43 protein-coding genes, 1 tRNA gene and 1 riboswitch (2 of these 45 only partly in view) are annotated in these 57,671 nt (G+C 69.0%); of the genes, 17 read left to right on the forward strand and 27 right to left on the reverse strand.

All coding sequences use genetic code 11. The features are described 5' to 3' along the window. From purB to PSS76_RS13420, 9 genes are all read right to left on the reverse strand, one after another. A protein-coding gene (purB, locus tag PSS76_RS13380; RefSeq protein WP_013414916.1) for an adenylosuccinate lyase crosses the window boundary here: on the reverse strand, positions 1-1,002 show its 5' portion. It extends 420 nt beyond the left edge of the window; the window shows 1,002 of its 1,422 coding nt (coding positions 1-1,002); its start codon is at positions 1,000-1,002; its stop codon lies beyond the left edge, outside the window. Positions 1,003-1,038: 36 nt separating this feature from the next. Beyond that, complete coding sequence (locus tag PSS76_RS13385) at positions 1,039-1,650, reverse strand: TetR/AcrR family transcriptional regulator (protein WP_005515466.1); 612 nt, start codon at positions 1,648-1,650, stop codon at positions 1,039-1,041. Between the two features lie 59 nt (positions 1,651-1,709). Then, entirely contained in the window at positions 1,710-2,888 is a 1,179-nt protein-coding gene (locus PSS76_RS13390) for a pyridoxal phosphate-dependent aminotransferase (protein WP_084870339.1), read from the reverse strand. A 123-nt stretch (positions 2,889-3,011) separates the two neighbouring features. Then, positions 3,012-4,265 carry a phosphoribosylamine--glycine ligase gene (gene purD, locus PSS76_RS13395; protein ID WP_084870338.1) on the reverse strand — a complete coding sequence of 418 codons (1,254 nt, stop codon included), beginning with the start codon at positions 4,263-4,265 and terminating at the stop codon, positions 3,012-3,014. A 50-nt stretch (positions 4,266-4,315) separates the two neighbouring features. After that, positions 4,316-5,182 carry an ectoine hydroxylase gene (gene thpD, locus PSS76_RS13400; RefSeq protein ID WP_005515469.1) on the reverse strand — a complete coding sequence of 289 codons (867 nt, stop codon included), beginning with the start codon at positions 5,180-5,182 and terminating at the stop codon, positions 4,316-4,318. A 115-nt stretch (positions 5,183-5,297) separates the two neighbouring features. Further along, the gene (locus PSS76_RS13405; protein ID WP_005515470.1) at positions 5,298-5,540 is read right to left on the reverse strand and encodes a DUF2630 family protein; all 243 of its coding nucleotides are present in this window, start codon (positions 5,538-5,540) and stop codon (positions 5,298-5,300) included. 47 nt (positions 5,541-5,587) lie between these two features. After that, positions 5,588-7,588, reverse strand: a complete 2,001-nt coding sequence (locus tag PSS76_RS13410) for a glycosyltransferase family 39 protein (RefSeq protein WP_084870337.1) — start codon at positions 7,586-7,588, stop codon at positions 5,588-5,590. Continuing rightward, complete coding sequence (locus PSS76_RS13415; protein WP_337456257.1) at positions 7,585-8,823, reverse strand: bifunctional glycosyltransferase family 2/GtrA family protein; 1,239 nt, start codon at positions 8,821-8,823, stop codon at positions 7,585-7,587. The genes PSS76_RS13410 and PSS76_RS13415 overlap by 4 nt, the downstream gene beginning before the upstream one ends. Positions 8,824-8,954: 131 nt before the next feature. Beyond that, complete coding sequence (locus PSS76_RS13420) at positions 8,955-9,617, reverse strand: YdcF family protein (protein WP_337456258.1); 663 nt, start codon at positions 9,615-9,617, stop codon at positions 8,955-8,957. Positions 9,618-9,797: 180 nt separating this feature from the next. Between PSS76_RS13420 and PSS76_RS13425 the strand changes: the two genes are divergently transcribed. Beyond that, positions 9,798-10,223 carry an HIT family protein gene (locus tag PSS76_RS13425; RefSeq protein WP_005515474.1) on the forward strand — a complete coding sequence of 142 codons (426 nt, stop codon included), beginning with the start codon at positions 9,798-9,800 and terminating at the stop codon, positions 10,221-10,223. A gap of 4 nt (positions 10,224-10,227) precedes the next feature. Here PSS76_RS13425 and PSS76_RS13430 read toward each other — a convergent pair whose 3' ends face one another. Next, entirely contained in the window at positions 10,228-11,622 is a 1,395-nt protein-coding gene (locus PSS76_RS13430; protein WP_337456259.1) for a sensor histidine kinase, read from the reverse strand. Positions 11,623-11,630: 8 nt separating this feature from the next. Further along, positions 11,631-12,329: a response regulator transcription factor gene (locus PSS76_RS13435; RefSeq protein ID WP_022594159.1), complete on the reverse strand. Its 699-nt coding sequence runs from the start codon at positions 12,327-12,329 to the stop codon at positions 11,631-11,633. 127 nt (positions 12,330-12,456) lie between these two features. Next, positions 12,457-12,518, forward strand: a riboswitch (guanidine-III (ykkC-III) riboswitch). Between the two features lie 15 nt (positions 12,519-12,533). Here PSS76_RS13435 and PSS76_RS13440 point away from each other — a divergent pair. Together PSS76_RS13440 and PSS76_RS13445 are read left to right on the forward strand one after the other, a co-directional pair. Then, entirely contained in the window at positions 12,534-12,848 is a 315-nt protein-coding gene (locus PSS76_RS13440; protein WP_005515478.1) for a DMT family transporter, read from the forward strand. A 103-nt stretch (positions 12,849-12,951) separates the two neighbouring features. Beyond that, the gene (locus tag PSS76_RS13445; RefSeq protein ID WP_005515479.1) at positions 12,952-13,797 is read left to right on the forward strand and encodes a hypothetical protein; all 846 of its coding nucleotides are present in this window, start codon (positions 12,952-12,954) and stop codon (positions 13,795-13,797) included. On the opposite strand, the gene PSS76_RS13450 is transcribed toward PSS76_RS13445, so the two are convergent. Next, a complete protein-coding gene (locus tag PSS76_RS13450; RefSeq protein ID WP_238780545.1) occupies positions 13,768-14,484 on the reverse strand; it encodes a dienelactone hydrolase family protein in 717 nt (238 codons plus the stop codon). The two genes, PSS76_RS13445 and PSS76_RS13450, sit on opposite strands and share 30 nt — an antisense overlap. Before the next feature lie 235 nt (positions 14,485-14,719). Between PSS76_RS13450 and PSS76_RS13455 the strand changes: the two genes are divergently transcribed. After that, positions 14,720-14,851, forward strand: a complete 132-nt coding sequence (locus tag PSS76_RS13455) for a hypothetical protein (protein ID WP_005515482.1) — start codon at positions 14,720-14,722, stop codon at positions 14,849-14,851. A 14-nt stretch (positions 14,852-14,865) separates the two neighbouring features. Here PSS76_RS13455 and PSS76_RS13460 read toward each other — a convergent pair whose 3' ends face one another. Further along, positions 14,866-15,459, reverse strand: a complete 594-nt coding sequence (locus PSS76_RS13460) for a helix-turn-helix domain-containing protein (RefSeq protein WP_013414905.1) — start codon at positions 15,457-15,459, stop codon at positions 14,866-14,868. A 52-nt stretch (positions 15,460-15,511) separates the two neighbouring features. Here PSS76_RS13460 and PSS76_RS13465 point away from each other — a divergent pair, with 52 nt between their 5' ends. From PSS76_RS13465 to PSS76_RS13485, 5 genes are all read left to right on the forward strand, one after another. Then, positions 15,512-16,525: an NAD(P)/FAD-dependent oxidoreductase gene (locus tag PSS76_RS13465; protein WP_337456286.1), complete on the forward strand. Its 1,014-nt coding sequence runs from the start codon at positions 15,512-15,514 to the stop codon at positions 16,523-16,525. Next, on the forward strand, positions 16,522-17,160 hold the full coding sequence (locus PSS76_RS13470; RefSeq protein WP_013414903.1) for a class I SAM-dependent methyltransferase: 639 nt from the start codon (positions 16,522-16,524) through the stop codon (positions 17,158-17,160). Before PSS76_RS13465 ends, PSS76_RS13470 begins: the two co-directional genes overlap by 4 nt. Before the next feature lie 125 nt (positions 17,161-17,285). Next, positions 17,286-17,471 (forward strand): hypothetical protein, encoded by a 186-nt coding sequence (locus PSS76_RS13475; RefSeq protein ID WP_005515486.1) that lies wholly within the window; start codon positions 17,286-17,288, stop codon positions 17,469-17,471. Positions 17,472-17,703: 232 nt separating this feature from the next. Then, entirely contained in the window at positions 17,704-17,889 is a 186-nt protein-coding gene (locus PSS76_RS13480; protein ID WP_013414902.1) for a hypothetical protein, read from the forward strand. A gap of 396 nt (positions 17,890-18,285) precedes the next feature. Next, positions 18,286-18,879: an Ltp family lipoprotein gene (locus PSS76_RS13485; protein WP_337456260.1), complete on the forward strand. Its 594-nt coding sequence runs from the start codon at positions 18,286-18,288 to the stop codon at positions 18,877-18,879. A 761-nt stretch (positions 18,880-19,640) separates the two neighbouring features. Here PSS76_RS13485 and PSS76_RS13490 read toward each other — a convergent pair. After that, positions 19,641-19,712 (reverse strand) — tRNA-Thr (locus tag PSS76_RS13490). 83 nt (positions 19,713-19,795) lie between these two features. Here PSS76_RS13490 and PSS76_RS13495 point away from each other — a divergent pair. After that, on the forward strand, positions 19,796-20,176 hold the full coding sequence (locus PSS76_RS13495; RefSeq protein ID WP_005515489.1) for a hypothetical protein: 381 nt from the start codon (positions 19,796-19,798) through the stop codon (positions 20,174-20,176). 1 nt (position 20,177) lies between these two features. After that, entirely contained in the window at positions 20,178-21,632 is a 1,455-nt protein-coding gene (locus PSS76_RS13500) for a threonine/serine exporter family protein (protein ID WP_064059659.1), read from the forward strand. A 14-nt stretch (positions 21,633-21,646) separates the two neighbouring features. Here PSS76_RS13500 and PSS76_RS13505 read toward each other — a convergent pair whose 3' ends face one another. The 4 genes from PSS76_RS13505 to PSS76_RS13520 all read right to left on the reverse strand — a co-directional run bounded on the left by PSS76_RS13505 (position 21,647) and on the right by PSS76_RS13520 (position 40,986). Beyond that, the gene (locus PSS76_RS13505; protein ID WP_005515491.1) at positions 21,647-21,880 is read right to left on the reverse strand and encodes an MbtH family protein; all 234 of its coding nucleotides are present in this window, start codon (positions 21,878-21,880) and stop codon (positions 21,647-21,649) included. Beyond that, positions 21,877-23,232, reverse strand: a complete 1,356-nt coding sequence (locus tag PSS76_RS13510) for a lysine N(6)-hydroxylase/L-ornithine N(5)-oxygenase family protein (protein WP_064059658.1) — start codon at positions 23,230-23,232, stop codon at positions 21,877-21,879. The genes PSS76_RS13505 and PSS76_RS13510 overlap by 4 nt, the downstream gene beginning before the upstream one ends. A 120-nt stretch (positions 23,233-23,352) precedes the next feature. Further along, positions 23,353-40,086, reverse strand: coding sequence for a non-ribosomal peptide synthetase (locus PSS76_RS13515; RefSeq protein WP_337456261.1), 16,734 nt, complete (start codon positions 40,084-40,086; stop codon positions 23,353-23,355). 99 nt (positions 40,087-40,185) lie between these two features. Then, entirely contained in the window at positions 40,186-40,986 is an 801-nt protein-coding gene (locus PSS76_RS13520; protein ID WP_005515495.1) for an alpha/beta fold hydrolase, read from the reverse strand. Between the two features lie 112 nt (positions 40,987-41,098). Here PSS76_RS13520 and PSS76_RS13525 point away from each other — a divergent pair, with 112 nt between their 5' ends. Both PSS76_RS13525 and PSS76_RS13530 read left to right on the forward strand, forming a co-directional pair. Continuing rightward, on the forward strand, positions 41,099-42,037 hold the full coding sequence (locus PSS76_RS13525; RefSeq protein WP_337456262.1) for a methionyl-tRNA formyltransferase: 939 nt from the start codon (positions 41,099-41,101) through the stop codon (positions 42,035-42,037). Positions 42,038-42,093: 56 nt separating this feature from the next. Continuing rightward, positions 42,094-42,576 carry a DinB family protein gene (locus PSS76_RS13530; RefSeq protein ID WP_237172707.1) on the forward strand — a complete coding sequence of 161 codons (483 nt, stop codon included), beginning with the start codon at positions 42,094-42,096 and terminating at the stop codon, positions 42,574-42,576. Positions 42,577-42,684: 108 nt separating this feature from the next. Here the strand turns inward: PSS76_RS13530 and PSS76_RS13535 are convergent, their stop codons facing one another. After that, positions 42,685-44,352 carry a metallophosphoesterase gene (locus PSS76_RS13535; protein ID WP_337456263.1) on the reverse strand — a complete coding sequence of 556 codons (1,668 nt, stop codon included), beginning with the start codon at positions 44,350-44,352 and terminating at the stop codon, positions 42,685-42,687. Between the two features lie 337 nt (positions 44,353-44,689). On the opposite strand from PSS76_RS13535, the gene PSS76_RS13540 reads away from it, so the two are divergent. Both PSS76_RS13540 and PSS76_RS13545 read left to right on the forward strand, forming a co-directional pair. After that, on the forward strand, positions 44,690-45,517 hold the full coding sequence (locus PSS76_RS13540) for a tyrosine-protein phosphatase (RefSeq protein WP_084870330.1): 828 nt from the start codon (positions 44,690-44,692) through the stop codon (positions 45,515-45,517). Between the two features lie 28 nt (positions 45,518-45,545). After that, the gene (locus PSS76_RS13545; protein WP_064078301.1) at positions 45,546-46,064 is read left to right on the forward strand and encodes a hypothetical protein; all 519 of its coding nucleotides are present in this window, start codon (positions 45,546-45,548) and stop codon (positions 46,062-46,064) included. Here the strand turns inward: PSS76_RS13545 and PSS76_RS13550 are convergent. Together PSS76_RS13550 and PSS76_RS13555 are read right to left on the reverse strand one after the other, a co-directional pair. Beyond that, positions 46,061-47,839 carry an ABC transporter ATP-binding protein gene (locus PSS76_RS13550; protein WP_064077774.1) on the reverse strand — a complete coding sequence of 593 codons (1,779 nt, stop codon included), beginning with the start codon at positions 47,837-47,839 and terminating at the stop codon, positions 46,061-46,063. The two genes, PSS76_RS13545 and PSS76_RS13550, sit on opposite strands and share 4 nt — an antisense overlap. Then, complete coding sequence (locus tag PSS76_RS13555) at positions 47,836-49,533, reverse strand: ABC transporter ATP-binding protein (protein WP_064078302.1); 1,698 nt, start codon at positions 49,531-49,533, stop codon at positions 47,836-47,838. Before PSS76_RS13555 ends, PSS76_RS13550 begins: the two co-directional genes overlap by 4 nt. Positions 49,534-49,668: 135 nt before the next feature. On the opposite strand from PSS76_RS13555, the gene PSS76_RS13560 reads away from it, so the two are divergent. Both PSS76_RS13560 and PSS76_RS13565 read left to right on the forward strand, forming a co-directional pair. Beyond that, a complete protein-coding gene (locus tag PSS76_RS13560) occupies positions 49,669-49,842 on the forward strand; it encodes a hypothetical protein (protein ID WP_005515507.1) in 174 nt (57 codons plus the stop codon). A 33-nt stretch (positions 49,843-49,875) separates the two neighbouring features. Next, positions 49,876-51,405 (forward strand): alpha,alpha-trehalose-phosphate synthase (UDP-forming), encoded by a 1,530-nt coding sequence (locus tag PSS76_RS13565; protein WP_013414890.1) that lies wholly within the window; start codon positions 49,876-49,878, stop codon positions 51,403-51,405. A gap of 69 nt (positions 51,406-51,474) precedes the next feature. On the opposite strand, the gene PSS76_RS13570 is transcribed toward PSS76_RS13565, so the two are convergent. The 6 genes from PSS76_RS13570 to PSS76_RS13595 all read right to left on the reverse strand — a co-directional run. Continuing rightward, entirely contained in the window at positions 51,475-52,047 is a 573-nt protein-coding gene (locus PSS76_RS13570) for an Rv1363c family protein (RefSeq protein ID WP_022594130.1), read from the reverse strand. Then, complete coding sequence (locus PSS76_RS13575) at positions 52,044-52,487, reverse strand: Rv1363c family protein (RefSeq protein WP_237172706.1); 444 nt, start codon at positions 52,485-52,487, stop codon at positions 52,044-52,046. Before PSS76_RS13575 ends, PSS76_RS13570 begins: the two co-directional genes overlap by 4 nt. A 317-nt stretch (positions 52,488-52,804) precedes the next feature. Continuing rightward, on the reverse strand, positions 52,805-54,217 hold the full coding sequence (locus tag PSS76_RS13580) for an MCE family protein (RefSeq protein ID WP_064059651.1): 1,413 nt from the start codon (positions 54,215-54,217) through the stop codon (positions 52,805-52,807). Beyond that, entirely contained in the window at positions 54,214-55,437 is a 1,224-nt protein-coding gene (locus PSS76_RS13585) for an MCE family protein (protein ID WP_221283215.1), read from the reverse strand. Before PSS76_RS13585 ends, PSS76_RS13580 begins: the two co-directional genes overlap by 4 nt. Then, positions 55,434-56,738 carry an MCE family protein gene (locus PSS76_RS13590; RefSeq protein WP_022594122.1) on the reverse strand — a complete coding sequence of 435 codons (1,305 nt, stop codon included), beginning with the start codon at positions 56,736-56,738 and terminating at the stop codon, positions 55,434-55,436. The genes PSS76_RS13585 and PSS76_RS13590 overlap by 4 nt, the downstream gene beginning before the upstream one ends. Further along, positions 56,735-57,671, reverse strand: the 3' portion of a protein-coding gene (locus tag PSS76_RS13595; protein WP_022594121.1) for an MCE family protein. It continues 116 nt past the right edge of the window; only the last 937 of its 1,053 coding nucleotides appear in the window; the start codon falls outside the window, past its right edge; it ends in the stop codon at positions 56,735-56,737. Before PSS76_RS13595 ends, PSS76_RS13590 begins: the two co-directional genes overlap by 4 nt.

Below are 57,671 nucleotides of genomic sequence, written 5' to 3' on the forward strand. Positions count from 1 at the left end.
GAACGCGTCCGGCAGAGCAACGCGGCGGACGACGGAGCAGAACACGTCGCCCTCGTTCCACTGTGCGCCGGCCAGCTCCGACGCCATCGACGCGTAGCCGCGCAGCACCACCTGCAGGCCGTTGACGCGCTCGCACGAGCGGGTGTTCATCTTGTGCGGCATCGCCGACGAGCCCACCTGGCCGGGCTGGAAGCCCTCGGTGACCAGCTCGTGGCCGGCCATCAGGCGAATGGTGTGCGCCATCGACGACGACGCGGCACCCAGCTGGACCAGCGCCGACAGCACATCGTGGTCGAGCGAGCGCGGGTAGACCTGGCCGACGCTGGTGAACACGTGCGCGAAGCCGAGGTGCTCGGCGACCTTGGCCTCGAGCTGCTCGAGCTTGGCGGCGTCACCGCCCAGGAGGTCGAGCATGTCCTGCGCGGTGCCCATCGGGCCCTTGATGCCGCGCAGCGGGTAGCGATCGATGAGCTCGCGCACACGGGTGAGCCCCACGAGCATCTCGTCGGCGGCGGACGCGAAACGCTTGCCGAGCGTGGTGGCCTGCGCGGCGACGTTGTGGGAGCGGCCGGCCATCACGATGCCGGTGTACTCGGCGGCACGCTCGGCCAGGCGGGCAGCGATCGCGATGCCGTGGTCGTAGACGTGTTCGAGCGAACGGAGCACCTGCAGCTGCTCGACGTTCTCGGTGAGGTCGCGGCTCGTCATGCCCTTGTGGACGTGCTCGTGGCCGGCGAGCGCGTTGAACTCCTCGATGCGCGCCTTCACGTCGTGGCGGGTGACCCGCTCGCGCTCGGCGATCGAGTCGAGATCCACCTGGTGAAGCACGCGCTCGTAGTCGGCGACGGCCTCCTGAGGAACGTCGATCCCGAGCTCGGCCTGCGCCTGCAGCACCGCCAGCCACAGCTGGCGCTCGAGCACGATCTTGTGCTCCGGCGACCACAGCTCCTTCAGGGCGGGGCTGGCGTAACGGTTGGCAAGGACATTCGGGATGCGGCTCACGAGACCTCAGTCTAATGGCGCACCCGAACGCCCTCGTCAGCGCGTGCTCGGCGGCGCGAAGTCGTCGATCAGGTCCGACAGCATCGCCCGCGCCATCCCCCGCGGGTCCGGGTCGACCTCGCTGAGCGCACCCACCACGACGCCGTCGACGACGGCCACCAGCCGACGCAGCTGGGTCTCGCGGACCTCGCGCCCCGAGCGGCGCAACACCTCGGTGAGCAGGTCGTCGAGCTGGGCCCGCAGCCGCAACTGGACCTCGCGCAGTCCGGGATGCCGGGCGGAGGCGACGAACCGCTCGTACCGCGCGATCAGCCGCTCGCGGGCGCCGTCACCCTCGTCGTCCGGCCCCACCAGCAGGTCGACGATCAGGTCCACCGTGGCTTCGACGCCCCGTCGGCGCTGGGTGACGTCGTCGATACGCTCCCGCATCGCGTCTAGCTCGCGGTTGCCGTTGTGTTCGACGGCGAGGGCGATCAACTCGTCGAGCGACCCGAAGTAGTAGGTGGTCGAGGCGAGTGGAAGCCCGGCCCTCGTAGCGACGGCCCGATGCCGGACGGCGTCGAAACCACCCTCGAGGAGGAGGTCCGCGGCCGCGGTCACGAGCGCCTGCCGTCGCCGCTCACCTTTGGGTGTGGCGGCAGAGGTCATCCGCCCATGGTGCCAGCCGGCCACCGCCCACCTGGGCGGAATCGGGGGAAGAACGCCCCCTAACGCGGCGCGGGCAACCACCGTTCGAGTCGAACCAGGGCATCCCGGATCTCCGCGGTGGCGCCCGCGAACGACATCCGCACGGTGTGGTCGCCGTGCGCGGTGTCGAAGTCGATGCCCGGCGCGAGCGCGAGCCCGGTGTCGGCGAGCAGGCGCGCGCACCACGACGTCGAGTCGTCGGTGAGGTGGGCGATGTCGGCGTACACGTAGAACGCGCCGTCGGCGGGCGCGAGCTCGGTGAGACCGAGCTTCGGCAGCCCTGTGAGCAGCAGTTCCCGGTTGGCGGCGTACCGCTGGACGTGGCCGTCCAGTTCGGCGCGGGACTCGTCGGTAAACGCCGCGACGGCCGCGTACTGCGAGATCGCGGGCGGACAGACGGTCATGTTCGACGAGAGCCGCTGCAGTGCCCGGCGCAGGTGCTCGGGGACCAGCATCCAACCCAGCCGCCACCCGGTCATCGAGAAGTACTTCGACACCGATCCGATCACCACGGCCTCGCGCGAGGTCTCCCACGCGGACGCGGTCGGCTGGCCCCCGGCGAGTTCGCCCGAGAACTCGATGCCGTGGTAGATCTCGTCCGAGATCAGCAGTGTGTCGTGCTCCTCGCACCAGCGGGCCAGCGCGGCCAGTTCGGCCGGATCGATGACGGTGCCTGTGGGATTCGCGGGGCTCGCGACGATCAGGCCCGCGGGTGGGGTGTCCATCTGCTCGAGCATCGCGACGGTCGGCTGGAAGCGCGTCTCGGGGCCGCAGTCGATCTCGACGACGTTGCAGCCCAACGCCGTCAACGTGTTCCGGTAGGCAGGGTAACCCGGGCGCGCGACGACGACGGTGTCCCCGACGTCGAACGCGGCGAGGAACAGCAGTGTGAACGCGCCCGACGACCCGGTGGTGACGACGACCTCGTCGGGGTGGACGTCGTAGCCGGAACGGCCGCGGTGGTAGTCGGCGATCGCCCGCCGCAGCGGCTCGATGCCGAACGTCTCGGTGTAGCCGAGCAGATGGTTGTCCAGCGATTCCCGTGCCGCGCGCAGCACCGGCTGCGGCGCCGGCGTCGACGGCTGCCCGGCGGCGAGGGACAGCACGTCACCGTGGGTGCGCTGCCGCTCGTTCGCGGCCTTCCACACGTCCATTACGTGGAAGGCGGGGATGGTCGATCGCTGGGAGTCGCTGCGCACGTCTTCGACGTTAGCGCGCAGATCAGTGCCGCCCGAATCCGGTGCCCACCGCCGCCGCTCTGCAAAACGGCGACGCCGCGCCCCCGGTCGGAGGCGCGGCGTCACGAAGAGTGGAGCGGCAGGTCAGATGGAGATCCGGCCCTCGACCGCGGCCAGACCGATGTCGCTGCGGAAGTGTCCGCCCGGCAACTTCACCTCGGCCAGACGCGCGTACGCGTCCTCGCGGGCCTCGGTCAGGTCGGCGCCGATGCCGACGACGCTCAGCACCCGGCCGCCGGCCGAGACGACGGTGCCGTCCTCGCGGGCGGCGGTGCCGGCGTGCAGGACCTGGTCGGCGTCGGATCCGGTGATGACGTCCCCGGTGCGCGGAGTGGCCGGGTAGTTCTCGGCGGCCAGGACGACGGTCACGGCCGCGCCGTCGCGCCACTGCAGCGGCGGGACCGACGCGAGGGTGCCGGTCGCGGCGGCATTCAGCACCTCGCCGAGCGGCGACTCGAGCAGCGCCAGGACGGCCTGTGTCTCCGGGTCGCCGAAGCGGCAGTTGAACTCGACGACCGCGGGGCCGCTCTTGCCCATCGCCAGACCCGCGTACAGCAGACCGGTGAAGGGGCAGCCACGCTTGGCCATCTCGACCGCGACGGGCTTGACGACCTCGTCGACGATCTGGGGGACGGCGTCGGCCGGCAGCCACGGCAGCGGCGTGTAGGCGCCCATGCCGCCGGTGTTGGGCCCGGTGTCCCCGTCGCCGACGCGCTTGTGGTCCTGCGCGGGCAGCAGCGGGACCACGGTCTCGCCGTCGACCAGGCAGAACAGGGACACCTCGGGGCCGTCGAGGAACGACTCGAGCAGAACCGGGTGGCCGATCTCGAGGCACTCGGCGGCATGGTCGCGGGCGGCGCTGCGATCGGTGGTGACCACGACGCCCTTACCGGCGGCCAGTCCATCGTCCTTGACGACCCAGTTGGGGCCGAAACGGTCGAGCGCGGCATCGAGGTCGGCCGGGTTGTCGACGACCTCGGCGTGCGCGGTGCGCACGCCGGCGGCGGCCATGACGTCCTTGGCGAACGCCTTGGAGCCCTCGATGCGGGCGGCCTCGGCGGACGGGCCGAAGCACGCGATGCCCGCGGCACGGACGGCGTCGGCGACACCGAGGACCAGCGGCACCTCGGGTCCGATGACGACCAGGTCGGCGGCCTGCGACTTCGCGAGATCGACGACGGCGTCGCCGGACGCGACGTCGACCGCATGGATCTCGGCGATGCGAGCGATCCCGGCGTTGCCGGGGGCACACATCAGCTTGTCGACGCCCGGGTCACGGGCGAGGGCCAACAGGAGGGCATGTTCACGGGCTCCGGAGCCGATCACGAGTACGCGCACGGGTGTCAGCCTACGGGCCGAACCTCGACGCCTCGACCACCCCTACCTCGTCACTCCGGTCGCCTGGCCAGGAACGAGGGACGCGGCGCCGACCCCGAGAAGGGCGCCTGCACCACGTTCTCGACGCTGTTGAACACCACGAACACGTTCGCGCGCGGCATCGGGGAGATGTTGCCGCCCGACGCGTGGAGTGCGTTGCAGTCGAACATCGTCATCGACCCCGCACCCCCGGTCAGCACCTCGATCCCGTGCCGCTGCCACATGTCGGTGATGACCTCCTCCGACGGCACGCCGACACCGGGCGTCGTGGTGACCAGCGATTCCCGGTAGAAGTCGTCCGGTGTGGCTCCGGCACACTGCACGAAGTACCGCTGCGTGCCGGGCATGATCATCAGCGGCCCGTTGTACGACGTGTTCTCGGTGAGGGCGATCGACGCGCTCACCGCTCGCGGGCGCGGCATGCCGTCCTCCGCGTGCCAGGTCTCGAAGTCCGAGTGCCAGTAGAACGCGCCGCCCTGGAACCCCGGCTTGTAGTTGAGCCGACTCTGATGGATGTAGACGTCCGAGCCGAGGATCTCGCGCGCGATGTCGTAGGCACCGGACGATTCGACGACGCGGCGCACCGCGTCGCTCAGTTCGAGGATCTCGAAGATCGAGCGCACCGCGTCGGAGCCGGCCTCGCGGACGATGCGTTCGTCGTCGCGCAGCGCCGGGTCGCGCTGGATCCGGTCGATCTCCGTCAGACAGGTCGCGACGTCGTCCTCGTCGATCACCGCCTCCCGCTGGAGGAATCCCCGTCGGTCGAAATCCGCGTACTCCGGAGTGTCCGGTCGCCCCCAGAACACCGGGTCCGGGCGGTCGATCACTCGGGGCCGACCCGAAACCCGGGTCGTGTACACGTCTTCCACCAATGTCATATGGCAATCACCACCAACCTGTTCACTTCTCACTCTGTCGCGGTAAGCACCCGCCGCATCGATCACACACCGCGACGGCGCACCGGATTTCCTGGTGCGCAGCCGCTTTCACCGACTACTGGCGGTAGGACTCCACCTCGTCCACGGGACGCGGAGCGGCCTGCTCCACGTCCTCACCGAATTCGGCACGCGCACGACGCTGCCGCAGCAAGTCCCAGCACTGGTCGAGCCGTTGTTCCAGAAAGGTCAAACGGGCGCCGTCGTCTTCCGACAGCCCCTGACCCTCGGCCCGCGAACGCAATTCCCGTTCCTCACGGACCAGTTCGTCGATGTTGTCGATGATGTCGTGTTCGGTCATGTTGCGCCTCCCACCTCAGGGTAAACCGGATGGGCGAACCTGTCCGGTCACTGCGTGAGGTCGTAGAGGACGACCCCGTCGACGGTCGTCGGCGCGAAGTTGGCCTGCACCCATTCGGAGATGGCCGCCGCCGCGCCCTCGCCGCCACGGCCGCCCATACCCCCGGCGAGGAAGTAGTGGATCCGCCCGTCCGCGACGAACTGCTGGAACTGCTCGAGCGTCGGCGACGGGTCGCTGCCGTTGAACCCACCGATCGGCATCACCGGGCGCTCGGTCGCCAACTGGTAGCCCGCTGCGCTGTTGGAACCGATCGCCGCAGCCACCCAGGTGTAGTCGTCCGCTCGCTCCCGCAGCAGGGCTGTGAGTTCGTCGCCGGGTTGGCCGGCGTCCAGCAGGCCGCCACCCGCGCCGCCGAATCCGCCGGGCACTACCGGCATCTCGAACGCGCCCTCACCGTTCCCCCGGCCACCGGGTGTAGGAACGCCTTTCCGCTGCTCCCCCGGACCCGGCATGCCGCCCGGACCGCCGCGACCCATCTCGCCCTCGACGCGCGGCCCGGCCGACGGGATCGATCCGGTATGGGCCGAGCCGATCGTGTTCACCGCGAATGCGGCCGGCCCGGCGAGACCCGTGAAGAGCGTCGCCGCGATCACGACGACGACGCCCCGCGTCCGCAGATCGCGCGGCACCACCATCGAGAAGGCCGCGACGGCGCCGACCACCACGACCGCCCACCGCAGCCACGGGACGAAGTCAGGGCTGCGCGCCAGCAGGATCCACGCCGTCGACGCCGTGACGGCGATCGCCGCGAAGGCGACGATCCGAACCCACCACCGGCGCCGGCCGCGCCACAGCGTCACCGCCCCCGCGCCGACGAGCGCCGCGACCGCCGGTGCCAGCGCGACGGTGTAGTACGCGTGGAAGATGCCGGCCATGAAGCTGAACACCAGGCCGGTGACGACGAGCCAGGATCCCCACACCACGAACGAGGCACGCCGGGGGTCGGTTCGCGGAGCCCGCCCACACAGCCCGATCCCGGCCACGAGCAGGACCAGTGCCGCCGGCAGCAGCCACGCGATCTGACCACCCTGCGCCGGCTCGAACAACCGCGTGATCCCCGTGCTCCCCCACATGCCGCCGCCCGCAGCGCCGCCGGGCACGGTGTCGCCACCGGGGAACCCGCCGCGCGGCCCGCCACCCCCGACGCTGCCCCGCTCGTTGCCGCTCAGCCGCCCGAAGCCGTTGTAGCCCAATGTCAGTTCCAGGATCGAGTTGTTCTGCGAGCCGCCGATCCACGGTCGCGAATCGGCCGGCCACAGCTCGACGGTGAGCAGCCACCATCCGGCCGAGACGATCAGCCCGCCGAGAGCCGCGAACAACTGCAGGACCCGCTTGCCGAGCCTCGGTGGCCCGGCGATCAGGTATGTCAGCGCCAACGGCGGCACGACGAGCATCACCTGCAACTGCTTGGTGAGGAACCCGAACCCGACGAACACGCCGGTGAGCACCATCCACCGGGTGCGCCCGTCCTCGACGCCGCGCAACGTCGCCCACACCGCCGCGATCATCAGCAGCACCAACAGCGCATCGGGATTGTCGAACCGGAACATCAACACGGCCACCGGTGTCAGGGCCAGCACCAGGCCGGCGAGCAGGCCCGCCGCGGCTCCGAAGTACCGGCGCACAGTCCCCCACAGCAACGCCACCGACGCGACACCGATCAGCACCTGCGGAACCAGGATGCTCCACGAGTTCAGCCCGAACACCCGCACCGACAACTCCATCACCCACAGCGATGCGGGTGGCTTGTCGACGGTGATCGAGTTCGCGGCGTCCGACGAGCCGAAGAAGAACGCCTCCCACGACACCGATCCCGCCTGCACCGCCGCCGAATAGAAGGCGTTGGCCCATCCGGAGGCGCCGAGGTTCCACAGGTAGGCGACGGCGGTGCCGACGAGCAGCGCAGCCAGCGCCCAGTACTCGCGGGGGCGTTTCGGTGCAGCGGCCGGCTCCGGCGCCGCCACCGGCCGATCGATCGTGACGCTCACCGGGTCACTCCTTTCGCTGCGCCGTCCCGGAAGACCCAGCGCAGTCCGACGAAACGGGACAGTGTGGCAACGAGATTCGCCACGACGAGAACGACGAGTTCGAGGTGTGGGGAGGCGCCCGGCGTGAGCCGGTGCAGAGCGGCCAGGGAGCCACTGGTGATCGTGAGTCCGAAGGCGAACACGACCAGACCCTGCAGTTGGTGCCGCGCAGCGCCACGACGCCCCCGGACCCCGAAGGTGAAGGCCCGGTTGGCCGCGGTGTTCGCGACCGCGGTGACGAGCAGTGCGAGGGCGTTGGCCCACTGCGCCCCGACCGCCTCCTGGAACGCGAGATACAGCAGGGCATAGGCCACGGTGCTGGCAACGCCGACGACCGCGAACCGCGCCAGTTGGCCCAGCATCGCCGGCTCCGACCCCGCGGCGAGTTCACGCCGGCCGAGACTGTCCCGTAACGCGGCCAGCGGCAGCGCACCGGTCACCAGCGCGCGCCCCACCCGCGCCACGCCGCGCAGGTCCGCGAGGGCGGTCGCCGCGATGTCGACGCGGCTGTCGGGGTCGTCGACCCAATCGACGGGTACCTCGTGAATGCGCAGGCCGGCACGCTCGGCCAGGACGAGTAGTTCGGTGTCGAAGAACCAGTCGCCGTCCTCGACGAGCGGTAGCAGCGCCTGGGCCACGTCGGCACGGACAGCCTTGAATCCACACTGCGCGTCCGAGAACCGGGCATGCAGCGCACCCTTCAGGATCAAGTTGTAACTGCGGGAAATGAACTCGCGCTTCGGCCCGCGCACCACCCGGGACGACCGGGCCAGCCGGGACCCGATCGCGACGTCCGAGTGCCCCGACAACAGCGGCGCGACGAGCGGCATCAGCGCGTCCAGGCCGGTGGACAGGTCCACGTCCATGTAGACCAGAACCCGCGCGTCCGAGCGGCCCCACGCCGTTCGCAGCGCGCGCCCGCGCCCCTTCTCGTCGAGATGCAGCACCCGCACGTCGGGGAACTCGGCCGCCAACGCCCGCGCAATGGGCAGAGTGCGATCACTACTGGCGTTGTCCGCGATGGTGATCCGCGCGGTGTACGGCACTTCGGAGGCGAGATAGCCGCGAAGTCGGCGCACACATCCCTCGAGCGCCGCCTGCTCGTTGTACACGGGTACGACGATGTCGAGCGCGGGCGCCGTGGTGATCACCGTGGACGGCTGCACACCCGCCGAGGGCCGGGATTCGATCGTCATGTCCCTCAGCGTGCGGAGCGCGCCTGCGGTCCGGCTGCAACGGAGCTGTGAACTTCCTGGTAACCGTCGGGTCGGACACTCCGGATGTCGTACTGGCTACCAAAAACCGTACATACGAATCCTTTCGGACATCAGAAGGGTGCGACCACCCCCGCGATCGGGATACGTCCCGCCACCGCGACCCGGAAGTCCACCATCGCCCGCTGTAGATGATCGGGGCTGGTGACGACCACGGCACCACTCGCGGCGCGGCCGGCGAGGATCCGGTTCGTGTTGACGGCGTTCTCGACGGTCGAGCGTGAGGTGTTCTCCTCGGTGATCCGGAACGCCGGGATACCGTTCGCGACGAGCCACTGCCGCATCGCCTGCGCCTCGGTGACCCCGGACTGCGGGACGCCGCCGGTGACGATGATCGGCGACAACGGAAAACGTTGTGCCAGTGCGAGTGCGGCCTTGAGTCGGGACACCAGCAGTGGGCGCATCGTCCCGTCCGCGTACAGACCGGCACCGAGCACCACGATGTTGGTGGTGAGCGGGTTGAAGGCCAGCATCACGGGGACCTGCGTGGTCAAGGTCTCCATCCGGGTGCACGCGACGATGCGGTCCCGATCCGGGCTCTGGCATCCGCCCGCGACGGACAGCGCCCCGTTGACCAGGGTCGTGACCGACAGCGCGTCGACGACGTCGAGCGACGATTCGGCGGCGGCCTGGCCGGGCAGCGCGATCGCGGCAGCCGCCGCGGCGATCAGGGCGGGAACGATGAGGCGACGGGGACGTAACGAATGTGGCGACACAGCACTCCTCGGTATCGGATCCCCCGACCGAATGTGGAAGTCGCGTATCAGTGTGACCTGCATCACGAGATCGCGTGTGTCGTTCCGTGATACTGCGGGGTCACGACGCGTGTCGCGGTTCGGCGGGCGCGCCCCGTGGGCGGAGTACCGGTGGTCGTCGCCGCCACCTATCCTCGCGGTATGCCTTCTGTGTTCAGCGCCATCATCGCCGGAGACCTGCCGGGCCGCTTCGTGTGGGAAGACGAGGACGTCGTCGCGTTCCTCACGATTGCCCCGGTTACGCAGGGCCACACCCTGATCGTGCCGCGCAAGGAGGTGGACCAGTGGCAGGACGTCGACGACGAACTGTTCGACAAGTGCACCGCGGTGTCCCGCAAGGTGGCCCGCGCCGTCCGTCAGGCGTTCGACGCGCCGCGCGCGGGTTTCCTGATCGCGGGTCTCGAGGTGCCGCACCTGCACATGCACGTGTTCCCCGCATACAGCATGGGCAACTTCGACATCAGCGGCGCGGACCCCAACCCGTCCCCGGAGTCGATGGACGAGGCGGCCGCCAGGATCAAGTCAGCCCTGCGTGAACTGGGCCACGGCGAGCACGTGCCCGCCTGACCTGTCACCCTCTCGGCAGACGCACCCGGAAGGTCGCCCCGTTCCCGGGTGCGCTGTCGACGTCGACCGTCCCGCCGTGTGCGGCGACGATCGCCGCGACGATCGACAGTCCGAGTCCGCTGCCGCCGCTGGTCCGCGTGCGCGACGCGTCGGCGCGGTAGAACCGCTCGAACACCCGGACCGCGTCGCCCTCCGCCAGTCCGGGCCCGGTGTCGGCCACCTCGACGACCGCGTCCGCGCCGTCGGTGCCCACCCGCACCGTGACATCGGCCTCCGCCGGGGTGTGATCGAGGGCGTTCCCCACCAGGTTGCCGACCACCTGCCGCAGCCGGGCGTCGTCGCCCAGCACCTCGGCGGGCGCCGAACCGGGCAGCACTTCCAACATGATTCGCCGCTGCGGGGAGCGGGCCCGCGCATCGTGCACCGCGTCCGCCGCGACCGCGAGCAGATCCACAGGGTGCCGTTCGAACGGCCGCTGCGCATCCATCCGCGCCAGCAGCAGCAGGTCCTCGACGAGCAGTCCCATCCGCTGCGCTTGATCCTCGATCCGGCTCATCACCATCTCGGGGTCCGGCGCCGCTCCCTGCCGGTACAGCTCCGCGAATCCGCGGATGGTGGCGAGCGGAGTCCGCAGTTCGTGACTGGCATCGGCGACGAAGCGGCGCATGCGCTCCTCGGACCGGCGCGCCGACTCCTCCGATGCCGCGGTCGCGGCGAACGCGGTCTGGATCTGCGCGAGCATCCCGTTGAGCGCGGACGACAGACGTCCCACCTCGGTGCGCTGATCCCACTCGGGAACCCGGCGATGCAGATCTCCGGCCGCGATGTCGGCGGCGATCTCTTCCACCTCCCGCAGCGGACGCAGGCTGCGCCGCACCACGAAGTACGTGGCGAACCCGAGCGCGACGAGCACCACCGCGCCGATCCCGATCTGCAGAACCACCAGGCGCTCGACGGTCGCGTCGATGTCGGTGAGCTTCACCGCCACGGTCGTCGTACCCGAAGGCGTCGCCACCGTCAGCTCGCGCCACCGGATGTCCTCGCCACCCACCGATCCCACCGTCACCGGACCTGGATCGTCGCTGATTTCCGGTGTGGCATTGGTGCTCTCGTCGTTGACCTCGAGCCGCACGGTGCCGTCGGGTTCGGTGGTCCGGACATAGAACGCACTCGGTGGCCGGCTCGGCCCCGGCGCGGACACCGGCGGCAGAGGCCACGGATCACGCGGCTTCGCCCACCCGTGCGCGGCGTCGAACAGTTGCCGGTCGGTGCGTTCGATCAGCGAGGACTGCATCGCCGACGTCACGGCGACACCGGACGCCAGCAGCCCGGCCGCCGCCAGCAGCAGCAGCGCCACGACCAGGGTGACCCGCAGCGGCAATACGCGCAGACGACTCATCCGTCCGCCTACCGCGGTTCGCGCATCACGTAGCCGACACCGCGCAACGTGTGGATCAGCCGCGGTTCGGTGGTGTCGATCTTGCGGCGCAGGTACGACACGTACGACTCGACGACACCCACCTCTCCGCCGAAGTCGTAGTTCCACACGTGGTCGAGGATGCGCGGCTTGCTCAGCACGGTGCCGGCGTTGACCATGAAGTAGCGGAGCAGCGTGAACTCGGTGGGCGACAACGACACCGGCTCCCCCGCCTTCCACACCTCGCGGGTGTCGTCGTCCAACTCGAGATCGGCGAAGGTGACGCGGGCCGATTGCTTGTCGTCGGAGTGCCCGGCGCGGCGCAGGATCACGCGCAGCCGGGTCACCACCTCCTCGAGGCTGAACGGCTTCGTGACGTAGTCGTCGGCGCCGATCGTCAGCCCGGTCACCTTGTCCTCCACGGCGTCCCTGGCGGTGAGGAACAGGACGGGTGCGTCGACGCCGTCGGCGCGCAGTCGGCGCAGCATCCCGAACCCGTCCATGCCGGGCATCATCACGTCGAGGATCAGCGCGTCGGGCCGGAAGGCGCGCGCCTTGTCGAGGCCCTCGGCGCCGTTCGTCGCGGTCTCCACCTCGAAGCCCTGGAAGCGAAGACTCACGGACAGCAATTCGACGAGTGAAGGCTCGTCGTCGACGATCAGCACCCGGACCTGCGGCGTTTCACTCACTCCACCAGAATCCCCGATCCACCTGGTCACCGGCTGGACGTTCCCTGGGAGATTCCTGTGAATGGCCCCGAGACACGGTGAGACCGGCCACCACCGGCGGCATCGGTCGGCGAATTCGGTACCCTGGTACCAGTCAGGACGACACCCGGACGAGCACACCGTACCCGGCCAGCGACAAGACGGTGTTGGGAGAGTTGAACCGTCATGGCGTGGATCGTGCTCGTGATTTCCGGTGTGCTCGAAGCCGTCTGGGCGACCGCCCTCGGCAAGTCCGCAGGCTTCAGCCGCCTCACCCCGTCGCTCGTGTTCGGCGTCGGTCTGGTGCTCAGCATGGCCGGGCTGGCGTACGCGATGCGCACCCTGCCGACCGGCACGTCCTATGCGATCTGGGTAGGCATCGGCGCCTCCCTCACCGTCGCGTATGCGATGCTCACCGGCGCCGAGAGCACCTCGATCGTGAAGATCCTGCTCATCCTCGGCATCGTCGGCTGCGTGATCGGGCTGAAGGTTCTGCACTAGGCGCTTCGCGCCCGTGCGCCTTTTTGGTAGCCGGGACAGCCGAAAAGGCGCACGGGTGGCGTAGCCGCCTGTTTGACTGTGTGGCGCAGGTTACAGTTATCGAATGAACCTGGTGTCAGCGATCATGTTCCCGGTCCGGGCCGGTCTCGCCGTCACGGACGCGGCACTCGGGGTGGCCGAGACGGCCCTGGCCACAACGCGGCTGGCACTGTCGAGCACCACCGTCACGAGCGTCGGTGCCGCGACTCTGACCAATTCGCGTGGGCCACTGCAACTGGTGCAGCAGGTGGCCGCGCTCGCGTCCGACGACAGACCGTTGGGACAGGCGCTGCAGCCCGGCGGGCCGCTCGATCGACTGCTCGCACCCGGCGGCGTCGTGGACCGCCTCACCTCCGACGGCGGCACCCTCGAGCGGCTGTTCGAGCCCGGCGGGGCGATCGAGCGGGTGCTCGCTCCCGGCGGCCCGTTGGAGCGGGTGTTGGCCGAGGACGGCCCGGTGGATCGGATCCTGTCGCAGGACGGCCCGCTCGAACGTCTGCTCGCGCCGGGCGGGCTGCTCGACCGCCTCACCGCCGAGGACGGCCCGCTCGAGCGTCTCACCGCCGAGGACGGCGCGGTCGAACGGTTGACCAAGAAGGACGGCATCGTCGACAAGGCCCTGGCCGAGAACGGCATCCTCGACACGCTGCTTGCCGAGGACGGCGCCTTCGAGCGTCTGATCGCGGAGGGCGGTCCGCTCGACCAGATCGTCGCGCTGTCCGAGACGCTCACCGCCCTCGCCCCGAACCTGCAGCGGATGAGTGCGAGCATCGACTTGTTGCAGGAGACCGTCGGCGTGCTCAGCGCCGCCGTCGGACCGCTCGGTGATCTGGCCGGACGCCTGCCGGGCCGCTGGCTCAAGAGTGGGCGGGGCCCGGACCTACCCCTCGGCCCCGCCGGACAGGTGTGAACCGAAGAACCCGAACACCCGACGCCAGGCGTCCTGCGAAGTCGCGTCGTCGTAGCCCATCCCCGTGACGCGCAGCAGTTGTCCGGTGTAGCGGCCGGTCGCGAGGCGGTTGGCGAAACTGTGCCCGACGCCGGGATAGGTCTGCACGTCGTGTTCGACGCCGAGGCGGGTCAGTGCGGAGTCGAGCTTGTGGCCGGCGCCCCGCAGCATCGGGTCCCGTGCGCCGTAGCTTCCGACGATCGGGCACGACCCGCCGAGCGCCTCCTCGATGTCGCGCGGCAACGGCCCGTAGAACGGCGCCGCCGCGTCGAATCCCTCCGGGGCCAGCACGAGGGCGAATCCGCCGCCCATGCAGAAACCGATGACGCCCACCCGGCCGGTGCAGTCGGGGCGGGCCACCAGCAGGTCGCGGGCGGACAGCAGATCGTCGACGGCCCGGCCGCGGCGCCGGATCAGATCTCGGAACGTCCCGACCACGCACCGGGTGCGTCCGCCACGGGTGTACAGGTCCGGCGTCAGCGTCAGATACCCGTGTGCGGCCACCCGAGCGGTGATGTCGCGGATGTCGCGCCCGATACCGAGCGCATCGTGGACCACCACGACGCCGGGCCACGGGCCGGTTCCGTCCGGTGTCTCGAGGACCGCGTCGATCGGGCCCTGGCCGGTCGGAACACTCACCATCGACATGCTCGAAGACTAGGACCTTTCGTCCCTGCCCCACCCGCCATCGGTAACGATTCGACAGCCTTTCGAGCCCGTTCATTCCGGTTGGGTAACCAAGTCGCCGACGACCGCCCGGGCAGGGTTTTCGTGGCTAGCCTGACGTTGGCGCCGATGTTCCGCGACGGATGCGGCGCCGCCGGATATCCACGCCGCAGGCGCCGGACGGCCCCAGTACCTGAAAGGGCACGGAAGCAGTCGAATGAACACCATCTCCAACACTCGCCAGACCACCGCGAACGGAATCCGCACCGGATCCATCAGCACCGAAGAGATCAAGTCGCGCATCGCGGCAATGTTCGGAGACGCCCCCGCCGCCCACCAGGAGAAGTGAGGCCGGCCCCTCGTTCAGTCCCGCGCCGGGCGCGCGCGGATATGGGCGCGTTCGCCCTGGCGGCCGAACAACCCCAGGAATTCGACCGGCTCCTCGTCCGCCGACCCGAACCAGTGCGGTACGCGAGTGTCGAACTCCGCCGCCTCACCCGGCAGCATCACGATGTCCCGTTCCCCGAGGACGAGTCGCAGCTTGCCGTTGAGGACGTAGAGCCACTCGTACCCCTCGTGCACCCGTAGGTCCGGTACCTGCGGGCCGCGCGCCCCGGGGATCACGTGCTTGTACGCCTGGATGCCGCCGGGCCGGCGGGTGAGCGGCACGATCGTCTTTCCGCCCCGCGTGATCGGTTTCAGGTGAATTCGCGGGTCGCCGGTCTCCGGCGCCCCCACCAGTTCGTCGAGTGGCACGCCGTACGCCCTCGCCAGCGGCAACAGCAGTTCCAGATTCGGTTTCCGCTGGCCGGCCTCCAGCCGCGACAGCGTGCTCACCGAGATCCCCGTGTCGGCCGCGAGGTCGGACAGCGTCGTGCCCCGCTGCTGGCGCAGCGCCCGCAGCCGCGGACCCACCGCGTCGAGGATCCGGTCCATGTCGTCTGCGTCGTCCATCATCCCAGCTTGCCACTTCGGCAACAAAGGTTGCGAGTTTCGCGACGCCGTCGGCATGGTGGTCACCGAACGAACGACGGGGAGGATCAAGGTGAGCGAACAACTTTCCAACGGGTACGACGTCGTGGTGGTCGGTGGCGGCGCCGCGGGTCTCGAGGGTGCGCTGATGCTCGCGCGCTCGCGACGGTCCGTGCTGGTGATCGACGCCGGCGAGCCGCGCAATGCGCCGGCCGAGGGCGTCCACGGATTCCTGTCCCGGGACGGCATCGCGCCCGCGGACCTGACCCGCCTCGGGGCCGACGAGGTCCGGCGCTACGGCGGCGAGATCGCCGACGGGGCCGTCTCCGACATCCGACGCGTCGACGACGGCTTCTCGCTGGTACTCGCGGACGGCCGCAGCGTCGACGCCCGGCGCGTGCTGGTGACGACCGGCCTCACCGACGAACTGCCGGACGTCCCCGGAGTGCGCGAGCGGTGGGGACGCGACGTCGTGCACTGCCCGTACTGCCACGGCTGGGAGATCAACGACGAACCGGTCGGCGTCCTCGGAACGGGACCGATGAGCGTGCACCAGGCGCTCATGTTCCGGCAGTGGACCGACGACGTGACGCTGTTCCTGCACACCGCCCCGCAGCCGACCGACGACGAGCGCGAGCAACTGGCGGCCCGCGGGATCCGAATCGTCACCGGCCGGGTCGCCGAGCTGGTGATCGACGACGACCGCCTCGCGGGGGTACGCCTCGACGACGGCACGGTCGTGGACCGCCGAGCACTGGTGGTGGCGCCGCGGTTCGTCGCCCGCGTCGACGCGCTGACCTCGCTGGGCGTCGAGACCGAACTCGAACCGATGAGCGGTGGGCGGTTCGTACCGTCCGACTGGTCGGGGCTGACGAAGGTGCCCGGACTGTGGGTCGCCGGCAACGTCACCGACGTCAAGGCGCAGGTGCTGGCGGCCGCCGCCGGCGCCGCGACGGCCGCCGTCGCCATCAACAACGACCTCATCGCCGAAGACACCGCACGCGCTGTGGCGGAACGCCGCGCGCAGAACGAGAAGGGACCGCAGAGATGACCGACCTGCCCGAGGTGCTGGACCAGGAGTTCTGGAACGAGCGCTACCGCTCGAGCCACCGTCTGTGGAGCGGCAACCCCAACGCGAACCTCGTGAACGAGGCGTCGGAACTGATGCCCGGCACGGCACTCGACGTGGGCTGCGGCGAGGGCGCCGACGCCATCTGGCTGGCCCGCCGTGGCTGGACGGTGCACGGCATCGACCTGTCGAGCGTCGCGATCGAGCGGGCCGCCGAGCACGCTGCCGAAGCCGGCGACGGCATCGCCGACCGGGTGACGTGGGAGGCCGCCGACCTACTCGAATGGGACCCGGGCACCACGCGGTACGACCTGGTGACGTCGCAGTACGTGCACCTGCCGTCGGGCGAGCGGGAGGTCCTCTACTCCCGCCTCGCCGAACTGGTCGCCCCCGGCGGCACGCTGCTGATCGTCGGCCATCACCCGTCGGATCTGGAGTCCGGCGTCCCGCGCCCGCCCCGGCCGGAGCTGTTCTTCACGCCCGACGAGGTCGTGGCATTGCTCGACCCACAGAAGTGGACGGTGGACACGGCCGAGTCGGTTTCACGCACCGTCACACACGACGACCACGAGATGACCATCCACGACAGCGTGGTCCGCGCCCGCCGCACCGCCTGACCCCGCCACCAGGTAGCGGCCGGGACCAACACAGGTAGTCGAACAGGTAGTTTTCACGTGGCCCGCGTACCCCTCGGAGAGAGAACCTGGAGTAGTCACATCGGCACTACTTCGAGGAGCAGACCATGTTGCGCCGCGGACGCAAGACGCTCGTCTCGCTCGACAGCGGGGACTGGTGCCTCGGCCGCATCGTCGGAAAGCGTCGCTGCGAATCCGGCGTCCGAGTCCAACTCCTCGAGCACGACGCGGACGGGAAGGTACCGACCTTCACCGTCGCCGCCGCGAACGGCGGCAACGGCTTCGCCCTCTGAGGTCGGGCCGAAACTCGCTGCCTGACAACAGCCTCGGAACACGACGTCGACCCTCTCGCCCGAATTCGGGGCGGGAGGGTCGACGCTGTTGCGCCGTCCGCTGCGGTGCAGGCCGGGCCCCCCACGCCGAACACAGGTAGTCGAACGGGTAATTCTGACGTGGTCTGCGTACCCCGTGCGAGAGAACCTGGAGTAGTCACACCGGCACGACATACTTCGGAGGAGAACGACCATGATGCGGCGCGGACGTAAGACCCTGATTTCGCTCGACAGCGGAAACTGGTGCTTCGGCCGCATCGTCGGAAAGCGTCGCTGCGAATCCGGCGTCCGCGTCCAACTGCTGAAGCACGACGCCGATGAAAAGGTCCCGACGTTCACCGTGGCGGCCGCGAACAGTGGTGACGGCTTCGCGCTCTGAACGCGAGTACGGGCACTGCGCGGCGAAAAAATCCCCTCACCGGTGAACGGCGAGGGGATTCGTTTTTCGGAGCCCCCTGTCAGGAACTGACGACCCCACATCGGCACCGATGAACCGAAATTGCTTCGGTTCGGGCCCGCACGGAATCATGGCAGCTCTCCCGTCCCGTACAGCCGCCCCCGTACGAGTTGACGTCGCAAAAATCCCAGCCACATCCTGAACTCTCAGGAGCCGGCCCCTCGATCTGCTCATCTCACCCCCCGCGGCCGCCAGACCCGATTTACCCGCCATGACGTCACGAGGTGACCGGTCGGTCTATTATTTCTCGACGCTTACTCACACGCGCTCGTCGGGGATTCATCAGGGGCGCACCATTCACAGGGGAACAACACACTTATGACCGAGCCGTACCAGCCTGCCCCGACTCCGCCCGCGTCGGAGCCGAAGAGCAAGAAGAAGAAGTGGCCGTGGATCGCGGGCATCGCCGCCGTCGTGATCGTCATCGGAGCTGTCGCCGGTGGCGGCGACAAGGAGTCCGAGAAGACTGCCGCCGAAGCCACCACGTCGGTCGCGGAGCAAGCGGACGCGCTGGTTGAATCCGCACCCGCGCCCGCGCCCGTGCCAGCAGCCGCGCCGGCACCTGCGCCGGCGCCCGCTCCAGCTGCTGCACCTGCACCTGCACCTGCACCTGCCAAGCCCCAACTCAGCTCTAGTCAGCGCAACGCAGTCAAGTCAGCGAAGCAGTACATCGGCTATTCCGCCTTCTCTCGCACTGGCTTGATCAAGCAGCTCGAGTTCGAAGGTTTCTCCAACGAGGACGCAACCTACGCTGTGGACAGCCTGAACCAGAATTGGAACGAGCAGGCCGTGAAGGCTGCCAAGCAGTACCTGGACTACTCGTCGTTCTCGCAGTCGGGATTGGTCGACCAGTTGGTGTTCGAGGGCTACACGCCCGAACAGGCGGAGTACGGTGCCAACGCGGCCTACTGACAACACGCCCGCGAGTCAACGACGAACGCCCCGCCTTAGGCGGGGCGTTCGTCGTTGCAGGGAGTCGTGTTTCGAAAATTTGTAGCCGAGAGGCGTGCTTTTCGTCTTCAACACTCAAGGATTGCGGTGATCACGGCAAAGCGCCAGAGCAACTCCCACCCCAGATCAGAGATCGAGCCCACGACGCGGCTGCACGGTTCCGTCTCCTCGGCCCTTACGGCGTGGTGGTGGTGGTGAAGTTCAAGGGATCGGAGCACGCCGGGTGAAGAGCAAGCCGGTCGTGCCTGCGTTGCGAGGACGTGAACCTGCCCGTGGGAGCCCACCATCGTGAACAACCGCGTCTCGTACATTCCCCTTACTCCTGCATTGACGAATCGATGAAGGCAGCGCTCCGGCACCAAAATGAACCGGCTTGCTCTCGGTGAGCTGTACACGGGCCCCGGGTCGTGCGTGGTGTGCAACGGGACAGCCGTACTGCCCAGACATGCGCAGCCCGTGAAGGTGACAAGGATTCCCCCACATGTTGCACATCACACTTATGCACGCTCATGAACTTGCACGCGCCGATCGCGGCTATTTCTGCGCGGCTCGGGCACGCGGGATTCGGTCTTCACGGTGCATATGCACGTGCATTCGCGGGTTTACGCGTTCAAGCTCTCTAATGCGCGCTCGGAACGCTTGTGACAATCCGTGACAATCTCGGGAGTTCGCAAGTATGAGCAGGCCCCTCCCGAGCAGCGCAGGTGGGGGTCTTTCGTCGGAGCCCCCTGTCAGGATTGAACTGACGACCGCTCGCTTACAAGGCGAGTGCTCTACCACTGAGCTAAGGAGGCAGTGGAGCGCGCCCATCATATCCATAGCCCACAGTGGTGCGCGTAACCGTGCCGCCGCCGTCCGCTTTCGTTAGCGTTGTCTCATGCGTATCTCGGAGATCGCCACGATCCTCGCGTGGCACGACGCTCTCAACTCGTCCGACATCGACACGCTGCTGGCGGTCTCGAGCGACGACATCGAACTGGCCGGTTCGGAAGGGGCCGCGCAGGGCCTCACCGCTCTACGCGAGTGGGCCACGACGGCCGCCCCTACACTGGTTCCCGGCCGGATGTTCATGCACGACGGCGTCGTCGTCGTCGAGGAACAGGCCACCTGGTCGTCCGAGCCGGACGTGACCAAATCCGTCGCCACCGCTTTCCGCGTGGTTCACGACCAGGTGACTGCCGTCTTCCGGCACGACACTCTCGAAGAGGCACTGGAGGCCACCGATCTCAGCGAGAAGGATCTCGTCACCGACGTCTGACATGCGCAGGTTCGCAGCATCGCTCGGCAGTCTCGTCAAGGACCGCCGGGCGACGGCCGACACGGTCACCGCCGCGCCGACCCCGCTGCAGCCGATCGATCTCACCGACGACGCGCGGGTCGCCGAAGTTCTCGACCTCGCGGTGCGCGTCGGTGAGGTGCTGCTGGCGTCCGGCACGTCGGCGATCGACACCGCGACGCAGGTGAAGTTCATCGCCGCGACGTACGGACTGGCGCAGTGCGACGTGGACGTCACGTACAACTCGATCGTCGTGTCGGCGCATCGTGGCCCGTTGATTCCGCCGGCGAGCACGATGCGGATCGTGCACTACCGGTCGATGGACTTCACGCGTCTCGCGGCCGCCGACCGGCTCACCCGCCGGATCCGGCTCGAGGCGATCACTCCGGCGCAGGCGCACGCCGCGCTCGACGCGATCGTCTCCGCGCCGCACCCCTACAACCGGTGGATCGCCACCCTCGGCTGGGCAGGCCTGGCGGCTGCGGTCGCGGTGCTGCTCGGCGGTGGGCCGCTGATCATCGCGGTCTCGTTCTTCACCACCGTCGTGATCGACCGCGTCAATCGGGTGCTCAACCGCTTCGGGTTGCCGTACTTCTTCCAGCAGATGATGGGCGGCCTGATCGCGGCCGCGCCGGCGACAGCGCTCTACATGGTCCAGGACCAATTGGGTGTGACGATCCGGCCGTCCCAGATCATCGCGGCCGGTGTCGTCGTGCTGCTGTCCGGGTTGTCGCTGGTGGGCTCCGTGCAGGACGCGATCACCGGCGCCCCCATCACCGCGGCCGCCAGATTCTTCGAGGTGGTGATGATGACCGGCGGCATCATCGCCGGTGTCGCGTTGTCGCTGCGGGTCGCCTCGGCACTGGGCGCGGACCTTCCGGTCATCAGCAACGAGGCGCAACCCGATCTGACGCAGCTGCCGGTGAAGGTGATCGCGGGCGCGCTGGCGTCGATGTTCTACGCGCTCGCGTGCTACGCCGAGCGGCGCGCGCTCACCGCCGCCGGGCTGGGCGGTGCCGCGGGTCTGCTGTTCTTCGTGCTCGCCCAGAGCCTGGGCATCGGACCGGTGATCTCGTCGGCGATCGCCGCGACCGTGATCGGTTTCGCGGGTGGTCTGATGGCGCGCCGCGCGCTGACCCCGCCGCTGGTCGTGGCCGTCGCGGGCATCACGCCGCTGTTGCCGGGCCTGTCCCTGTACCGGGGCCTGTACGCGATGTTGAACAACGACGTGATCATCGGGCTGACGGCACTGTTGGCCGCGTTCGGTATCGGCTGCGCGTTGGCCGCCGGTGTCACCCTGGGCGAATGGGGCGCGCGGACGCTGCGCCGCCCGCCGCGAATGCGCCGAAACACGACGCTGCGCCGCCCGAGATTCGGACGGCGCAGCGTGGTGATGAGCAATTCTGGGGCCGGCTCCGTCACTCCGAAAGTGAGTTAGTCGGCCCGGAAAGCTTATTCTGCGGCGTTCTTCTGATCCTGCTCCATGGCCTCACGCAGACTCTTCGGCCGCATGTCGGTCCAATTCTTCTCGACGTATTCCACGCATGCCTGGCGCGAATCCTCACCGAAAACGATCCTCCAGCCCTGCGGGACCTCGGAGAACGTAGGCCACAGGGAGTGCTGGTCCTCATCGTTGACCAGCACGTAGAAGCGGCCGTCTTCGTCGTCGAACGGATTGGTGCTCATCTAACCTCGCTTGTCGCGTACGGGTTGTCTGCAGTCAGCCTAGCAAGGTGACCGCTGATATCTCGGTGAGCGAGAATCGAATCGAGAATCTCTCCTGCGCGCACCGCGACATTGGACAGCAGGGACGCCGTCAGTCCGTGAGTCTTCTCGGTACCACCCTGCAGGTAGATCCCCCCACGGACGCCCGGACCCGCCTCCAGTCGGTAGTCGCGGCCCACCCCACGATCGTTACCGATGTGGGGCAGCGAGTCGCCGAAGAGCGAGTCGAGCGGAGTCGGGACAAATCCGGTAGCCAGGACCAATGCGTCACACATGAGCGTGTCGGTGAGCCCGTCGAGCGCGCTGTACACCGACACTTCGATGCCGTCGTCGCTCTCGCTGACGCCGCTGATCTCCGACGCCCGCCGCATGAACAGCCGCCGCTCGCCGCGCACCCGCTCCTGGTACTCGGTGGCGTACAGCTCGTTGATCAGTTCGATGTCGACACACGAATAGTTGGTGCTGCGGTGCAGTTCGAGCAGACGTGCGCGTTCCGCGGCGGGTGCGGCGTGCAGTTCGTCCACTGTGCCCGGATCGAAGATGCGGTTGGCGTACGGGCTGTCGTCGGCGGGGCTGAATCCGAACCGCGAGAAGACGCTGTGCACCTCGGCCCGCGGGTACTTGGCATGCAGGTACTGCACCACCTCGGCCGCGCTCTGGCCGGCGCCGAGCACCGCGAAGCGCTGATGCTCCGGCTCCGGCATCTCGGCGAGGCGGAACAGGAACTGATGGTTGTGGAAGCACCGCGACGACGGAGTCGCCCACTCGGGCAGGCGTTCCCGCAGTCCGGCACCGACCACGACATTCCGGGCACGTACGGTGCGACCGTCCGCGAGCACGACCTCGAAGCTCTCGACGGCACCGCCTTCGTCGACCCCCTCCACCGAGGCGACCGTGGTGCCGTACTCGACATCGGCGTCGACCTTTGCGGCCGCCCACTGCAGATAGTCCTGGAACTCCACCCGGGTGGGGAAGAAGGTCTGGTGGTTGACGAAATCGACGAGGCGGCCGCGCTCGTGCAGGTAGGAGAAGAAGGTGTAGCCACTACGGGGGTTCCGGAACGTGACCAGGTCCTTGGGGAAGGCGATCTGCATGGTCGCGCCGTCGAGCACCATGCCCTGATGCCAGCCGAACGCCTGCTGCTTCTCGAAGAAGCGGGCACGGACCCGGTCGGCCGGCGCGCAGTCGGCGTTGTGCTCCTCGATCGCGATCGCGAGCGCGAGGTTCGACGGCCCGAACCCGATCCCGATCAGGTCGAGCGTCTCCTCCGACCCGAGCGAGTTCTCGCTCGCCGTCCGCTGACTTTCAGTCATCGCTCATGTCCGTCCTCGTGGCACCGACCCGGAACGGGTCCCGCAGTGTTTCGTTGCCGAAGATAGCAAAGGCTAACCTTCTTCGGGACTCTACCAACCGACGCGGCCACGTGCGCCTCGTCACAGCGCGGACCGCACCAACGCCACCACTTCCCGCGCCCAGCCCGCGACGACGTCCTGGTCGAGGACCCCCGTCGAGAACTCGAAGTACGCGTGTACCGGGCCGTCGCCGACCGGCTCGTAGAAGCTCAGCGTCAGTTCCGCCGTCGACATGCCGACCGGAACCGGCAGGAAGCCGCCGAGCACGCCCTCGAGCGCGTCGAACCGGGCCTGCTCATGATGCACCAGCAGCACCTGCGGCAGCCGGCCCGCACGCAGCCCGATCTCCGCGGCGACATCGGCGAAGCCCACGTCCTGATGTTCGAGCGCCTCGAGGTTCGACTCCCGGATCCGCGCCAGCAACTCGTCGAAGCCCGGATCGCCACTGGTGTCGGTGCGCATCACGACGACGTTGAAGAAGCACCCGATCATCGGCGCGAGCACGTCCTCCGACCGACCCGCGACGAGCGAGCCGATCGGAATGTCCTTGCCCGCACCGCTTCTCGTCAGCACGGACGCGAGCGCCGCCTGCAGCACCATGAACATGCTGGTGCCGGTGCGGGCGGCGATCCGGTCGATGCCCGAGTGCAGGTCCGCGTCGATCTCGATGGGGACCAGTTCACGGCGCGCCTCGCGCACGCCGGCCGACGCCGGAAGGTGCAGACGGGGCGGCATGTCCGCCAGTCGGTTCCGCCAGTAGTCGAGCTGACGGGCGTGCAGGCTCTCCGGATCGGCGGGGTCACCGAGCCGGGCGATCTGCCAGCGCACGTAGTCGGGGTACTCCACCGCGAGCGGCGTCCACTCCGGTTCCGCCCCGCCCGCGCGAGCCACGTACGCGGTGAGCAGGTCACCGAGCAGCGGCACCACCGACCATTCGTCGACGGCCACGTAGTGCATCGTCAGCAACAGCACCTGGGTGCCCGAGTCGTCGGACACCAGGTGCACCCGCAGCGGAGCCTCCTCGGTGAGATCGATCCGCAGCTGCGCGATCTCGAACACCCGGCGATGCAGATCGTCGTCACCGACGTCGATGACATCGACACCCGGACGCGGCCCGTCCGACGTGTACACCTCGGTACCGTCCGGCGCGAACACCGTCCGCAGCGGTACATGCCGGTCCACGACGTCGTCGAGGGCGAGTGCGAGATGTCCGGCGTCGATCGGCTCCTGCAACTGCAGCGCCAGCGCGTGATCGGACTGCGCCCGGGACCGCGACGAGCGGTGCCGCTGCCAGTGCAGCCGCTGCGACGGCGCGAGCGGCACCGGTCCGGTCTCGCCGGTGACCACGATTCCCGGTTGCGCCGACCGCTCCCCGCTGCGGACGAGCTCGGCCAGCTCGGCCACCGTCGGCGCGTCGAACACGTCGCGGATCGTGATGTCGACCTCGAACATGCTCCGGACTCTGCCGACGAGCTTCATCGCCGCCATCGAGTGACCGCCGAGGTCGAAGAACCCGTCGTGGATGCCGATGGACGGCAGGTGCAGAACCTCCGAGACCACCTCGCACAGTTCGGTTTCCACCTCGTCGCGGGGCGCTCCGTCACCGCCGAGTGTCGACCAGTCCGGTGCCGGCAGCGCCTTGCGGTCGAGCTTGCCGTTGGGAGTGAGCGGCAGCGCACCGGGAAGCGCGACGACCAGCGTCGGCACCATGTAGTCCGGCAGCGTCCGTGCCGCGTGCGCGCGGACCTCGGACGGATCCACGACCGCGGCTGTGACCCCGTCGTCCTCGAACTCGGGCGAGACGTAGCCGACGAGTCGGGTGATCTCGCCGTCGCGGTCGGCCACCACCGCGGCCTGGCTCACCGCGGGATGGCTCGCGAGCGCGGCGATGATCTCGCCGAGTTCGATGCGGAAACCGCGGATCTTGACCTGGTCGTCGACGCGGCCGAGGAAATCGAGGTTCCCGTCGGTGCGCCACCGCGCCCGATCGCCGGTGCGGTACATCCGACCGGGCCCGAACGGATTCGCGACGAACCGGCCCGCGGTGAGGTCGGGTCGGCCCAGATAGCCGCGGGCCAGGCCCCGCCCGGCGATGTACAGCTCACCCGCGATGCCGGGCGGCACCGGGCGCAGCCGGTCGTCGAGCACGAAGGCCTGCTCGTTGGGGTCGGGGATGCCGATCGGCACCGCCTGCGTCCAACCGGGCTGCGCCTGCCACAGGGTGTTGTTGACGGTGGCCTCGGTGAGCCCGTACGCCGCCAGCAGGTTGAGCCGCTCGGCCCAGCGGCCGATGAGGTCCGGCGGCACCGTCTCGGTACCGACCAGGACGGTGCAGCCCTCCGGCACGGTGCATCCCGGGGGCAGCGCAGCCATCAGCGACGGCGGCAGGATCGCGTGCGTCACCTTCCGCTCGTGCATGAAGTCGGTGAGTTCCGGACCGGCCACGCGGGCCTGCTCCGGGATGATCACCAGCGTCGAACCTGTGCACAGCGCCATCGACAGCTCGAAAACGGCGACGTCGAAGCCGACGGACGCGAACTGCATGACGACCGACCCGGTGGTCAGCTTCATCCGGTCCTCGGCCGTGGCGACCAGGCTCATGATGCCCTCGTGCGGCAGTACCGCCCCCTTGGGCCGGCCGGTCGAACCGGATGTGTAGATCACGTACGCCGCGTGATCGAGACCCGCAGGCGGGGAGGGCAACTCGTCCGCAGCACGACCGTACAGAGCGGCGATCACTCGCGGGTCGTCGAGCAGGAGCCGATCGAGGCCATCCGCCACCACACGCTTCGATTCGGCTTCCGTCGACAGCAGGATCCGGGCACCCGAGTCCTCGAGCATGTACGAGATGCGGTCGGCGGGGTGCGTCAGGTCCAGCGGCAGGTACGCCGCCCCGAGACGCAGCACGCCGAGCACCGATGCCACCATGTCGATCGAGCGCGGAACGGCCAGCCCCACCACGCTTTCCGCGCCGACACCCCGGGTCGCGAGCACGGCCGCGATACTCCTCGAACGCTTGTCGAGTTCGGCGAACGTGGCCTCACCGCCGGAGTCCGCGACGGCGATGGCATCCGGAGTCTCCTGCACCCACCGGTCGAACGCCTCCGGCAGCGTCAACTCCTCGACCGGCCGTGCCGTGTCGTTGAATTCCCGAAGGACCGCCTCACGCTCGCCGTCCAGGAAGACGTCGACGTCCGAGACGCGGGTCGCGGGGTCGGCCGCGACGGCGCCGAGCACCGCCACCTGGCGGCGGGCCATGCGGTCGACGGTGTCCCGGTCGAACAGGTCCGCGCTGTATTCGAGCCGCAACTGCACGCGGTCCTCGTCCAGGAACTCGGTCCAGTTGAACACCAGGTCGAACTTGGCGGTGCGCTCCTCGATCGCCACCGGCGCCAACGTCAGGTCGGGCGACGGCACCGGATCGGCGGTGCGGCTGTGGTAGCCCACCATCACCTGGAACAGCGGGTTCCGGGCCAGGGAGCGTGCCGGGTTCAACCGTTCGACGACGGACTCGAACGGCACGTCGGCGTGCGAGAAGGCCGCCAGGTCCAGGGCCTTCACCCGCGCCAGCAGCTCCGCGAACGTCGGATCGCCCGAGACGTCGGTGCGCAGGACGACGGTGTTGACGAAGAAGCCGATCAGGTCGTCGAGACCCTGTTCGGTGCGCCCGGCCACCGGCGCGCCGAGCGGCAGGTCGTCGCCGGCGCCGAGCCGCTGCAGCAGCGCCGCCGACGCGGCGTGCAGAACCATGAACATGCTGGCGCCGTGCGCGCGGGCGAGCGTCCGCAGCGCACGGGTCGTCGCGACGTCGAGGTCGAGTTCGATTGCGCCACCGGCGAAGCTGGGGCGCGCCGGCCTGGTGCGGTCGACCGGGAGCGCCAGTTCCTCCGGGGCGCCCTCGAGGACGCCGTGCCAGTAGTCCAGCTGGCGGGTGATCAGGGAGTCGGCGTCGGACGGCTCGCCGAGCAGCGCTCGCTGCCACAGCGTGAAGTCCGCGTACTGCACCGGCAGCGGCGCCCACTCGGGTGCCGCGCCCTGGACGCGGGCTGCGTACGCCACCATGAGGTCGCGCAGCAGCGGCCGGTCCGACCACTCGTCGGTCGCGATGTGGTGCAGCACCAGCGCCAGCACCTGCTCGCCCTCCCCGACCCGGATCACCGTGGCCCGCACGGGGATCTCGGTGGCGAGGTCGAACGGGCGTCCCACCGCTGCGGCCACGAGCGCGGGCACCTCGTCGGCTGCGGCGTCGACGACGGTGACGTCGGGCCGTGCCGAGCCCAGGATCAGCTGGACCGGTTCGCCGTCGTGTTCGCCGAACACCGTGCGCAGCACCTCGTGGCGGGCGATGACGTCGGCGAGAGCCGCGGTGAACGCCTCCGGGTCGAGGTCGCCGCGCAGCCGCAGGACGATCGGGAAGTTGTAGGCACTCGAGGAACCGGCGGTGTCCCTCTCGATCTGCTGGATCACCCACAGCCGCTGCTGCGCCGGCGACAGGGGCAGCCGTTCGGGCCGCTCCCCCGCCACCAGCACCGGCCGGGTCGACCGGTCGCGCCCGGAGACCCGCTCGGCGAGCTCCGCGACGGTGGGCGCCTCGAACAGGTCTCGCATCGTCAGTTCGGCGGCGAGCACTGCCCGAGCCCGGCTGATGAGTCGGGTCGCGAGCAACGAGTGCCCGCCCAGGTCGAAGAAGTTGTCGTCGATCCCCAGATCGACCTCCAGCTCCAGCACCTCGGCGAAGAGTCGACACAGCGTCCCCTCGAGGGCGTTGCGCGGTTCCCGGGATTCCCCGCTGCCCTGCCCGAGCACCGACTCGGCGGACGGCAGCGCCCGCACGTCGAGCTTGCCGTTGACGGTCATCGGCAGCTCGTCGACCGCGATGACCGCGGCAGGCACCATGTAGTCGGGCAGCACTGCCCGTGCGTACTTTGCGAGGTCCTGGCTACCAACAGCGCTCACGGGCGCGCCGGCGCCCACCACGTACGCGACCAGGCGCTTGATCCCGCCCGGTCCGGCGTCCGCGATCACCGCGGCCTGACGCACCGACTCGTGCGCGGCCAGAACCGATTCCACCTCGCCCAGTTCGACGCGGTGGCCGCGGATCTTCACCTGGTCGTCGGTGCGGCCGAGGAAGTCGATGTTGCCGTCCGGTGCCCGCCGGACGAGGTCACCCGTCCGGTACATCCGCGCGCCGCCGCCCACGATCGGGTCCGCGACGAAGCGCTCGGCGGTGAGACCGAACCGGTCGAGGTAGCCACGCGCGAGCCCCACACCGGAGATGTACAGCTCACCGGGAACTCCGTCGGCGACCGGACGCAGCCAACCGTCGAGGATGTGCGCGACGGTGTTCCAGATCGGCTGCCCCACAGTGGGCGTGACGCTGTCCGCCGTGCCGCCGCCGAGCGTGTTGATCGTGTACTCGGTGGGCCCGTACAGGTTGTAGCCACAGGTCCCGTCGGTGTCGCGCAACGCGTCCCACACCTGGTCGGAGACGGCCTCGCCGCCGAGCAGGACCAGCGGGGGCCGGTGCCGGCCGGGTCCGCCGTCGAGCAGTCCTTCGTCCAGCAGGTGCCGCGCATACGTCGGCGTCACGTTCACGACGTCGATCTCGTGGGCGTCGCCGTACGCCACCAGGGCCTGCGCGTCGCGGCGCAGTTCCTCGTCGCAGATGTGCACCTCGTGGCCCTCCACGAGCCACAGCAGTTCCTCCCACGACATGTCGAACGCGAACGAGACGGTGTGCGCGATGCGCAGCGTGCGCCCGCCCGCGCCCCGCACCACCGGCTCGAAGATCGCTTCGCGGTGGTTGAACTGCATGTTCGTCAGGCCGCGGTACGGCGTCACGACGCCCTTGGGGCGCCCGGTGGAACCGGACGTGTAGATCACGTACGCGGGGTGGTCGAGGCGTCCGGGCGTGCCGGGCGCGAATCGTCCGAGCTCGGCCGCGGCGAGCGCGGAGCCGTCACCGTCGAGCGGGACCGCCGGATCGTCGAGGACGATCGTGTCGACGGTTGCCGCCGAAAGTGTTTCGGCGACGGCAGCCGTCGTCAGCATCGTGACCGGGCGGGCATCGTCGAGCATCCCCACCAGACGCTCGACGGGGTGGTCGAGTTCGAGCGGCAGGTACGCGGCCCCGGTGCGCAGCACCGCGAACAGCGCTACGACGGTCTCCACCGACCGCGGCAGCGCGAGCGCGACGATCTGCTCGGGTCCTGCGCCGTGCGCGAGCAGGATTCGGGCCAGACGGTTGATCCTCGCGTCGAGGTCCGCATAGCTGACGGTGTCGTCGCCGAACACCAGCGCGGTGGCGTCCGGGATCCGCTGCGCGGTGTCCGCGAACAGGTCCGCGATCGTCCGCTCGGGAAGCGGATGCGCGGTCTCGGCCAGTCGGGAGGACTGCAGCGCGCGGTCGGCGTCGGTGAGGGTGCTCGTGCGCCCGACGAGCACGTCGACGTCGTCGGCGAACCGCTCGAGCAGTCCGACGAAGGACGCGAGCATCCGCTCGGCGTCCGCCGCTGTGACCTTGTCCGGGTGGAACTCGAACTTCACCTTCGTCTCGGCGCCGGGCGTGACGACGACCGTGAGCGGGTAGTGGGTGTGGTCGATGCTGTCGCCGCCGCTGATGTCGTGCGCGGAGTGCAGCGCCGACACCTGGTTCTCGTCGACGAAGTTCTGCAGCACGTACAGGACGTCGAACAGTTCGCGGTGCTCGCTCGTCCGCTGGATCGCGGCGAGACCGAGGTAGTCGTACGGCATCAGTTCGAGCCGCTCGGACTGCGTCCGGCGCAGCAGGTCCGCGACGGACTCGTTGGGCCGCAACGACATCCGCACGGGCACGGTGTTGAGGAACATGCCGACCACCGACTCGATGCCCGGCACCTCCGGCGGCCGTCCGGCGACGGTGGTGCCGAACACGACGTCGCTGCGTCCGGTCGCGCCGGCCAGGACCAGCCCGAGCGCGCCGTTGAGAATCGCGTTGACCGTGACGCCCGTGCGGCCGGCCTGCGCGCGCAGCCGCTCACCGAGGTCCCGGGAGAGCACCGCGTCGCGGCGGTCCGGCAGCCCGGCGGGTGCACCGGTGCGCCGGGCCAGCAGCGTCGGCTCGGCGAGACCGGAGAGCGTCCGCTGCCACGCGGTACGGGCCGCGGCACCGTCGCGGTCGGCCAGCCAGGACAGGTAGTCGTCGAATCCGCCGTCCGGCGAGACGAATCCGGTGTCGTCACCGCCGGTCTCGTACAGCGCGAGCAACTGGCTCACGACCAGGCCGTTCGACCAGCCGTCCCACAGCAGGAACTGACGGTTGATCACCAACCGGTCGCGGCTGTCGCCGAGGCGCAGCACCGTCGCTCGCCACAGCGGCGGGGCGGTGAGGTCGAACGGAGTGAGCCGATCGTCGAGCATCACCCGCGCGGCCCGCTCCTCGCGGGCGACCTCGTCGAGGTCGGTCAGGTCGACCTCGGTGATCGGGACGTCGAGCCCGGTGCTGACGAACTGCACCGGCGCGGCCAGTCCGGCGCTGACGAATCCGGCCCGCAGCGTCGGGTTGCGACGCTGCAGTGTACGCATCGCCGCTGCCAGTCGGTCGAGGTCCAGGCGCCGGTCGAAGTCGAGCGAGAACTGGGCGGTGTAGATGTCGGCACCGTCGGAGATGCCGGCCTGGAAGTACAGGCCCTCCTGCAGCGGCGACAGCGGCCAGACGGTCTCGATCTCGCCCGGCGCGGCCGCGACCACGACGTCGAGCTCCGCCTGAGTCAGAGGTGCCAGCGGGACGTCGGACGGGGTGAGCGCGACGCGTCCGTCGTGCCGCGCGGCGGACGCCACCAGTTCGCGCAGTGCGGCGACCCATCCGTCGCTGATCGCGTGCGCATCGTCTGCGGACAGGTCCGGTTCGGACCAGCCGAACACCGTGCGCAGTACCGGTCCGCCCGGGGTGTCCTCGCACAGCGCGTTGACGAGCAGCCGGTAGGGGCCACCCATATCGGTGTCGGGATCGGTTGCCAGCGAATCGGTTTCCGTTGCGCCTGTCCACGGTCCGGACTGGCCCGCCGGCATCCGGCCGAGGTAGTTGAACAGCACCTGCGCGGGCGATCCCGCTGCGAGCAGTCCCGCGGTGCGGGCGTTGGCGTAACGCAGCATGCCGTAGCCGATGCCGCCGTCCGGAGCCGCGCGCAGCGCCTCCTTGACGGACTTGAGCGCGTCGACGCCGTCGGTACCGCCGGGCAGTCGGACCGGCGTGATGTTGGTGAACCAGCCGACGGTACGGGACAGGTCGACACCCGCCGCGAGTTCCTCGCGGCCGTGCCGCTCGAGATCGATCAGCAGGTCCGATGCTCGGCCCTGCGTCGTGAACCAGCGGGTGACGGCGATCCGGAGTGCAGTCACCAGGACGTCCGTGACGTCGGCGTGTGCGAGGGCCGGCACGGCGGTGAGCACCGCCTCGGTCTCGGCGACGGACAGTCGTACGGTCCGGCTCGCACCCGTCCCGATCGTCGCATCACCATGCGCGTTCGGCACCAGTTCGCCGCCGGGAGCGATGGTTTCGACCCAGTGGTCGAGTTCCCGCAGCCGGGCGGGCCGCTGCGCGTCCGCCGTGACCAGGTCGGCGTACTCGCGCAGCGACGTACCGACGGGATCCAGCGCGGCGGTTTCGCCGGCCTGCGCCGCGACCCACGCCATCGGCAGGTCCTCGAGCAGCACCCGCCACGACACCCCGTCGACAACGAGGTGGTGGGCGACCAGCAGCAGCCGCCCGAGGACGTTCTCGCCCGCGTCGAACCAGACGGCCTCGACCATGGCGCCGGACTCGGGGGTCAGGCGGTCCGCAGCGGCGGACGACTCGGTCTCGATGACCGCACGCAGCCGGGCGTCGTCGAGTCCGGCGACGTCGACGCGGCGCACCGACGGCGCGACGGACTCGCGCTCGGCGATGTGCAGCGACCACACGCCCGGCAGGTGCCGGGTCAGCCGCTGGCGCAGTCCGTCGTGATGGTCGAGGACGGTCTGCAGTGCGGCCCTGAGGGTCTCGGTGGTCATCTCGGCCGGGGTGTGGAGCAGCACGGCCTGGTTGAAGCGATCGGTCCCGCCGCTCCACTCCGACAGGCGGTGCACCACCGGCATCGGCAGCAGGTCGCCAGTCGCGGCGACCACCGGTGCCGCGACCGAGGTGGTCGCGGGCGCGTCGACGTCACCGATCAGCCGCGCGAGCGCACGAGGCGTCCGCTGCTCGAAGATCTGCCGGGGCGTGATCGAGATGCCCTCGCGGCGAGCCAGGTTGACGAGCCGGATCGCGAGGATGCTGTCGCCCCCGAGCGCGAAGAAGTCGTCGTCCTCGCCCACCTGCTCGCGGCCGAGCACCTCGGCTACCAGCGAGGCGACCGCCGGGGCGCGCCCGGCCGCGGGGGTGGTCTCGGTCGGCGCCGTGGCGGCGGGGACGGCCGGCGCCGGCAGCGCACGGCGATCGAGTTTGCCGCTGGGGCTCAGCGGTAGCGCCTCGACGACCACCAGGACGGTCGGAACCATGAACTCCGGCAGGGTCTTCCCCGCGAAGCTGCGCACGGCGTCCACGTCCACGCCGGGGGCTGCGACGAGGTACCCGACGAGTTGCTGATGGCCGGGCACGTCCTCCCGCACGACAGCGGCCGCCCGGGCCACGTCGGGGTGCTCGGCGAGCCGGGACTCTATCTCGCCCAACTCGATCCGGAATCCACGCAGCTTCACCTGGTCGTCGGCACGGCCCAGGTATTCGACGGCGCCGCCGGCGTTCCGTCGCACGACGTCGCCGGTGCGGTACATGCGAGCGCCGGACGTCCCGAACGGGTCGGCGACGAAACGGTCCGCGCTCGTCCCCGGACGGCCGAGGTAGCCGCGGGCCAACTGCGGGCCCGCGAGATAGAGCTCGCCCGCGGATCCATCGGTGACCGGCTGCAGGTACGGATCGAGCACGTAGAGCGCGGTGTTGGCGACGGCCAGCCCGATCGGCACCGTCGCCGCGTCCGCGGGCAGCGCCTGCACCGCGGCGGCGTAGCTGACCTCGACCGCGGCCTCGGTGGGCCCGTAGAGGTTGTCGAGCACCGCACCGGGCAGCACATCGGCGAAGCGTCGGGCGACCGGCAACGGCAGCGCCTCGCCGCTGGCCGCGACCACCCGCAGGCCCGTGCACGCGCTCGCCGTCGGCTCGTCGAGGAACAGTTCGAGCATCGACGGCACGAAGTGGGCGCGCGTGATCCCTTCGCCGACGATCAACTCCGCCAGATACTGCGGATCGCGGTGTCCGTCCGGCCGCGCCAGCACCAGCGTGGCACCCGCGAGCAGCGGACCGAAGAACTCCGGTACCGAGACGTCGAAGCTCGACGGCGTCTTCTGCAGCACCCGGTCGGTGGGCAGGATCGGCCGGAACTCCTGCATCCACAGCAGGCGGTTCACGACGCCGGAGTGCGGGACGACGACACCCTTCGGATGCCCCGTCGACCCGGACGTGTAGATGACGTACAGCGGATGCTGCGGGTGCAGGCCGACGGACACGGGATCGGCCGGGCATCCGTCCAGGTCCAGGTCGTCGACGAGGATGCGTTCGATTCCGTTGTCCGGCAAGGCGGCTGCGACATCGGCGGACGTCAGCACGCACACCGGGTCCGAATCCTCGAGCATGTAGGACAGGCGCTCGGCCGGGTAGCCGGTGTCGAGCGGGACGTAGGCACCACCCGCCTTGCCGATCGCGAGCAGCGCGACCATCAGTTCGATCGAACGCGGCAGCGCGACGGCCACCTTCGTCTCGGGTCGGACGCCGCGGTCGACGAGGACGTGCGCCAGCCGGTTCGCGAGGTCGTGCAGCTGCGCGTAGGACAGACTGCGCCCCTCGCACACCACCGCGGTCGCGTCCGGCGTGCGGGCGGCCTGGTCTTCGAGCAGTGCGGTAACGGTAGTCGCCGGGAAGTCGACCGTGTCGACGACGTCGACGCGCTCGGGGATGCGGGCGAGTTCGATCGCCGCAACCGGCCCGTCCACCGTCGCCGGAAGACCGGCGAGGATGGTGAGCATGCCGTCGGCCATCTGCGCGGCCGTCGCGTCGGACACTCTTGCCGCGTCGTACTTCACCTCGAGGCGCAGTTCGTCGCCCGGGACCGCGATCAGCGTCAGCGGGTACGGCGGGTGCTCGTCGAACCGAATACCGGTGAGCGACAGGGTGCCCGACGGATCGGTGATCGCGGTGTCGCCGATCGGGTAGTTCTCCACCACGACGAGGGTCTGGAACAGCTCCTGCAGCCCGGTGACCCGGCGCAACTCGCCGAGCCCCACGTACTGGTGTTCGAGGAGCGCCGACTGCTCCGACTGCCAGCGCGCGAGCACGTCCACGGTCGCCTCGTCCGGATCGAGTCGCAGACGCACCGGCACGGTGTTGATGAACAGGCCCACCATCGATTCGATGCCGGGCAGGTCGCCACCGCGACCCGACACCGTGGAGCCGAACAGTACGTCGCGCCGGCCGGTGAGCCGCGCGAGCAGCAGGCCCCACGCACCGTGCACCAGGGTGCTGGCGGTGAGACCGCGCTCGCGGCCGAGCCGGTTCAGTTCGCTCGTCTCCGTCGCCGGGAGCGCGACGATCTTGCTGCGCACGCCGCGCTCTCCCGCGGCGGGGACGCCGGGCAGGGCGGGCGGCTCGCCCGACCCCGCTAGCGCCCGCTGCCACACGTCGATGGATGCCCCACGGTCGCGGGACGCCAACCAGCTCAGGTAGTTCCGATACGCGGCCGGTGCGGGCAGCGCGAGCGGTTCTCCGGCCGGGCTGTACAGCGCCAGCAGCTCGCGCAGCATCACCGGAACGGACCAGCCGTCGGCGACGACGTGGTGGATGGACTGCAGCAGCAGGAACTTCGCCGGCGCCACGCGGACGAGGGTGTAGCGCACCAGCGGCGGGCGTTCGAAATCGAAGCCGCGCAGCCGGTCCTCGGCCAGCATCCGGTCCACTGTGGACGTCGGGTCCGGATCGGTCGAGAGGTCCAGCACCGTCATCGGGACGTCGGCGCGGGACGAGATCACCTGCACCACCCGGCCGTCGGACAGCGGGCGCAGCGCGGCCCGCAACACGTCGTGCCGGTCGACGACGCCCTGCAGCGCGCGGTGCAGCGCGACGGCGTCGACCTCGCCGCTCAGTTCCACCACCTGCTGCACGACGTACGGGTCCGGCTCGGTGGGCGATGCACCGTCGCGTTCGTAGACGCTGTGGAAGTAGATGCCGTCCTGCAGCGGCGTGGTCGGCAGGACGTCCGACATCGTCGGCGCGGTCGCGGCGAGCCGATCGATGTCGCTCTGCGCCAGCGGCACCAGCGGGAAGTCGGACGGGGTGTGCCCGCCGTCCGGCGCGGCCGCCGCGAGATCGCGCAGTGCGGCATCCCAGTACCGCGCGAACTCGTTGGCCTCGGCGGCGGAGAGCACTCGCCCGGCCCACGTGAGCGTGGTGCGCAGCGTGGGCCCGTCGGAAGTGTCGGCGGCGAGCACGTCGACGGTGAGGGCGTGGCCGAGCGGCATGGCAGGATCACTCGATCCGCCGGTCGCGGTGGGCAGCCAGTCGATGCCGGCGCCAGAGACGACACGCCCGAGGTAGTTGAACAGCACCGGAGCGGCGCTGCCGGAAGCGAGCTCCGCGCCGGCCGCGCTCAGGTAGCGCAGGGCGCCGTACCCGAATCCGTGGTTCGGGACCCGGCGCAGCTGTTCCTTGACCGACTTGAGCGCCGAGGGCACCGAACCGTCCGGGACGTCCAGGAGCACCGGGTACACGGTGGTGAACCAGCCGACGGTGCGGGAGATGTCGAGCGCGGCGCCGGGGGTGCGGACCAGGTGCTCCTCGCGGCCGTGCCCCTCGAGGTCGACCAGTACCTCCGCGGCACCACCACGCCAGCGGCACAGCGCGAGCGTCAGTGCGGCGACCAGGACGTCGGCGACGCCCGCGTGGTAGGCGCCCGGGACGTCGGCGAGCAATGCCGCAGCGACGTCTCCGCCCGTCTCGACGGTCATCGATTCCGCGGTGGCCCACGTGTCGACGGCGGGATCGACCGGGCGCGCGCCGATCTCGAGTGCGCCGGGAGCAGTGGCCGCGCGCCAGTGGCCCAGTTCGTCGTCGAACGCACCGGCGCGAGCGCGTTCGCCCTGCAATTCCGCCCAGCGGCGCAGTGAGGTACCGACCGCCGGCAGATCGACGGGTTCGCCGGCGAGGAGCGCGGTCGCGGCCCGCGCGAAGTCCTCGACGACGATTCGCCAGGACACCGCATCCACGACGAGGTGATGGCCCACCAGCAGCAGGCGCCCCGGCTCGCCCGCACGCCGGAACAGCGCGGCCTGCAACATGATTCCGGCCTCGGGATCGAGCAGGTCGGCGACGGCCTGCCGGTCGGCGGCGACCGCGACGTCGAGGTCGCCGTCGACGTCGGTCACGAGGATCGTCGGCTGCGCCCCTGACTCGGGGACCGTGAGCGTTCCTCCGGAGCGGTCCCAATGGGCGCGCAGCGCGTCGTGACGATCGACGACCGCCTGCAGAGCCGCGGTCGCGGTGACCTCGTCGAGGCCGGTCGGCGTCTGCAGCAGCACCCACTGGTGGAAGGTCCGCACGTCGGTGCCCGCGGGGCAGACACGGGCGACGACGGGAGTCGGTTCGACGACACCCGTCGCCACGTCGCTCGTGTCGACGGCATCGGTGACCCGACCGTCGAGGGCCGCGGCGAGCGCGGCCGCGGTGCGCAGTTGGAAGACGTCGCGCGCGCTGATCGAGAAGCCTTCACGCCGTGCCTGGTTGACGAGGGCGATCGCGACGATGCTGTCGCCGCCGAGCGCGAAGAAGTCGTCGGTGACACCCACCCGTTCGAGACCGAGGACGCCGGCCATCAGGTCCGAGAGGGTCTCCTCGAGTTCGGTGCGCGGCGCGACGTGCTCGCTCGCCGCGGCGAGGTCGGGCTCCGGCAGTGCACGGCGGTCGAGCTTGCCGTTCGGGGTGAGGGGGAACGCATCCAGGACGACGAACGTCGACGGCACCATGTACTCGGGGAGCTTGTCCGAGGCCCACACCCGCAGGCTGTCGGCGTCGAGGCCACCGTCACCGTCCGGAACCACGTACGCCGCAAGATAGTTGGCGCCCGCCGGGGTCTTCCGGACCAGCACCGCGCTGTGCCGCACGGAGGGGTTGGCTGCGAGCGCCGCCTCGACGTCCTCGAGCTCGAGGCGCATGCCTCGGATCTTGACCTGGTTGTCGGCGCGGCCGAGGAAGTCGAGGCTGCCGTCCGCGCTCCAGCGCGCCAGGTCGCCGGTGCGGTAGAGGCGGGAACCGTCGTCGCCGAACGGGTTCGCGACGAAGCGTGACGCGGTGAGTCCGGGTGCGCCCGCGTAGCCACGACCCAGCAGGTAGCCACCCGCGTACAGCTCACCACCGATGCCTTCCGGCACCGGACGCAGCTGCGAATCCAGCACGTACAGCTGGGTGTTGGGGTTGGGCGTACCGATCGATGTCGCGATGCGGGCGGCGGCGTCGCGGTAGATCACGTGCGAGACCCCGATCGTCGCCTCGGCGGGGCCGTAACCGTGGTACAGCGTCGTCGACAGCTGACGTCGGAACCGCTCGAACAGGTCCGGGGTGAGCACCTCGCCGCCGCACCACACGTGCCGCAGCCCGGACAGTCGATCGGTGCCCCGGGCGAGGTCGAGCAGGACGTCGAGCATCGACGACACCAGGTACACGAACGTGACCCGTTCGCGGGCGATGAGATCGAGCAGATACTGCGGGTCGCGCTCGCCACCGGGCTCGGTGACGATCAGCCGGCCGCCCGAGACCAGCGGCAGCAGGACCTCGTTGACGGAGATGTCGAACGACAGCGGCGCCTTGAACAGCGATGCGTCGTCGGTTCCGAAACCGAGCACCCGCTCGCGCTGCCACAGCAGCCGGGCGCAGATCGCCTCGTGGCGGATCATCGCACCCTTCGGCCGGCCGGTGGAGCCGGACGTGAAGATCACGTAGGCGAGCCTGCGACCGTCGAAGGTGTCCTCCGGCAGGTCGGACGGCTGGTCGCCGTGCGCCCAGTCGGCGAGATCGACGTGCACCGCGTCGGTTCCGGCGTCCACACCGCCCGGTCCGGTGAGCACCAGCCGGGCCCCGGCGTCGACGAGGACGGACTCGCGGCGCTCCTGCGGCCACGACGGATCCAGCGGAACGAATGCGCCGCCGGCGCACAACACCGCGAGGAGTCCGACCACCATCTCCGCCGATCGGGGAAGGCCTACCGCGACAACCTCTTCCGGGGCGAGTCCACGGTCGCGGAGGTGGTGCGCCAGCTGCGCGACCCGCTCCGCCAGCTCCCGGTAGGTCAGCCGCAGGTCTCCGGCCACGAGCGCCTCGGCGTCCGGGTCGAGCCGGACGGCGTCGGCGAACAGCTCCGGAACGGTGTGCGACGGCTGCGGCTCGGCGGTGTCGTTCCAGTCGAGCAGCACGCGGCGGCGCTCCTCGCCGGTCATCGGCTCGAGTTCGCCGACGGTGGACATGGGGTTACGCAGGAACTGGGACACGAAGTGCGCCAACCGCTCCTCGTGGCGCAGCAGCTCCTCGCGCTGCCCGGCCGGGGCACGCAGGTCGATCCGGATCGGTTCGCCGTCCTCGCCGCCCTGGATCGAGAAGTCGAGATCGTGCACCGGCCCGGTGACTGAGCCGCGGATGCGGGCGGGGTTGCCGTCGAACTCGAGGACGTGCTCGAACATCATCGAGTTGATGCCCGGCCCGAACACGCGACGGTCGGGGTCGATCGCGCGCACCTCGCGGGCGAGGTCCTCGCCGCGGAAGCGGCCGTGCCGCAGCGTTGCGACCAGTCGTGCGTCGATCGCGCGGGCCAGGTCGCCCACGGTGGCCGCCGGATCCACGTGGAACGTCACCGGCAGGATCGTCGACGCCATGCCCGGTGTGCGGCGCATCGCGCGGCCGACGCGGGCCGCCATGGGGACCGAGACGGTGAGCGCCCGCAGCCCCGAGATGCGGTGCAGGTACGCGAGGATCAGCGCCATCGGCAACCGGGTGCGGCGGATACCCGCCGCGGCCGCGAACCCGTACATCGCGTCGGCGATCTCGCCGTCGATCGTGACCGTCGTGGATTCGGGGGCGGCGGACGAGTCGGCGCCGGCCGCGCAGATCTGCGGCGGCTCGGGGGCGTCGAGGATCTCGGCGAGCCAGTAGTCCCGGTCCGATTCGAAGCGCGCCGAGGCCCGGTAGTCGATGTCGGCGTCGATCAGGTCCTGCAGCGCCCACGCCCCGGCCGTCGACGCGAGGTCCGGGTCGTCGTAGCGGGTGACCATGTCGGCGACGATCAGCGAGATGCCGAAGCCGTCGATGATGCTGTGGTGGTAGCGCTGGTACCAGAGCGTGTGGTCGTCGGCGAGACGGATCAGCGCGTGCCCGAACAGGGCGTCGTCGCCGGTGATGTCGACGACCGTCGCGATATCCCGGTCCATCCAGTCCTGCGCCGCGGCCTCCGGATCGACGGCGTCGCGGACGTCGACCACCTCGAACGGCCAGGCGTCGTTCGACGCCGGCACCTGGCGGATCGTCCGGTCCTCGCCGAGCCGGAACCGCACGTGCAGTGCCTCGGCGTGCTCGACGGTCCGGCGGATCGCCTCCGCGGCCCGCTCGATGTCGATCGGCCCGGTGGCCTCCACGACGAGCGAGAGGTTGTAGACCGTGCTCTGCGGATCGAGCTGCTGCGCGACGAGGATCTCGGACTGCGCGGCGGTGACGGGCAGCCCGGCGACGGCGTCGTCGAGCATGGGGGCAGCCGGCAGGTGATCCGCAGACATACAAATCCGATCGTCCGTCGTGGCGCGACCGCGCGAGTCGGACGCATCGTGCGCCCCTTAGGATAGGCTAACTCGCCCGTCCGCCGTCAGCCGGTCACCTCAGTCGGCGAGGAAGTCGAGGACCACCTTGTTCACGGCCTCCGGGCGCTCGAGGTAGCCGTAGTGCCCGGTGTCCGGAATCTCCTGGTAGACGGCGCCGGGGATCGCGTCGGCGACCTCCTTCGACAGGTAGGCCGGGATCATCCGGTCGTCGGCGAACCCGACGGACAGGCACGGACGGGCGATCGCGCGGTAGGCCTGCGCCCGATCGAACTCGCGATCCATCGCGAGCTGCGCCCGAACGCCCGCCGACGTCTTGCCGCCGGAGAACTCGAAGACGTCGAGCCAGTCGCGGGCGGCATGCTGGTCGGCCAGCGTCGCCGGGGAGAGGTTCATGACCGCGGTGACCGCGGCGCGGTACTTGGCCGGCAACTCGATGCCCGCGGCCTCGAGTTCGCGCTCCCCCTCGTTGAGGGTGCGCTGGAACTGGTCCATCCGGGCATGTCCGGCGAGGAATACGGCCTTGCGGACCAGGTCGGGTCGCGCGAGCGCGAGTTCCTGTGCGACGCGCGCCCCGAGCGACGTACCGACGACGTGCGCCGGGCCGCCGAGCAGTTCGATCAGCCCCGCGGTGTCGGCCACCATCGCTTCGATGGTGATCCCGTCGACGCTCTCCCCCGACGGCGCGATGCCGCGGTTGTCGAACGTGCACACCCGGTAGCCGGCCGCCACCAGCGCGGGCACCTGATGCAGGTCCCACACCCGACCGGGACTTCCCGTACCCATGATCAGGACGACCAGATCGCCGTCACCCTTGACCTGGTAGTTCAGGGGGATCCCGTTGATGGTGGCGGTGGGCATGTCGGCCTTCCTCACGGCGGTGGAACTGCGGCAAATAGGGTTGGGTAACCTAAAACTCCTGGGTCGTCGCGACCGGCGGCTGAACCTGACCAACTCGTCCCGGAGGATCGCGTTGAGAGTCGCCACGCTGGGCTACCAAACCTGGGGCCACCGTACCCTGCAGGCCGTTCTCGACTCGGATCACGAGGTGGTCCTCGCGATCACCCACCCCAAGAGCGATCACGCCTACGAGAAGATGTGGGCCGACTCCGTCGCCGACCTCGCCACCGAGCACGGCGTGCCGGTGCACATCGCGAACAAGCCCGACGAGGACTTCAAGGCCGCACTGAAGGCCGCCCGGCCCGACATCATCGTCGCCAACAACTGGCGCACGTGGCTGCCACGCGACGTGTTCGACGCCCCGCGCTACGGCACCCTCAACATCCACGACTCGCTGCTGCCCAAGTACACCGGCTTCTCGCCGCTGATCTGGGCGCTCATCAACGGCGAGGAGGAGGTGGGTCTCACCGCGCACCTCATGGACGAGGAACTCGACGCCGGCGACATCGTCCTCCAGCGTTCGACGCCGGTCGGACCGAACGACACCGTCACCGACCTGTTCCACCGCACCGTCGACATGATCGGCCCGATCACCCTCGACGCCCTCGCGCTCATCGAGTCCGGCCGCACCGACTGGACGCCCCAGGACCGCACGCAGGCCACGTTCTTCCACAAGCGCTCCGACGAGGACAGCCGCATCGACTGGACGTGGCCGGCCGACGCCATCGAACGCCTCGTGCGCGCACAGTCCGACCCGTACCCCAACGCGTTCACCACGTTCAAGGGTCAGCGGATCCGGGTACTGAAGTCGTCGGTGTCCCAAGGCAATTACGGGGGCACCCCGGGCCGAGTCTTCATCCACGAGGGCAACGGCATGGTGATCGTCGCCGGACCCGACGCCCGCACCGGGACGAACAAGGGCCTGGTGATCGAGCGCGTCCGCCTCGACGACGGCACCGAGATGTCGGGCCAGGAATTCTTCCCGCACGGCGGCGGGTACCTGGGGCGCTGAGCCCGGCGGAACGCCTCCGCGCGAAATCCGTCGTCGGCTCCCCTACCCTGCCCTCCATGACACGCCATCACGACTCCGATACGTATCAAGCCGTGGTGTCCGTCGCGGACGAGTCCCTGGCAGCTATACAGGCGATCCTCTCGGACATGACCGCCGAGCAGGCCAACCGCGTCCCGGACCTGCCCGGCGCCAACAGCCCGTACGCGATCGGCGCCCACTGCGTCGGCATGGCCGACTACTGGGGCGGCTCGCTGATTGCCGGACTACGCATCCCCCGTGACCGCGACAGCGAGTTCCGCGCGCACGGCGATCCGCAGCAACTGTGCGCCGAACTCACGCGCATCCGCAACGAGCTGCCCCAGCACGTGGCGATCGCCCTGACCGAAGGCATCCGCGACCGGACGCCCGCCGGCACCACCCGCGGCGACACCGCCCGAACAGCCAGCGCCACATGGATGCTGTTGCATATCGTGCGCGAGTTGTCACAGCACCTCGGGCAACTCGAGATCACTCGCGACGTCCTGTCCACCGATCGCTGAGCGGGGGGGGGCAAACGTCACCCGCAGACACGAGCGGTGCACCTTCGAAGGTGGTCTTCACCGGACGGGGGATGGCGGACACATCTCCCGCCACCCCCGCCCGCCCGATCAGCGCGTGAACGTGGCCGTCACCTCGGGTGAGGCGTTGCCGTAGGCGTCCACCGCAACGACCTTCGCTTCGTACGTGGTACCCGCCGCCGCGTCCGGAACGGGGATGTCGAGACTGTTCGGCCGCGGCATGAAGTAGAAGTCCGACAACACCTTCGACGCCACGACCTTGGCACCGGTCGTCGTGTCGGTGATGTCGACCCGATAGTGGTGGACCATCTGGTCGTCCCGCGCCTGAGCGATCCGGACCGCCGTCGCGCCGTCCTCGCTCTTCACCAGCGACAGCGGCGTCGACGTCGCGAACTCCGGCGCCACCGTGTTCCGGGCCGCCGAGGTGTACCGGAAGTTGTCCTTGATCTGCTCGCTGGTCGACCCCTTCAGCTCGACCGTCCAGCTCGAGCCGCTCAGGGTGCCCGCACTCGCGTACGGGGGCTGCCAATTCGCCGACCACTGCCCACCGGTGTAGATGTCGTGCTTGTCGGCGGCCATGTTGATGCGGCCGATCTCGGTACGGTCCTTGTAGACGTCGACGAACAATGCCTGTGCGGTAGGTGATTCGAAGCGGTTCGCCAGGCCCGACTCGGTGATCATCTGGTATCCGTGGTCGATCTCGATGTACGACATCGATCCGTCGTTCACCGACGTGAAGTCGCGCTGATGGATCGACCGGTCGTCGTTGTTGTTGAGATGCGAGTGCCCGGAGAACAGGATGGCCTGCGGATAGGCCTTCAGGTCCTCGGCCAGCCGGGGATTGGATGCCTGCTGACCGTCCATCGTGGTGCCGCTCGTGGGACGATGCCCCTGCACGAGAATGGGTTTGGCGACGTTCGCCGGATCGGCGGTGAGTTCCGCCAGCCGGCCCTTCAGCCAGTCGCGCTGAGCGGTGTCACCGTTGTAGGTCTCGGTGTTCACGGTGAAGACGGGCACACCGTTGACATTCGATTCGTAGTAGCCGCCGCCCGTGTCCGGGAACCATTCCCGTGGATATCCGGCCCGGACGTCGTCCAGGTACGCGTCGTGGTTGCCGTACGACATCAGGACCTGGGTGTCGGTCATGCCCTTGCGCTCGAGGTTCTCCTGGAAGATCCGCGAGACGATCTTGTGGTCCGCGCCCTTGCCGTCCCAGTTGTCGTTGATCATGTCGCCGTTGGACAGGATCGCGTCGGGCTTCGGGAAGATCGATCCGATGGTGTCGAAGAAGCTCCTGTACTTCTCGGTGTTGTTCTCGTAGCCGCCGACGTGGACGTCCGACATGACGACCACCTGCGCGATCGGCTTCTCGGACGTGCGGATCAGGTACCCGAACGAGACCGGCGCACTGGCCTTCTCACCGCGGAACGCCACCGCGCTCACGTTGGTGTCCGATTCGATCCGGAGCGCGCGTCCCGGGACGTAGGCCGGGCTCTCCGCGGTCGGCGTCGTGCCGTCCAGCGTGTAGCGGACCGTTACTCCTCGCTCGGTGTCGAACTTCAACTCGACGGGGTGTTCGTAGCGTCCACCGGGAACGCTGACGCCCGGCGCGGCGGGCACCGTGTCGTTGTCTCCGACGGAGCTGCCCCACTCGCTTCCGAGGCTTCCGGCGCTACCCCACACGGGGTCGGCCTGCGCTGTGCCGGTTGCGGCGAGCGCGGCGGTCGCTGCAGCAATCACAAGAGTTGTGCGTCTCACGGGATGTCCTTGTCGTCGGCCGGGTCACCGGAACCAGATCTCCAATTGGTCTGGACCAATCAAGTTAGGTCGGCGCGGGCACGGGACGGTGCGCGCGAGCGGTCCTTCCGGTGAAGAGGGAATGAACATCGCAGATCAGGCACACCCGAGCCGGGGATCGCGAGTCGGCGTCCGGAGTGCTGCCGAATCGCGCTGCGGTGGAACGATCATCGCCCGCCACTCCGGCTGACGGCGGGACTCGCCCGTTCCGCGGACAGAACGGGCCGAGAGCAGCTAGCCTCCCAGCGAATCCGCGGCGGCACCAGGCCGTTCGCACGACCAGCACCGACGAGGGCCCATGAGATCCACACGCACCGCGTTCAACCGCTTCCTGCTGCTTCTCATCGGCCTGCTGGCGCTCGTCGCACCAGCCGTCACCGCCCCGCTCGCGTCCGCCGATCCCGTCACCCCCACCGCGTTCCGCCTCGAGGGCGCGAAGAACTTCCGCGACATCGGTGGCTACGAGACGTCCGACGGCAGGACCGTCCGCTCCGGGCTGGTCTACCGCGCCAACAAGCTCAGCTCCCTCACCGACGCCGACCTCGCGAAGCTCACCGCCGCGAACGTCACCCTCGACGTCGACCTGCGGAACATGTGGGAGCGCAGGGACGACCCGGACCGGCTTCCCGAGGGCGTCCGCTACCAGGTGGCGGACGTCGTCTCGTTCGAACACGGCATCGCGTTCCACGAGTTCGTGCCACTCACGCTGGGACGTGCGCTGATCGATGCGGCGGTGACCGGCTCCTCGGACATCGGCCAGTCCATCGGCTACCCGTTCATGGTCACCTACCGCGGCGCCGACGTCGCTTTCCGCGACCTGCTGACCGCGATCGCCGGCAACGCCGACGGCGCCACGGTGTTCCACTGCAGCGCGGGCAAGGACCGCACCGGCTGGGGCACCGCCGTGTTGCTCAGCCTGCTCGGTGTCCCGAAGGCCACGGTGTACCAGGACTTCCTGGCCAGCAACACGTACCTAGGCCGCGACGACGCCGTCGAGAAGTCGTGGCTGGACGCCGCATTCGCTCAGGTCGACCGGTTGTACGGTGGGGTCGACAACTACGTGCGAACGGGGCTGGGCGTCGATCAGCAGACCATCGACACCCTGCGGGCGCGACTGCTCGTCTGATCCCGGCATCTTCGAAAGGCCCGGCCCGATGGATTCGATTGCCCGACTGCGGGACGAGATCGCCGGAAGCGGACTGCTCACAGCGCCGCAGGTGGGCGACGGATTCGTCTTCGGCACCGCCCGGATGGCCGCCGCCGGCACCGATGTCACCGTCAACGTCGACCCCGAACTCGACGACCGGCCCGTCCCGGACACCGGTGTGCTCCTGGCCGCCGTCGACCGACTCCTGACCGTCACGCCCGAGCAGTGGCTCCGGATCGTCGACTCGGTCGCCGAGGAGATCGAGGAGGCGGTCGGCGATGCGCCGGTCCACGAACCGACCGACCTGCGCGACGACCTGTCGCTGACGTCCACCGTCGTCTTCCACGACGCGCTCCTGTTGTCCTTCGCCGCGCCGAAGCAGTTCCCCGACAGCTGGATCCGGGTACAGCTGGACGAGCAACTCGCGGTCGACGGGGTCTGCATCGACGACAAGGACGACGACGCCGAGGTCGTCGAGTTCGATTCCCTCGACGACCTTCTGGACCACGTTTCCGAGGACCGCTAGGTGGCCGAGACGGCCCGCTCGTCCGCGCCCTGCCACGCCGCCCACAGCTGCGCGTAACGCCCACCCGCCGAAACCAGTTCGGCGGGCGTGCCCTGTTCGACGATCCGGCCCTGTTCGAGCACCACCACGCGGTCGGCGGACGCCGCCTGGGTGAGCCGGTGCGCGACGACCAGCGTCGTCCGGCCCCGGGTGGCAGCGTCCGCGGCGCGCTCGAGTTCGCGGGCACCGGCGCTGCCCGCCTCTGCGGTCGCCTCGTCCAGGATCGCGACGGCAGGGTCGGCCAGCACCAGCCGGGCGAGTGCCAGTTGCTGCGCCTGCGCCGCGGTGAGCGTGTGACCACCCTCGCCGACCACGGTGTCGAGTCCGTCGTCGAGCGCGTTCACCCACGACGACGCGCCGACCGTGTCGAGCGCATCGGTCACCTCCGCGTCGGAGGCGTCCGGACGCGCAAGGCGCAGGTCCTCGACCAACGGCCCCGCGAACACGTGCACCTCCTGGCTGACGATCGCGACATGTCGGCGCAGCGACCCGGCGCCCAGCTCGCCCAGCGGCACCCCGCCGATCCGCACTGTCCCCGACGTCGGTGGCAGCGATCCGGCTGCGAGAACCGCGAGGGTCGACTTGCCGGCGCCCGTCGATCCGACCAGCGCCACTCGCTCCCCCGGCGCGATGCGCAGGTCGATGCCGTGCAGCACCTCGTGGCCGCTGTCGTAGCTGTGCCGGACATCGGCCAGTTCGAGGGACGCGTCGGCGGGCTCCGCGCCCGTGCCGGCGTCCTCCGACTCCGGGATCTCCAGCACGCCGACGAGCCGGGCGAGGCTCGCACCCGCGGACTGCACTTCGTCGAACGTGTACAGCAACGCACCGATCGGGTTGAACAGACGATGGAACAGCAGCGCCGCCGCCGTCGTCTGGCCGACGGTCACGACGTCCTGCTTCACCAGCGCGAAACCGACCGCGAGAATTACTGCGAGCCCCACGAATTCGGCGCGGTTGCCACGTCCGGCGAAGCGCGTGAACAATCCGAACACGCCCACCGAGAGGTCGCGCGCATCGCCCGAGGCCCGATCGATGTCCGCCAGATGCCGTTCCTCGAGGCCGTACGCGCGGACCGTGCGCACGCCCTGCATGCTGCTGACGAGGGCCTGCGACCGCCGACCCATCGCCACGCGCTCCTGCGCGTACAGCGGCCCCGAGCGGGGCAGGTACCAGCGCAGCGCGAGCACGTACATCGGCAGCGCCACCATGCCCGCCAAGCCCAGCCGCCAGTCGATGCCCACCATCGTCGCCATGCTCAGCGCCACCAACAGCAGCGACGACACCAGGCTCGGGACGACGTCCGCGACGGCCTTTCCGATCACCGCGACGTCGTCGCCGACGCGCGAGAGCAGATCGCCCTTGCCGACCCGTTCGATCGTGGGGATGGGCAGGCGCAGCGCGCGCCCCACCACCTGCTCGCGCAGACCGGCGAGCGCGCCCTCCCCCAGCCTGGCGATGAGATACGACCCGAGTCCGGTGAGCGCGCCCGCGACGATCGCGGCGACCGTGATGACCGCGACCACGCCGACGATCGTCGACGCCGGAGCCCCTTCACGCACCCGGTCGACCAGGACGCCGAACACGTAGACCGGCACCACCGCGGCGCCCGCCGCGATCAGTCCGGCGAGCAGCGTCAGCGCCGCCAGAGCTTTCCGACGGGCGAGCGCGTCGCGCAGCCAGCGCCAACTGTCCGACGCCGACGCGATCGGCAGCAACTGCTGCTCCGGCGCGCTCATCGCAGCACCGCCTTCCGGTAGTTCTCGTCGGACGCGGACAGCCCGGCGTGGGTGCCCTCGGCGACGATGCGGCCGCCGTCCAGGACCACGACGCGGTCGGTCACCGACAGCAGGGCGGGGCTGCTGGTGACGAGGATCGTCGAGTGCGCGCGGGTACCGCCGTGCCGGCTGCCGGCGATGCCGTCGGCGATCGTGTGTTCGGTGACGGCGTCGACCGCGGTGGTCGGATCGTGCAGCACCATGACGGGAGCCTGCGCCGCGAGCGCCCGGGCGAGCGCGACACGCTGGCGCTGCCCACCGGACAGGCTCGCGCCCCGGTCGGTCACTTCGTGCTCGAGGCCCGCGGGATGCGCGTCGACGACGTCGACCGCTGCCGACGCCCGGAGCACGTGCCGCACCGCGTCGTGGTCGGCGTCCGGGGACCCGGCGGTGATGTTGGAGTGGACTGTCCCGGCGAACAGGTCGGTGTGGTGCGGTTCGACCAGCACGGTACGGCGTGCGTGCGGCAGCCCCAGATCCACCAGAGCGACGCCGCCCACCCGGATCTCGCCTTCGTACCGATCGGGGGGAATCTGTCCGGACAGGACTTCGGCGAACGCTTCCGCGTCCTCCGGCCGATAGGCCACGACGCCCAGCAGTTCCCCCGGCGCGACGGTGAGGTCGACCTGGGCCAGCGACCGGTAGGACAGCGCCCGTAGCTCCACGTCGCTCGCGCCCGACGGCTCGGTACCGCCGGCAGGCAGCAGCGGTTCGGCGTCGAGCACCAGCGCCAACCGGTCCGCCGACGCCCGCGCGTTCGCGTAGAAGCTGGGGACGCGGGACAGCATCCCGAGTGGTTCCACGATGAACTGCGACAGTCCGACGACGGTGATCAGCTCACCGACCGAGATGCGGCCGTCGAGCGCGAACCAGCCCGCGAACCCGGCGACGGACACTGCGAGCAGAGCGCTGACCGTCATCGACACCCCGACGAACACGCCGGTCGCCTTCGCGGCGCGCATCGTCGCGGCCAACGCGTCGCGGCTGACGTCGCGGTAGCGCCGCGCCGCCGTCGCCTCCGCCCCGATCCCGCGCAGCGGGCGCAGGCCGCTCACCAGATCGGTGGCCATCCCGGCCGCCCGTGCGGTGGTCGCCTGCTGCGCCGACGCCCGGCGCGTGATCAGCGGCGCCGCCAACTGCAGCAGACCGAGCATGACGGGTGTGCCGACGAGTACCGCCAGACCCAGTGTCACGTCGATCCACAGCAGCGCGATCGCCGATGCCACCATCGCGGTGAGCGCTGCGGCGACGCGGGGGACGACGTCGAGGATCCAGGCTTCCTTGTCGGCGTCGGACGTCGAGACCGTCAACAGCTCGCCCGCCCGCAGGTCGGTCCGCACGCCGCGGGGGTCGAGGATGCGGCCCGCGACCTCCACCCGGAGCCGGTGTGCCTCCTGCTGCACGGCCAGCACGATGAAGCGCGCTCCGAACCGCCACGCGGACGTGAGCACGACGAAGAGGAGGGCGAGCGCGGACAGCCACACGATCAGGGCTGTGACGTCCCCGGTCTCGACCGCGCGGTCGACGATCACACCGATAGCGATCGGCACCGCCGTCTCGGCGACCTGGTGCAGGCTGACCAGGGCCGTCCCCGCGAGCAGACGCCCCCGGTTCCGTGCCAGCGTGCGGCGCAGAACCGCGGTACCACCTGCCATCAACCCTCCAGCCCTCGACAACAGCGTAGGTAAGTAGACCCTAACCCGGCGGTGAGTGGCGCCGACCGGTGCGGTTCTCATAGAGTCGCACTCAGGAACTACCTGCTAGTGAAGCAGCAAGCCGGAAGGAACAAGATGGCCGCGAAGACGACCGCCGAGAACGACATCGCGGACGAGGACCTCGAACCCGTAGCCGACGAGACCGCTCGACAGGCTCAGCGCGTCGTCGCCGCTTACGCCACGGATGCCGACGAGTGCCGCATGCTGCTCTCGATGCTCGGCATCGGACCGACCGCCAAGCTCGACTGACGCATCACAACCGAGGAAAGAGTAGGGGTATCCGTGGCTGAGCCTTCGGAATTATCGACAAGTTCCGAGGGCGCGACGGGCGCCGACCAGTCCGGCCCCGTACACGGAGGCTCCGACTTCGTCGTGGTCGCCAATCGCCTGCCGGTCGACCTCGAACGACTTCCCGACGGTACGACCCGCTGGAAGCGCAGCCCCGGCGGGCTCGTCACCGCCCTCGAACCGATCCTGCGCAGCAACAAGGGTGCGTGGGTGGGCTGGCCCGGCGTCCCCGACGTCGACCTCGAGCCCATCGTCGAGGACGGTCTCGACCTCTATCCCGTGCCGCTCAGCGGTCAAGAGGTCGCCGACTACTACGAGGGCTTCTCCAACGCCACTCTGTGGCCGCTGTACCACGACGTGATCGTCAAGCCGGAGTACCGACGTGAATGGTGGAACGCCTACGTCGAGGTGAACCGGCGTTTCGCCGAGGCCACCTCGAAGGCCGCCGCGGAGGGCGCCACCGTCTGGATCCAGGACTACCAGCTGCAGCTGGTGCCGAAGATGCTGCGGATGCTGCGCCCCGATCTCACCATCGGGTTCTTCCTGCACATCCCGTTCCCGCCGGTCGAGCTGTTCATGCAGATGCCGTGGCGGCGCGAGATCGTCGAGGGCCTGCTCGGCGCCGACCTCATCGGATTCCATCTCCCCGGCGGCGCCCAGAACTTCATGTTCCTGGCCCGCCGCCTCGCCGGCCAGCAAACCTCCCGGGGCACTGTCGGTGTCCGCTCCAAGCTCGGCGTCGTGCAGGTCGGATTCCGCACCGTCCGCGTCGGCGCCTTCCCGATCTCCATCGATTCCGGCAAGCTCGACGAGCTGTCGCGCCGCAAGTCGATCCGCGACCGCGCCAAGCAGATTCGCAAGGAACTCGGCAACCCGAAGCACATCATGCTCGGCGTCGACCGGCTCGACTACACCAAGGGCATCGACGTGCGCCTCGACGCGCTGTACGAGCTCCTCCAGGAGGGACGCATCGATCCCGCCGACACCGTCATGGTGCAGCTGGCAACGCCCAGCCGCGAGCGTGTCGAGAGCTACGTGCAGATGCGCGGCGCGATCGAGCAGACCGTCAGCCGCATCAACGGCGAGTACGCCGAGGTGGGGCGACCGGTGGTGCACTACATCCACCGCCCCATCGGCCGGGACGAACTGATCGCGTTCTTCGTAGCCTCCGACGTCATGCTCGTGACACCACTGCGCGACGGCATGAACCTGGTCGCCAAGGAGTACGTCGCGTGCCGCAGCGACCTCGGCGGAGCGCTGCTGCTGAGCGAGTTCACCGGCGCCGCAGCCGAACTCCGTCAAGCCTTCCTGTGCAACCCCCACGACCTCGACGACGTCAAGGACAAAATGGAGGAAGCACTGAACCAGGACAAGGAGGCCGGTCGACGCCACATGCGCGCCCTGCGCCGCCAGGTCCTCGCGCACGACGTGGACCGCTGGGCCCGCTCGTTCCTCGACGCACTCTCCCAGCAGGGTGTGGCTGGACCGGCACTGCTGCCCGCGGACGGCGAGTACACCGAGTAGGACCCCGGCACCGACGACAATGGGCTCCCGCGTTGCGCGGGAGCCCATTTCGTTCGGGTCAATCGTTCGTCACACCGGGGTCAGTCGTCCGGTGAGCCACCGGTCGCCCTCCTTGTGCATCTCCATGCGGACCCGACTGCCTGTGGTCGCGGCGTCCGGCATCTCCTCGCTGCGGGTGATCTGGTTGACGTACAGCAGCACCACTGCGTCGTTCTTCGACGCCGACTCGATCGCCCCCGCCTGTACGGTGGCCTCAACGGTGATCTTCTTCTCCTTGGCGCCGGGAGCGATCGTCTCCTTCACCAACTGGTCGTACTCGGCACGGAAGTCGCCGGTGAGACCGTCACCGGCAGCGGCCAATTGCTGGTCGACATCGTTGAAGTTGTACGACAGCATCGCGGCGGCCTGAGCCGTCGCGGCTTGAACCGCGTCGGTCCGTGCCTGCTCGGCCGCACGATCGTTCAGGTAGCCCCAGCCCAACCAACCGACACCGACCAGCAGAGCGGCGATCACCACGCCGGCGACGGCCAAGAGTGCCGTCGGCAGCGACTTGTTCGCACGGGTTGGCGAAACCTCGATCGACGGCGTATCCGTCTCGATGCTCATTCCAGGACCCTCGTTCTCGACATGCTTCTCGGTCACGGCACGAACTCCACCTTCGACGCGGTGAGCGTCCCGTCGTTGTCGGTCACCGTCACTCGCATCCGGAAGTCCCGTGTACCGTTCTGGGACCCGTCAGGGGTGGTGACGTCAGCACGCGCCGACACGAGAACCTTGGCGGTGTCGTCGCCGTCACTCTCGATTCCACTTGCAACAATTCTGCCGACCGTGGTGACACCGGCCTCCTTGACGATGCTGACGAACGGATCCTCCCGGCCATCGAACTCGGCTTTGAATTCGCCGCTCGCGCCCGCAAGGATCTTGGCGACGTCGTCCTTGGCGGTGTCCGGCTTGATCGTCGTGAGATTGAGTACGGTCTGCTGCGCGGTGGCTGTGAAGGCTTCGCGGCGCGCGTCACGATCGCCCGCGACGGACCGCTCGTACAGCAGCCAGCCCAGGACGGCGAGCAGCGCAACGATCACCAGGCCGAGCGCAATCGCCGAAGCGAGTGCGCCCCGAGTCCAGCGAGGTCCAGCCGGTGCCGTGGGGTACCAGTCGTCGGACTCGATTTCCGGCGCCGTTGGGGCAGAAACGGTCTCAGCCTCGACGGCCGACGGGGCCGCAGACTCGGTCACCTCGGCGGTCGGGGTCGCGTTCTTTTCCAACGTGATCGTTCCCGCGACACCGGCCCCACGGTCGATAGACGGCAGTTTCGTCACAGATTGCGAACCATTGCCGCTCGCCGGGCCCGCGCTGCGACTGGCACGCCGACGCGCCGGACGCCTTCTCTCGTCGGCCGTCAGCCCTGCTGACGTGTCATCATCGTCTGCCACGTCGTGTCCTCCCTCGGTGTTCCTCCCGACAACCCCGGCTGCGAGTACAACACGCCGTCGGGCCCGACGTACTTTCCCGTCGTCGGGTCGTAGGGGCGCGCTGTGGCAGGCACATTCGCGCTCCCTACGCTCGCTGGAGCCGTCGTGTACGAGGGTACAGACGGATCCTGCGGCGGCCCACTGGGCGGGTTGTTACCCAGCGGAACGTATCCCGCTGCGCTACGGCATTCCACGGGCGATGCCGCACGTCGACCGGGGACCTCCATACAGGGATAGTTGCGCGCCCCTCGGACCGTGGTCGGGTCGTCCTGTGCCACCTTGCAGAACAGGTCCGACGGCGTGGGCGGAGTTGTCTTCTCGTTCGGTGCTCGCCACTGGTCTGCGGGAAGGAAGCCTGTGGTGCAGGGCGGAGGGTCGTTCACCTGCAGCGCGAAGTTCACGATGGCGCCGTCGTCGATCGGCCCCTTCATGGCGATGGTCAGCAACGACGACACCAGCGGCGGGTAGATCACCAGCACCTGTTCGATGCTCTTGTGGTAGATCGTGGAGACCTCGCCGACACTCACCAGGTTGGCAAGCAGCAGTGGCAGCGTCGGCTTCAGCTCCTGGAACAGTGCGTTGGCCTCGTTCGCCGCACTCGGCGTCTGCGCGAGGATACTTCGAATCTGAGGATCGCTGGTGCGCAACTGGTTCGAGAACGTCACCAAGTCCTGGGTCCACGACCGGATCGCGTCGCTCGTGACCACCTGCGTGTCGAGGAGACCCTCCGCCTGTTCGATAAGCGTCTTAGTGGCGTCCGAGTTGGCATTGGCTTCCTGGACGAACAGTCGTGCGGAGTCGATGAGTCGTTGCAAATCCGGCCCGGCCCCGTTGAACGCCTTGAAGGACTCGTCGACCACCGTGCGTAACTGAGTGTTCGAGATGCTTTGCACGAGAGTGTTCGCCTGGTCGAGCATCACGCCGACGTCCTGCGGAACGCTCGTGCGGTCAACGGGAATCACGTCGCCGTCCGCGAGATACGGCTCCGAGTCGGTACGCGGGATCAGGTCCACGTACTGCTCACCGACTGCTGACACGCTCTTGACGGCCGCATCGAGGTCTGCAGGGATGTCGTAGCTGCTGCTGATCGACAGCTTGGCGTCGACCCCGTCCTCGGTGAGCACAACCTCATCGACCTTGCCGATATTGGTGCCGCGGAACGCAACATTGGCATTCGCATACAGACCGCCACTCGACGACAGCTGCACGGTCACCCGGTTCTGCCCGATGCCGAACAGTGCGGGTAGCTGTACATACTGGGTGGCCATCACGACCAGACCGATGACGGTCAGGATCGAGAAGATCACCAACTGAATACGAACGAACCTCGAGAGCATCATGGCGTCGGCGCTCCTAGTTGCGGAAGGCCAGGAATCTGCAGTGACGGAATATCATCCGGCGTCGCAGGCTTGGGCTGGGGCTGGATCAGGTCAGGCTTCTTCGGATCAGGCACCTTCAGCGGGTCGTTTGTCTGCCCGGCGGTACCTGCCAAGGTGCCGAGCGCGCCCTCGACTCCCGCAAGTGTCGGGCCCAGCCCCGTCTGGTCGATGAAGTTGCTGGTCAGCCGCGCGTTCGTCATGTCGATCATCATGTTCAGGTTCGCGTAGTCGCCCTGGAACACCTGATCCATGTGCTTCATCGTGAACGGGAAGGTCAGCATCATCGACAGCACCTCGGTCAGGTTGTTCCCGGTACCCGCAAGCTGCTCCAGAAGCGGCGACAGTGAAGCCAGGTTCGCCTTCAGGTCGTCACCGCTCTCGTTGATCACGCGGGTCGCGGTGTCGCTGAAGTTGCCGAGCGCCACGAGTGCATTGGTCAGGTTCTGACGCTGTGCCACCAGCACCTCGAGGGCGGGCGGGATGCTGTCCAGGGCGCGATTCAAAGTGTCGGTCTGTTGGTTCACCGTGCCGGCAAGTCGGTCGATGCCCTCCATCGCCGAGATGATCTGCGTGCGTTGATCATCAAGACTACCGACCAGTTGATCCAGTTGCGGAAGCAGATCCCGGACCGAATCCTCACGCCCGCCGAGGGCCGCGTTGAGCTCTCTCGTGATGTCGTTGATCTGTGCTAGTCCGCCGCCGTTCAGCACGACGGAGAGCGACGAAAGCGTCTGTTCGGTCGTGGGATATGCACCGGCTCGTTCGAGCGGAATTACGTCGCCATCCTTCAGGGTCCCCTGCGGCGCGATTCCGACCGGCGGCGCCAGTTCGAGATGCTGCGAACCGAGGAGGCTCGTCTGCCCGATCTTGGCCGTCGCGTTGGCCGGCAACTGTACGTCCTTGTTGAGCGAAACCGTTACCAGCGCATGCCAATCCTGGACCTCGATGCCGGTGACCGCGCCGACCGTGACGTCGTTGACTCGAACCGGCGAGTTCTGCGACATCGTCGTGACGTTCGGCATCTGAATCTGAACGGTGTACGCCCCGTCCCCTTGGCCTTCGGTACCTGGCAGAGGAACCGAGTTGAGCCCGTTCCACTCGCAGCCCGTGCTGGCCACGGCGATCGTGAGAGCTATTGCCGAAGTGGCAAGTACACGAGTGGACTTGCGGTTCGCGGTCATCGTCCGCCTCCCGGATTGAGCAATTCTCCCAGACTGTTGGGCACCTGGACCGACGGCATCGTGAAGAGGGGCGCAATCTCGGACGAGGTCGGACCTGACGGCGTCCGAGCGGGGACCTGGCCGGCCAGGCTCGGCGGACTGAACTCGAGCTGCTCGGGCAGAGCCCCCTGGGAATCGGCAGGCCGGGTGAGGATGCCGGGGTAGTTCGTAGTGATCGAATTGAGGACCGGGCCGAGGAACTGGGCGCAGAGATCCGCCGACCGGTCCGAGTCATTGGTTTCGAGCCCCGCGATGAGACCACAGACCATGTTGATCGGGTTCTTCGCATTGCTGGCGGCGAGCACACCGTTCACAGATCCCTGTTTGGGCGTGTAGATGTCCTTGAAGTTCGCCAAGGCGTTCGGCGCGACGTGCAGAACTTGCTCCAGCTGCGGTCGCTTCTCGACCAGCACCGATGTCGCGTCGGCGAGCCGGCCGACCTGCTCGGTGAGCGAAGCCCGGTTCTCGGTGACGAAGCGGTTGACGTCCCCGATTGCAACGTCGAGATCCTGCAGCGCGGTGCCGAGTTCATCGCTGGTGTCGGCCAGGAGGGACGACACCGACTGCAGTCGTCCGCCGAACTGCACGATCTGCTGGTTACTGGACGACAGCGTGGTGACGAACATCTGCAGATTGCGGATGGTGGCGAACAGGTCGGTCCGACCGTCAGAGAGGGTCTTCATGGTGTCGGAGAGCTCGCGCAGCGTACTGCGCAGCGCGTCACCGTTCCCGTCGAGATTGTCTCCGACGGTGTCGATGAAATTGCCCAGCGAACCCTGGTCGGCTCCACCCTGTGGACCGAGGGCGTCCGACAGCTTGGTCAGCTCGGTCTTTATCTCGTCCCACTCCACCGGGACCGCGGTGCGGTCGAGAGGAATCTCGGCGCCGTCCGCCATCGACTCTCCCCCGGTGTACACCGGGGTGAGCTGCACGAAGCGCGCCGCGACGAGGCTGGGCGCGATGATAACTGCCTTGGCATCGGCCGGGATGTCCACGGAGCGATCGACATTCATCACCACCGTGGCCCCGGTGCCGCTGGGGTCAATGCTCTCGACAGAGCCCACTTTGACGCCGAGCACACGAACGTCGTCGCCGGCATAAAGGCCAGTGGTGGTGGGAAACTGCGCCGTGATAGTCGTTTTGCCGAGACCCGGGAAGAGATAGATCACCGCTGCCACGAGAACACCCACTACGACGACGGCAGCGCCGCCGATCGTAAGCCACTTCCTTCTGTTACTGGTCTGCTGCTGTTCGTCGCTCATCGGTTCGGGTCCTTGAGCTCGGTCTTCAATGGCGGAAACTGGGCAAGGTCCTGGGGCACGTGCTCGGGCCACAGCAATTGATCGACCGCAGTCTGGGTAAGTGCGCTGACGCTGAAGTTCGCGACATAAGCCATGAAGAAGGGGCCGCTGCCGACGGCCTCGCCCAGTGAACGCGCGTACGGTGCGAGCCCGTCGAGCGCCTGACCGATGTTGTCCTTGTTGTTCTGCAAGTTCGCTACTACGGCATTGAGCTTGTCGAGCGTCGGCTTCATCTGCTGCTCGTTGTCCTGGACCAAACCGGTGAGCTGCTGTGAGACCGCGGAGACATTCGTGATCAGCTCGCTGATCGCGTTGCGGCGGCGATCGAGTTCACCGAGCAACTGGTTACCGTCGAGGATCAGTGTGTTGATCTGGTCGCTGCGGTCGGCGAGGATCTCGGTCACGCCCTCGGCGCGATTGAGTAGATCCTTCAGAGACTCGTCGCGAGAGTTGATGCTCTGAGACAGGCGGGTGACACCGTCCAGGGCGGCCCGCAGCTCCGGCGGAGTGTCCGACAGCGTATCCGACACCGCGTTGAGCGAATCGTTCAACTGCTTCGTGTCGAGGTCGGACACCGTCGAAGTAAGGTCTCCGAGCGCGTCGTTGAGCGAATAGGGAGAGTTCGTCCGCTCCAACGGAATAGTACTGCCGACCTTCATGACGTCATCGCCCTCGGAAGTCACCTGCATCGACTTGCGCCCGAGAACTGTATTGGTCTTGATGTCGGCGCCCGAACTACCGCCGAGTCGAATGCCCTCGTTCATCGAGAAGGCGACCCGGACCGCAGCACCATCGAGTTCGATACTCTCCACCTTGCCCACGTTGACGCCGGCGACGGTCACGTAGTCACCGGGCATCAAACCGCCGGCGTCCTCGAACACCGCTTCGTAGCGG

The sequence above is a fragment of the Prescottella sp. D32 genome (assembly GCF_037287305.1).
GTDB lineage: Bacteria > Actinomycetota > Actinomycetes > Mycobacteriales > Mycobacteriaceae > Prescottella > Prescottella equi.

What these genes read in the sequence shown, in the direction of transcription:
- thpD (WP_005515469.1), bottom strand. Translation starts at nt 5,182, where the DNA reads ATGACATTGGTGGAAGACGTGTACACGACCCGGGTTTCGGGTCGGCCC.
- PSS76_RS13470 (WP_013414903.1), top strand. Translation starts at nt 16,522, where the DNA reads ATGACCGACCTGCCCGAGGTGCTGGACCAGGAGTTCTGGAACGAGCGC.
- PSS76_RS13520 (WP_005515495.1), bottom strand. Translation starts at nt 40,986, where the DNA reads ATGCCCACCGCCACCATCAACGGGATCCCCCTGAACTACCAGGTCAAG.
- PSS76_RS13510 (WP_064059658.1), bottom strand. Translation starts at nt 23,232, where the DNA reads ATGACTGAAAGTCAGCGGACGGCGAGCGAGAACTCGCTCGGGTCGGAG.
- PSS76_RS13430 (WP_337456259.1), bottom strand. Translation starts at nt 11,622, where the DNA reads ATGAGTCGTCTGCGCGTATTGCCGCTGCGGGTCACCCTGGTCGTGGCG.
- PSS76_RS13455 (WP_005515482.1), top strand. Translation starts at nt 14,720, where the DNA reads ATGAACACCATCTCCAACACTCGCCAGACCACCGCGAACGGAATCCGC.
- PSS76_RS13540 (WP_084870330.1), top strand. Translation starts at nt 44,690, where the DNA reads ATGAGATCCACACGCACCGCGTTCAACCGCTTCCTGCTGCTTCTCATC.
- PSS76_RS13545 (WP_064078301.1), top strand. Translation starts at nt 45,546, where the DNA reads ATGGATTCGATTGCCCGACTGCGGGACGAGATCGCCGGAAGCGGACTG.
- PSS76_RS13415 (WP_337456257.1), bottom strand. Translation starts at nt 8,823, where the DNA reads ATGACGATCGAATCCCGGCCCTCGGCGGGTGTGCAGCCGTCCACGGTG.
- PSS76_RS13465 (WP_337456286.1), top strand. Translation starts at nt 15,512, where the DNA reads ATGGTGGTCACCGAACGAACGACGGGGAGGATCAAGGTGAGCGAACAA.
- PSS76_RS13585 (WP_221283215.1), bottom strand. Translation starts at nt 55,437, where the DNA reads ATGACCGCGAACCGCAAGTCCACTCGTGTACTTGCCACTTCGGCAATA.
- PSS76_RS13460 (WP_013414905.1), bottom strand. Translation starts at nt 15,459, where the DNA reads ATGATGGACGACGCAGACGACATGGACCGGATCCTCGACGCGGTGGGT.
- PSS76_RS13385 (WP_005515466.1), bottom strand. Translation starts at nt 1,650, where the DNA reads ATGACCTCTGCCGCCACACCCAAAGGTGAGCGGCGACGGCAGGCGCTC.
- PSS76_RS13425 (WP_005515474.1), top strand. Translation starts at nt 9,798, where the DNA reads ATGCCTTCTGTGTTCAGCGCCATCATCGCCGGAGACCTGCCGGGCCGC.
- PSS76_RS13445 (WP_005515479.1), top strand. Translation starts at nt 12,952, where the DNA reads ATGAACCTGGTGTCAGCGATCATGTTCCCGGTCCGGGCCGGTCTCGCC.
- PSS76_RS13475 (WP_005515486.1), top strand. Translation starts at nt 17,286, where the DNA reads ATGTTGCGCCGCGGACGCAAGACGCTCGTCTCGCTCGACAGCGGGGAC.
- PSS76_RS13495 (WP_005515489.1), top strand. Translation starts at nt 19,796, where the DNA reads ATGCGTATCTCGGAGATCGCCACGATCCTCGCGTGGCACGACGCTCTC.
- PSS76_RS13560 (WP_005515507.1), top strand. Translation starts at nt 49,669, where the DNA reads ATGGCCGCGAAGACGACCGCCGAGAACGACATCGCGGACGAGGACCTC.
- PSS76_RS13580 (WP_064059651.1), bottom strand. Translation starts at nt 54,217, where the DNA reads ATGATGCTCTCGAGGTTCGTTCGTATTCAGTTGGTGATCTTCTCGATC.
- PSS76_RS13515 (WP_337456261.1), bottom strand. Translation starts at nt 40,086, where the DNA reads ATGTCTGCGGATCACCTGCCGGCTGCCCCCATGCTCGACGACGCCGTC.
- PSS76_RS13405 (WP_005515470.1), bottom strand. Translation starts at nt 5,540, where the DNA reads ATGACCGAACACGACATCATCGACAACATCGACGAACTGGTCCGTGAG.
- PSS76_RS13440 (WP_005515478.1), top strand. Translation starts at nt 12,534, where the DNA reads ATGGCGTGGATCGTGCTCGTGATTTCCGGTGTGCTCGAAGCCGTCTGG.
- PSS76_RS13505 (WP_005515491.1), bottom strand. Translation starts at nt 21,880, where the DNA reads ATGAGCACCAATCCGTTCGACGACGAAGACGGCCGCTTCTACGTGCTG.
- PSS76_RS13450 (WP_238780545.1), bottom strand. Translation starts at nt 14,484, where the DNA reads ATGTCGATGGTGAGTGTTCCGACCGGCCAGGGCCCGATCGACGCGGTC.
- PSS76_RS13530 (WP_237172707.1), top strand. Translation starts at nt 42,094, where the DNA reads ATGACACGCCATCACGACTCCGATACGTATCAAGCCGTGGTGTCCGTC.
- PSS76_RS13550 (WP_064077774.1), bottom strand. Translation starts at nt 47,839, where the DNA reads ATGAGCGCGCCGGAGCAGCAGTTGCTGCCGATCGCGTCGGCGTCGGAC.
- PSS76_RS13485 (WP_337456260.1), top strand. Translation starts at nt 18,286, where the DNA reads ATGACCGAGCCGTACCAGCCTGCCCCGACTCCGCCCGCGTCGGAGCCG.
- PSS76_RS13555 (WP_064078302.1), bottom strand. Translation starts at nt 49,533, where the DNA reads ATGGCAGGTGGTACCGCGGTTCTGCGCCGCACGCTGGCACGGAACCGG.
- PSS76_RS13590 (WP_022594122.1), bottom strand. Translation starts at nt 56,738, where the DNA reads ATGAGCGACGAACAGCAGCAGACCAGTAACAGAAGGAAGTGGCTTACG.
- PSS76_RS13500 (WP_064059659.1), top strand. Translation starts at nt 20,178, where the DNA reads ATGCGCAGGTTCGCAGCATCGCTCGGCAGTCTCGTCAAGGACCGCCGG.
- PSS76_RS13480 (WP_013414902.1), top strand. Translation starts at nt 17,704, where the DNA reads ATGATGCGGCGCGGACGTAAGACCCTGATTTCGCTCGACAGCGGAAAC.